We start from the raw sequence: 57,671 nt of genomic DNA, 5'->3' as shown, positions 1-57,671 counted from the left end.
AAGTTCGGTAATAGGTTGAAGCTGCGATCGGTAAAATCCTACAAATCGCATCAACACCATATCGATCTTTATTGTTATGGATAAAATCCACCATTATTTGTATGGGCGGTCGAGCTCCGCCTCGGCGAAAAAAGCGGCTGCTTTACGTAGAATTTCATTGGCACGCTTTAATTCTTTAATTTCACGTTCCATTTGCTTCATTTTTTCTTGATCAGATATCTGTTGTACTTTAATTGGGTTTTGTTGATCTAAGTATTTTTGATACCAAACACTTAGAGTTTCAGGAGTACAGCCAATTTTAGGAGCAATTGCGGAAACTGCTGCCCAGTTCGATGGATAATCTTTTTCAGATTCAATCAATAATTGAACCGCTCTTTCTCTGATTTCAGGAGTATATTTTAATTTTGTCATCGGGATAGTCTCTCAGAATATTGACTCTCCGACAAACCCGGTACGGTTCAGTATTAAATTGTTAGAGACATTTGTAAGCTTGAGTTACCTATACTCTGATATGGCTGTTGAATATTCTTGTTAATACATTACCTAAAAAAAACCTCCTTTTTACGGAGGTTTTTTTGATATGTTATTTATATTGTTTTTGGATAATTTTAAGATCGTTGATTAACTCTGCCAGATCGTTAAGAACTTCCACTCTTTCTTCCTCATCTTTAATTTTACCTTGAGACAATAATGAAATACGATCAAGACTGTCTTTTCCTTTCACAGTAATATCAATGATGACTTTCTCATTGTAGTCAGGAGCTTTGGTTGTTTCTTTATTCTCTTTTTCCTCATCAATGACAAATTGATTTTTAAGTTTTTTCACTTCTGGCATACCGAGAGATTTACCTGAAGCAGCAAATTTTTCTACCCATTTGATAACTTCATCTGGATGTTCTTTAGAAAGGTTCGCAATCTCATACATGGCCGAAAAGTCTTTACACATTCCTTGATTGTGCATCCACTCAAGATTATCAATGATGCTCTGGTGAACATCTTTTGTTAGCGAAGCAATTTTACTTGTTTTTGCCTCATTAAAGCCTAATGCGAGTCCGATTTGCTTTTGCTTGGCAATTTTGTTGGTGATCAGGCGATTGATACTGTGGCTCAGATCAAAGATTGTCATATCTTTACGCATGACATTAGCAGTCAGCTGATCTAATTCAGAGAATTCAGCTTTAATCACGGCAGGAATCGTTTTTAAACCTGCTCTGAGTGCGTTTCTTCTGCGTCTGTTGCCATCTTTTACAATATAGCGTGTAGAATCATCAGGATGGGGAATAATGACGATAGCCTGCAATATTCCACGATCCTTAATGCTTTCCACCATTTCGTCTTCATCTTTATCTGATAGAAATTTGCGTGGGTTTAACGGATCTTCTTCAATGAGGTGCAAATCCACCTCAATTGACTCCATTGTTTTTGCGCCCTTTTCTTGCTCATTGCTTCCAGTGATAACGTCTAGTAAGTTCATGTTGATTCTCCTATTACTTGTCAGCAGCAAGTTTGAGCTGTTTTGAAATTTGCTTGAAAAGGGTAAAGAATGTCTTTTTGACTGGTCTGGTCGAATTCTTTTGGATATGCCATGTAGCGATCCCAAGCTCAGCTGCTTCTTCGATTACATTTTTTTCCGTGAAATGAAGAATGGAATCATTTTCTAAATAGATAAGGTTTGAAGCCTTTCCATCACGGTTAAGATCTGCCAAAGCAGTTTTTTGTACTTCAGATTTTTTATTTACTAAATTAGGTACTACGCCTCCCAAGATCAGATCAGGGTTCATAGCTTTTTTAATTTTTTGTGCAAAAGCAATATATTCTGAAATACCATCAACGGCATAACTTTTTAATAATGTTGGCATAACAACCAGATGAGATACGGACAAAGGAATAAGCAATAAATTTCCTAAAGTTGGTGGAGTATCAAAAATAATAATTGTTCTATGTTTCAGTAGTTTAGATATGTTTTCTTTAAAAGTAGCCGTTTTTTCAGTATCGATACTGTTGTTAATATTAGCCAATGCTAGATTTGGTTGGAATACAGCAATTGCACCACTATTGATAGATAACTGCGAGTCTGACAATTCATTTAGGAATAGATCCACAGCATTGCCTTTTAAGACTGTGTTCGTATCCGATTTTTTTACATAAGCAGGTAAAGAGGCTTCTTTATTGTATTTTAATAAATGTTTAGAACTATTACCCTGATTATCTAAATCGATCAAGGCAACTTTGTAGCCTTTCTCAGCAAAGAAAAAAGCACAATGAACTGAGAACGTACTCTTACCTACACCACCTTTACTATTACCAATAGCAAGGATTCCTGAATCTTTTGCAGTGATTTTTTCCATCTTTTTATCCTTTTGAAATAGGGTGAACTCATGCACATTGCTCATCCACCACCGATAGTCAAAGAATAACTTAGATGTAAAATTAATGAAAGTATTTTTCTTAAAAAAATTTCATTTATGAAAGATTTTAATTTTATGACTTAATAAATACATCATCAATATTTAGTTCAATGTTATTTAATTGAATGGAATAAAGCGATTTCAGTGTTTCTATTGCATCTGGAAAGAAATCAATTGCACTGCTCAGTTGAGGTTCTATAGAACTCAATGCAATATTAGGAATGGCACGATTCTTCTGCCCATTGATGTAAAATACATTACACCAAGCAGGAAATATGAAGTTTGAATTAACTACTTCAAAAATATTAAGTAGTACACCTTGTAAATTCAGGGGTGAGGCTTGACCAAAAACGTTAGGTGAATTAAGAGTACCTAAACATTGAGAAAATTCAGTAGTTAATGAATTAGGTGAAATATGGTGAATAACATAAATTATTGTTTTATTTGAGTTATTTTTATTTATTTCTTTTTTAAATACTTGATTCCGTAGTAAATAAGATTCTGAATCTATAAATTCTGATGGAGCAATAGCATCATTTTCAATCATTTCATGGTAAACCATGATTGCTTTGTTAAGCATTTCAGAGCAAGCCAAAATATCTCTACGGTGTAAAGGGTTATTTGAATAGGTTAAACGATCTAGTAGTAATCCCTTATCTATTAGGTTACTCCGAAAAACTTCAATAAGAGTGACATAATCCATTTTTCTGGCCTATAGAAAGCGTGTCGTATTCGCTTTGAAATGTTGCTTGGTTATTGCAGTCTTCTGATGAATTACTGGAATTGGACGATCAGAAAAGTGTTCGATTTCAAGCTTGTTGAACCCATTGGAAGATTTCTTAATTTGACCTAAGATCATGTTCTTAAAAGTATCTTTTTTTGAACTTAAATAATCTATGTACATATCGCTTAAGGGGATACTTACAGTCAGACTGCGGATTGAAATTTTATTATCACTTTTGATGTTTTTATTTTCATAATCAAGTGGTGGAAATTTAATGACTAGATAATTTTCTATGAAAGTTACATATTCAATCTGGATCTCATTAAGCCACCAGAAATCTGCTTCCTGACAGAAAAATAGGAAATTTTCTGGATTGTTATCGTCTATACCAAAGGCGAATAAACTTGCTTGTTGGCTAGAAAATTCGATAGAGGAGTAAGGGTTCTTCTTATCGTAAAAATAATTAAAAGAACTTAAAAACCGTAAAAGGTAGAGCCATGCACGTACTTTTAGCGCATTGGATGATGCAATTTCAATCTCATCATCTTTTAGTTCTTCAAGCGCATCGATAATATGAGGAGGTAATGCACTCATTATTTTTGCTCCAATTCTGGTTCAGTTTTTTGTTGGATCAGCTTTTTATGTTCTGTGATGATGTTTTTTAATGCTTTATGCTCACTTATCCCTTTGGATTGAGCTATTTCAATAACCCACTCATAACAAACATTATCCAAGATACGTTCAATTTCAGTTTTGAGCTTTCTACTTCTGGCAGATCGATTGTCATCTAGTAGTAATTTTTCAATATTGGCATACTGACGAAGACGTTTAACATCACATTTGCGAATATCAAGTAACTTACTGATTGAATTATCGTTTGAACCTTGCTTCACGTAATTAACGTACTCATCCAGATTTGAATAAAGCCTTAAAGTTGTGATGATATGTTCATGGCCAGTCACGATGAGACGTTCAACATAAGTTGCTGTCTCTGGATCATCGATGCTGCGATTACCTTGAAAGATCATTTCATCAAAGATTTTCTGGTCATATACATCACAGATGAGCCGAGACTTCTGGCGAGTTGCCTCAATTAGATGTGACGTACCATCGATGTGGAATTGACTTTGAATTTTTGAAAATTCAAGTTTGTTTAAAATTGCTAAAGCAATAATAAATTCCGCAGGCAAGTCGAACTCAAGGTCAAAGTTTTGAGTAATTGCCCGACAATATGACTGAATGGGTAAACGTCTTTCAACAATCCATATTGAGGTATCAAAGAAAGTAATGATCTCAGATATTTGGTCATCACTAAACAGTGGATACTTTTTATCAGAGTTGAGAGGGTTTGCAAGGTTGGACTTTCCACCTTTCAAAAGATAAATACTTTGGTCTTTATTACTTGTAAAGAAACCATCTTCTAACTGTGAAAAGTTAAAGGTTTTAGAGTTTAAAGATATTAAGTTTTTAATATCCTTGTAATATTCCTCTAAAGTAGATTTTCGGCGTTCCTTTCTTTCCATAAGTAACTCATTCAAATAAACTTTTTAAAAATTAAAACTTAATGACGTGTGATTGAAATTGTTTCTATTTCTACACTTGGCTCATTTGGATCAGGTTCTTCTGTTATGAAGAAGTTGTCGGGATTATAGGGATCAGAAGAAGCAAAGTCCTGCTCTTTTTTTGTCTTGGACTCATGAATGTATTTTAAAGCATTCATAAATACATTGTATTCATGTTCATTACAAAGTTCCGTCTCTAATAAGCAAAGCAAATAGCCTTGAATTAACGTATTCCGAGTTTTCACAGACTCAAAATCTTCTATGGGTAAACCCATAAATAAGCAAGTACCAATAGGTTCTGACTTAAAATCAGCTAGATGCTTATTGATATGAGTTAAATTAGGATTTTTTTGGATCAAAGCAGTTAAAAGTTTATCTTGGTCTAGTTCATCCATTTTAGAGTCCTTTTTCTAAACTTAATTAACTTCTTGTAGGCAACCAAGATCGCTTTGAGCTAATTTAGGGACACCCATGCGATCTTGAACTTTAGCAACAACGTCTTCAGCAATTTGTACCTGCTTATCAATCGATGCGTTTGAATAAAGATTCTGTCCGCTTGCTGTTTGGTTGTTTGAGCTGTACTTGTTGGCGAGGGCAAGTGCAACGTAAATTAATAGGATTGCAGTAATTACCATTAACACTAACTGAATAGGGGTAAACGTATAGCCGAACATCGTATAGGTTCTTGGGGTCGCAGGAATTGCTGCTGATCCTACTGGATGATAGTTCTGGCCAGACATCATATTAACGGGATATTTAACTTGAGATCCTAAGTTGTATGCGTCAGAAATTTCATTGAATACTTGTGACCATTGTTCCTCTATATATTGTTTAAGCTCTGCATCATTGTACCAATCTGCATCACCCTTAATGAGTTGGCTTGGATACACTTTTAATTTAACTGAAGCAAGAGTGTATTTTTTAGATTCGAGATTACTTTCCAATACATTAGAAATAAGTACAAATGGTTTGAATGAAGCAGTACGAAATGGAATTTCTTGATCATCAGTTCCATTTTGCTTATCAAAGTTATCGAAGTCGATTCCATAGTCAAACGAGGGGACATTAGGTAATGGAATTGATACTAATTTGGGTGATAAATTCTCAATGGTGCAATTATCTTCAAATTCAATTTTTACAGATAAAATCTTTGCTACATCTTCAGTCGGGTTACTGACAGCATGAATATTTGATTGTGATAATGGTTGATGAGAAGTTGCAGGCACTTTTACTTTCGATTTTTTATTAAATAATTTCATGGCGATAATACCTCTCAGATTTTACCAAAGATCATTTCAAGGATACTTGCATCAGAGAGGCCAGTAGCCATTTTTGGCTGACCAGTCTTTTTGTTTAAGTAGAAAGCGGTTGGTACTGCAATGGTATTACTATTGGTACTTTGTTGAGTTGCTTGCACCAAGAATGCCTGATTCTCATCGATAGCTTTTTTGTCCGCTGCTGTAGCGTCTGGTAGGCCAGTTGTGTCTTTGGAAAATGCTTTATTTAATAGACTTGGATCATGTAATGTTGCAGCTGCAAGCTTATATCCATCATCAGACTGTTTTAGCAATACTGTAGGAATCCATTTGATTGAATATCCCTTTTCAACATATTTGCGTGTAGCACGGTAAGCTTCGTGGCAGTTCGGGCAGCGTGGATCATAAAGTACATATAGAGTGTCAGTATCAGATCCTTTACCCTCTTTTGCACCTTTTAGTTTCGCCAGTACTTCAATTGCAGCAGGAGCAGGTTTATTCCATTCTCCTACTATTTCGGCAAAGTCTACTGATACTTGTTCCTGACCTAACGGTGTACCTAAACCACTTGGATTTTCTGGTGTGCCATTTCCGTATTTTTGCTGTGCAGCTTGGAGAATTGGAAGACTGACGCTATCCATAGTGTTTACATCAAATGCGTTACCTGTGATAACGACTTTTTCATCAGGAGTTGTAAAGACAACTTGAGGTGTACCATTAATAACAATCGTCCAAGCAAGTAGATTACCTTGTATTTTATTGACTTCCGAAATCGTGCCTAGACGTGCCATGTTTGTATGCAGTTCTTTACTGTAGTCCTTGCTCTCAGCTGCTACAGCGTGTTGCTGTGTGCTTGTATTTGAGGCTGTGTCAGTTTTTTTAAGAACTAATAAATAGATGATTGCAAATAAGAAAGCAGCTATCAATAATCCAATGATCAAACTTTTAATTGATAATTGGGATTGATTAGTTTGATTCCCAAGTGTTCTATTAGTCATTTTGAAACCTTTTGGTTGGTTTTATAACAAGATTGAAATAATGATAACTCATTTTAAAAAAAACATATATCCGAAAAATAAATATTTCTATGATGAGACTGTAGCAATTTTTACTGAATCTAAATCCTGAGCTGATTCAATTTGTGGGGTGTGGTGATTGAGATATACATCAGGCTGTTTGTATTTGTATCGCTTAAGAGCTTCATTTAGGCCAAGCCATCCGTAGCTGAAGTCTGGAGATACTTTCTTTCTTTTGTAATAGCATTCTGACGTGTAATGAGAGAAAGCTGCCAATTGTTCAACGAAAACACTTGGTCTACCTACGCTTTGAACTAAAGCCCATAAATTTCGGTCATACATACGCAACCAACGTAATTCGCAGGGTGCGATTACACCTAACATTCGTGCTCTATAAACAGTAGCGATCAGAGCTGTTCTGGCATAGGCATGTTGGCTGAAAATTTCTTGAGCTACTGGATGTTTCCAATATTTAGAAACGGTCTTTTCAAGTTTTTTTCGGTTAAATGACTGGTAACTTCTAGGTTTGAGATTTTGAGGGTTGATAAACTTTTTATCAGTGGTTAGTTGCTTGTACGCTACATGCCAAAAATAATCTAAAACTTGATCCTTATTTTTCAAGATCGACTTAAATTCTTTATCAGACATATTTTCATCAGTGGCACATGCTACTGGTAGGAAGATAGCAAATAAATTAATTTCACCGTCTGTTAAATCTTTTGGTGAATTTAATAAATCGCCTAACTGGATGTACATTTCCTTTTCAAATTGCTTTTCATCAAGTAACGGATATACATCATCTTTGGGTGAAGAACCAAAATTCTGTTCATCGTTGAAATCTGCAATAGACTCAATTTCATATTTTCTAAAACCAGATACGAGCTTGTATTCCAGAACAAATTCTCTTGGAGAAAGCATTAATCTGTAAAAGCCTTTATCGTTTGGAACTTTCGATTGAACGAAATATGAAATGTACTTAAGGTGAGGGTAGAGTACGCTTAATTCGAGAATTAACGATTCAAGGTCGTGGTCTTTGACGTAACGAGTGTCAGGAATATCAACAAGATTTTTACTATGTTTGTACCAGACATATCCAATCAGTGCTCCTGCAATCAACATGGATGGAAACAGGTTGTTGATATAGTAAAAATTAAAAGGAATTGCTTTTATATTGACTGTGCAATTCATTAAAGGGTTTAAGTAATGGTTGGGATCTGGATAACACAATTTGCTGATTGTATTGGTTGTAAAATTCAATACTGAAGCATCACTATTGGTGATCTTCTTGATTAATAGCTGCAAATACCAGAATGGAAGTTCAATGATACCAAATAGGGTTCGAGTAATTTTAACTATAGCTACACTGCCATAGTGCCATGCTCCCCAAAAGAAGCCCACAGTGACGAATATAATTGCACCTACGATGATCAATGTATCTGTACTTGAATCTGAGGTTCTGTGATTATGTTGATTCATGGTTTACCTAAACCCTAAGCAATAGAGATATGATTCCAGTCATCTGATGGAGTGACATCATTTTCTGTTTTGGTTTCTTCTAAGTGGATCTGCTGCACAGCAACAATTTCATCTGTATCAAGTTGCTCTGTATAACTATTAATCAGCAAAGCGGTTTGTAGATTTTCGTGGTTAAAGCTTGCACTCATAACAATAGTGTTACGTTTGAATTCTTCATCTCTCATTAGGTCAATGAATAGATTTAGAAAAGATCCACAACCTAATTGGAAAACTTCATTTTCCAATTTTGCTGTGGCAATTGGATCTTTTCGGATCTCCAAAGCTGTAAAGTATTGCGAGATCATGTAGGCCAGATAGTTTGACATTTCATACAGTGCTGACAGACAGTAAATTTCTCTATCCGTCTGCTTGCGTTCAGATAAAAATTTGACCATTACTTCACTATTAAAATTAAGTGTCACTTTATCTTTGCTGCTGCCAAGAAAACCCACGATATTACTAACTGAACTTTTTGTGGGATGAGTGAAAAAGTAATAGATTAGGTGACTGTATAATTTGCCTGCATCAAAATCATTGACTTTTAAAAAGGACAAAAGAAATTCCCTTTGTCTTGTTGGCAATTTGTCTAAACTAACCGAAACTCTTAATCTGTGAAGTTGAGGCATAGCTACACCTCAAGTTAGATTCTTGCCATAAACGCAGCACATTTATACATGCCTCTTGCGTTTGCGAATTCAGGATCTTTTACGATCTGGATGTTGTTGTATTCAAGTTTATTGGTAAGTTGTTCACCTAGTGTGATAGAACCGCCACCAACAAGCAGAACTGCACCTAGATCCTTTCCGTCTCTCACATGCACTTTAACTTTATTGACGATCTGCTCAATAACCTTGTCTTTGGCTTGGGTAATTAGGTCTGATACATCATGGCTCTCTTTACCTATTGATAAAGTGCCAGATTCTAATGCTTTATTTAGTCGCCAATCTGATATGTCTGTTGACATTTTCAACTTTGCTTTAATGTTTTGATTGAGTATAGATTTAAGGGTAATGATCCCAACATCCAGTGTTCCACAACGAGAGGTTTGCATTGTTCCACCTTGAGGATTAATTACGGCAATATCAGTGGTACGTCCACCAATATCAATCACGGCACATCCTCCCTCAAATAAGTCATCATACAGATCGGTTTTTTTCCCTTTATCTGTCATGAGTGCATCAAAGTAGGCACATTGCGCTTCAGATAAAACTATATGTTTAGTGATTGAAATAGGATCTAAATTATTAGACGCTTCATAAAGGTTAAAGACAGATTTATCACGCAGATTAATCATCAGGTTTTTTGTTTTATTATTGATTAATTCAATATTTTTCGTTCCGTCCTGCCCACCATAGAAACGGTTCAAAGGCAGTCCAGTGGCAATTTTAAATTCACGATAGTCCTTGCCGAAAGCCTTATCCAAAGCTTGATATACGAGTGCAATATTGGCCTCACTGACTGGATAATCTTCAGTACGTGTGTCGATATGCTCTGAGCAAAACTCATCAACAGTATATTTATTTCCATTTACGCTGATGATCTTTCTATTTACATCATCAGGATCGCCCATGATAGTTGCGCCAATTGCTACACGGGACGGCATTCTGAATTGAATGGCTAACTCACCATTGTAGATCTTAATTCCATCATGGCCATCATCTACGCCAACAACTAATGTTTTACTCATAAAATTCTCCAATGTCTTAAAATCTTATCTTCTTTTGGGTGTCTTAACTTTCCCAAATAGGAAACACCGAATGTATTGAAATACGAATGAATAGGGGATCTTCCAAATATTCTCGATGCAATAGCAAATAGGTAGTGCAATGATCGCTCCATATAAAATAAAGCTAACTTTATTGAAGAACATTGCACCAAGAACAATGAAAAACAGTACTAAAACGTTGATTTTATAAAGTTGAGGAATGAGCCTTGTCTTACCCCAATCCATATAACTGTTATTTTTTTCTTCCATTAAACTCTCCTATGCTATGCAAGTAGTGCATCAAAACCTGCCTGCGTAATTCTATTTTCAGCAAGTAGTTTATGAGCCTGTACTTCAAAATTAGGTGATGAAAATGCCGTACCAGTTGGCTGATTCATAACTGAGCGTATTTCTTTAACCACACCCGAAAAACCATCATCACTAATTGCTATGTCAAGTAACTTGCTTCTGAAATCTTTGGTCATAAACAATGTTTCTCTTACAGCCATTTGTTTACCATCAATAGTTTCAACCAGACGTTGAGCAATTAAGGCATGAGCTGTAGCGATTGTTTCTGTGAGTTTTCGGTTTTGCTGCTCTTTTGGAACAAGAGCCAAAATACGAGGTAAGATATTTGCCACATCATTACTGTGAACAGTAGAAAGTACGGGGTGGCCTGTTTGTGACAGTTCAATTGCAGCAGAAAATGACTCTTGATCCCGTAATTCACCCACCAACAATAATGCAGGCTTACGTCTCATGGCTTCTCTTACAGCGAGTGCAAAAGAAGAAAAATGCTCTGGTACTTGGCTTTGAGAAATAACCGAATGTCTACTTTGAATCTCGTTGTAACGGAACTCAATTGGTTCTTCGATTGTGATGATGTTGCCTTGAATGTGAGTATCTTCTTCAAGTATGTAGCGGATGAATGAAGAAAGTGTTGTAGATTTTCCCGAACCTGTTTCACCTGCCATGTATACAATCCCAATACGAGGGATACACTTCAGTAGATATTCTAGTTCAACACCAATATCTGAATATTTAGGTGGTTTTGATGGGATCAAGCGCATTACGATCTGGAATGAGGTATTACCCGTGAGATCCATACATGCTGAAATATTACAGCGAAATACAACTTTATTGCGGTCAACAGCAATAACGTTGGTATTACCATTTTCACTATCTTCTGCCACAAATCCTCCTATACCCTCAGAGGAGTTAGGGTCGAACAAGGAGCATGAGTAAGCGAAATTAAGGCCAATGCCTCGTCTGATTGAAGAAAGTGCCTCAGAACCGTTAATTGTTGTGAGGAAACAATCTAATTCGATCCCCTTAATATTCGTATATGTCAGAGCATAGAGCCTGCCATATCTACGAATAAGAATAGGGCGACCAGACAAGGCAAAAATATCACTGGCTTTAAAGTGCTCGGCAATGGTTAAAATTTTTCGTACATCAGTTTCAGATGTAAGTTCAAAATTATCAACACGGATGGTGTCATGCAGAAGCATTTCATAACCATGCTTTTTGAGCACTTTTTCAGGAATCGTAGCTACATTCCCTGACTGATAATAGCTATCAGGAATATCAATTACTTCCTGTTCAGGCAGTTCAGTAGGCATACTATTATCCATACTATTGAGTCTCGATAGCTACAGGGGTATCAGATTCACTTACTGTAGAAGTTTGGACAGGTTGTTTAACTTCTGACCGTGAAACAATCGAAAGAGTATTGGCTTTCCAATACGATGGATCATTAACGAATCGAGGTAACTCGGTAATCTGGAAGTTTGACTGATTAAGCATCAGGGCATTTCCACCACCTGCGAGAGAAATGTTTGTTCTCGCAATTACAGGCATCGTTATTTTGCCGTTCATTCGGAATTGATGGAACTTCAGCATCCCGATAAAAGTTTGATTTAATCGATTAAGTTGATGTGAAAAGATGGCATCAGCTTCTTTGACACCATCCTCTATTCCACGATCCATAGCATTTTGAAATGCTTTCTTTTCCTGTTGGTTCTTCGGTTTAAGTTCGTTCGGTAATGAATCGACTCCCACCTGATAAGACTCAACATTAAAGTTTAAATAGTCTCTCCAGTTTGGTGGTAAATGAGAAAAACGGGCATTCTCTTTAATTTCGTAACGTGTACCCAAGACGGAGAAAGTCCGTGCATTGCCTACATCACTAATATTGTGTGCCTCAACAATGACAGGCGGTACAACAATTGTATTGATCATTAAAGGTTGAAAGTTATAAACCGTATCTAATTTGCGGTCGTTCGCTTTAACAACATTAGAAATTTCTTGAAGACGAGCACGTAGAGCGTTACGGGTTGCAGCTTCTCGTACAATCGTTTGAATTGCTTCAACACGAGCTGTGTTTTCAGCTTGTTTTGCTGAATCTGATTGAGAAACAATAATTGGCGTTTGTTCTAAGTAGAACTGATAATTCGGTAAGTCAGCCATTACGAATCCCCCTTTTAATGATGGATTAATGTGATGGTTTTAGACTGCGAATCAAATTCAACAGTTGCAGCGTTACCTAATTGGAGTGCTGTATCTTTTACAAGATCTGCACCTGTCATTTTGCGTTTATGGAAATTGACAATAGGTAGTTGGCGAATGTTGCCTGCTTCAATGAAACGATAACCAAATCTGTAAGCCACACTTTGAAGTAGGGTTTGTGAATCCCCTACAAAGTCCACAACCAATACATCTTTATTGATGTTTGAATTAGTGATGGCAAGGTTATCTAAGTATTGGCGTTGAGTCAGGGCGTAAGTCTGTTGTTCTGCTACAGCATCCTGAGCAGCTTTACTTAATACACCTAATGGTGATTCAACATCAAATTTTGGTGAGGGTACATAGTAGTAACTCTGACAGCCTGTTAAAGCTAATACTACTGAGAATGTTGAAAAGAGCTTCAACATGGACATTGGTACTTTTTTCATGTGTACACCATTTTTGATTCTATAATTGTTAGCCAAGTGCAACCGAGCATCTTGGTAAGCTAAGTATAAATTCTAAATTTTAAAAAATATATAGTATTAAAAAATAAAAATCTTTGACCTCAAAGTATGGCATATCAAATGCTCATGGTGTTTTCTTCGATACTTTATGACCTCAAAACCATGTCAATTTATTTCAAAAAACTCGAAATTAGGTACGTAACATTGAAATCTTAGGCGTAATAATTACGAAATCTCTGCCATTTATTATTTTTGTATAGCAGAACAATGCAATTAACATTCAATAAAAACCAAAATTTTATTCGTTACTAAATTTTGAGAACAATAAGGGACAATAAAGGACAAATTGAATTTAATTTTAATAAGAAATGAGAATGAAACAATTATACAAATATAAATATTTCTAATAATTATTGATTGATCTCTTAAGTCTCAATTTTATAATCAGTTATTCTGATATTTTAAAAAATAAATTTATTAAAGTAAAAATATAAAAATTTATAAGTTATTCAATTTGAATTTTAATTTTTAAACCAATGCAAATAATAAAAAAGAAAATAATTTTTTTTGCGTAACCGTGATAACAGATGATTCGAGAACAAAGAATACTTTTTTAAAGTAATCTTAGGTATGATTGTGCAAGCAATCGTAGATTAAAAATTGGGTAACGAGCGAGCAGTTGATAAATTGACTGTCTTTTGAGCCTATACCTCTTTTGAAACGATTGATGATTGGGCGCATGATAAGCTCAATTTTTTGAACATTAAGATCACTGGTTGGCTTAAGGTAGAACAAAATATGACCGTAAACTCAGAATATGATATTAAAGCACAAGCGTATCCAAAAAGTATTAAAGGACTCGTTGAACGAGCGCAAAATTATTCAAATAGAACTGCTTTAAGATATACGAACGTTTGGAATAAATTATTAAACAAATACGGCGAAAAAGATAATATTGTCAATAATCCAGAAGCAGCCATAAATAATGTGGTTAATAACCTCATAGCTGAATATTCTAATAATGAGTATAGAGACTCAACCTTTAGGCAGTATCGAGCTGCTGTCATTTACAGATTGAGCGTAATCCTGTTGGAGCAGGGTAGAACAGGAAATAAAATCTTATCTTTGCCCAAAGCAGCACGTTTTTTTGAAAGTTTGAAAAATGTAGAACGTATTAACACAGATCAAAAGCAACCGAAAAGATCCAGTAGCAGCAAACTGAAATATTTTCCTAAAGACCTCTATGAGCATGTTGGGAAGACGCAAAACGAGGTTATAGGATCTAAATTGGGCGTGATGCTTAAGTGCTTTCTTGAAGCTAATATGTTGCTAGGCTTGAGACCTGTAGAGTGGCTAAGTTTAAGATTGGCATGTGATGTAGAAAAGAAGTGCTTATGTTTAGTTGTCGATAATGGCAAGCATTCAAATGGTAGGGCGAATGGTGAAATACGGATACTGGATCTGCTTGAAGACGATCGGGAAAAATTAAAAAGCCAGTTAAGAATAATTCTAGGGTTTAAGAAGCTACTGGACAAAGAACTAGAAAACAAAGCACGAAAGATACTTAGCCAATTAAGCGCAGATACAGGTGAGCAATACAAACTCTATATATCTAGTAGAGAACCTGATGAGTTTTTATATGAATATTATGGTGTGAATAGCCAACGAGCCACCATTAACGAAGATCCCAATAACGGAGATCCCATTAACGGAACAAAGACCACTAACGGTATAAATGGGTCAGAGGCACACGGCGATAATTTGAGTGGTGATTCCATCAACGGAGATCCCATTAACGGAATTAAAACCAAAGACGGAATACATGGTCTAGGTGCGCACGGCGATATTTTGAATAGGTCTTCCGATAACGGAGAGACCATCAACGGAATTAATACTGGAGACGGAATTGCAGGAGACGTAGCCAATCACGGCGCACAAAATAGAACAATAGGTGACGCAGCCATAAATAGCGCACGGCGTTCTGAGCTGCAAGGAGTGACCGCCAACGGTACAGATACCATTAACGGAATTAATCCAGTAGACGGAAGCAATAGCGAAAGCGGAAGAAAATCGCACGGCGAGGACGGTCTAGGAGATACCGACAACGGAATAAATCCAGACAACGGTAAAAATCCAGTAGACGGAAGTAATGGGCAAGTTGATTCCCAACAAAGCGATAAAACTTTCAGCCGATCTGAAACTATCAGTCAATTAGAAACTTTCAGTCAATTAGAAACTTTCAGTCAAAATGAAATAATCAGTCCAGAACTTAAGCAACTAGACACGGCGCACGATGATTCAGTGAATACCGTATCTGGTGGAAATACAGTAGACGGTTTGGATTCCGAGAACGGAAATAACGCCGTCTTGTTCAAGGCATTAAATACAGCAGTGATTGAAAGTTATGTGGATAAGCACGGCGCAATCCAATATGCGTTATGCCAAGCCTATATGGATTCACTCCAAAGCAAGCTTTATCGTATATGTAATGAGTTCTATAAAAATAAAAAGCTAGGCTTGGTTGAGGAAATAGAGGCAAATAAAGCGAACGCAACTATTTACAGCACACGCCATCAAGCCGTAGCTAATCGAAAGAAAGCCAAGTGGAAGCTTGATGAAATTGCTGCATGGTTTGGACATGCAAGTATAGAGACTGCTTCAAGGCATTATGGTAGGGCAGGACGAGCATGGGGGGAGTTGCCTTATTACAGGCCATCTCGTTCAAGTATTGAAATGGTTCGAGTACGTGAGGCGGTATTGGAGCAAAGCAAAACGCCTATGTCGGATCAAGAGTTAATTAATCAAGTTGTGTCTGAAGACTACTTAGATGGTCTTTTATGATTTTTAAAAAATGAATATATGTATTTTTTAAAAATATGATAGATTATTCTTAATCAGTAAATTAACTAGGTAGGAATTCAGGTGAATTTAGAACCCGAACCATTAGTAAGTATTAATGGTGTTCAATTGACAAATGCTCAAACAGTTGCACTCCGTGTGGCAGTCTCTAATTATCTAACTGATTTGCAAGATACTGATCTTGGTGATGATCCGCACGGTAAGGCAGTGACTAAACTTTATTTGGCTAGGCTGCAAGAAGTAATTGAGCTGATGCACGGCGCAAATTAACTTTCATTAATGAAAGTTTTATGTTCAAGGATCAGCTTATGATTAATAGAAATAATCTTTCTGGTGAAATCTCATTTGGTTGCATCATGTGTGATGAATCAGATGATATTGTTGCGATTGCCTTAAAGAATCAAGTTCTTATGGCATGGGCTATAGAGCAGTGAATAACGGCCTTGAATCAAATGCTATTCATTACGATGGTAATTTGAAAGAGATTTATGAGGAGGGTTACGTGTGTGGTCGTAATGCACGGGCTAAACATGGAGAATCAAAATGAATAATATTCTAGATTTTGCAGCCAAAATCCATAAACAATTTTTTATCGGTGGTTTAGTTGTATTTGTTATTTTAGTGATTCTTATGTCATTAAATATAGATATAAACTATTTATTGATTCTGCTCGGACTCATCTTATCTTTCTTTACGGGGGGATTGGTGATTAATAATCTCTATATAAGAAGACTCTGTACACGACAAATTTCATAGGGCCCTTGTCCTATCAGGCTTTTTCTTTCTTAAAATTGCGAGCACTTTCTTAAATTCTTCTTTTTTTCCAAAACCAATCAAACGTAGAATAGCCATTTGAACATAGTCCAAACCGTAGCGAAATAAACTTACTGAAAGTCGTCCATGCTTCTTTATTTTTATCGCTTTTTTTCGATCATGTTGCCATTCACCTGTTAAATAGCACCAACAGAAACCGATAGCTAGCACTGCTATCAATTTCTTGACTCGTCCAGGGTCTGTTAAACGAGTATTTTCAAGATTGAATCCACGTCCTTTGAGACAACTAAATAAGGTTTCGATTTCCCAACGTAATGCATAATCACGAATAGCAGAAGCATTAAACATAGGAGAAACAACAAGTAAAAGTTCCCCATCTTCTAATCGTAGCGCACTAATATACAGTTTCACTCGACCAACCCAAATACGTCGTTTACGACATTCAGTTTGACCAACTTGAAGATGACGAAATAAATCACTAATTTTATGATTCCTGGCTAAGTGATTGGTCACAATAAAGTTTTTTTAACACGTATACAGAAGTTGATGTCATTTTCAATTAACCATGTAAACCATTTCTCACCGATAAATTCTCTGTCTGCGAACACATTCACAATACGGTCTTTACCAAAAATAGAGATAAAGCGTTGAATCAAAGCAATACGCTCTTTTGTATCTGAATTTCCACGTTTATTGAGCAATGTCCAAACAATAGGTATCGCTATTCCACGATAGACGATGGCTAACATCAAGATATTGATATCTCGTTTTCCCCATTTCCAATTGGTTCTATCTAAAGTCAGTTGCACTTTGTCGAATGAAAACATATTGAAAATCAACTGAGAAATTTGACGATAATCAAAATACTGACCTGCAAAGAAGCGTTGTATACGTCGATAAAATGATTGTGGTAAGCACTTGATGGGTAAGGCTTTAGATGCAGAAGAAAGATTACATGTCTGTTTTACAATTAATGCAATCATAATCAGTGTAAAACATTTTACATGTGACTTGTTCCACTTTAGATATTTGTTTAAGATGAGATGTAACTCATTGAAATGTGTCATCATATTCGTCGTCAGAAAACAAGTATTATGCCATTATTTCAATGAGTTATCTTTTTTGTCGTGTACAAAGTGCAAGTTTGTAAAAAAGATGGATTATGCAATTCCGAAAAATAAGGAATGTTGGCATGATGTGGTGAAAATTTTTCGAGTGAGAATAAGATGTCACAAGGACTTTTAGCTGGTAAACGTTTTTTAATCGCTGGTATTGCAAGCAAATTATCAATTGCATATGGTATCGCTGCTGCATTACATCGTGAAGGTGCGGAGCTTGCGTTTACTTATCCAAATGAAAAGTTGAAAAAACGTGTTGATGATTTTGCAGCACAGTTTGGTTCAAGCTTAGTTTTCCCTTGTGATGTAGCTGTTGATGCAGAAATTGATGGTGCATTTGCTGAGTTAGCAAAACATTGGGACGGTTTAGATGGTGTTGTGCATTCAATTAGTTTTGCACCAGCACATACATTAGATGGTGACTTCACAGATGTGACAGATCGTGATGGTTTCAAAATCGCACATGACATTAGCGCGTATAGCTTTGTTGCGATGGCGCGTGCTGCAAAACCTTTATTACAAGCACGTCAGGGTTGTTTATTGACTTTGACTTATCAAGGTTCTGAGCGTGTGATGCCAAACTATAACGTGATGGGGATGGCTAAAGCATCTTTAGAAGCGGGTGTTCGTTATTTAGCGCTAAGCTTGGGTAAAGAGGGGATTCGTGTGAATGCGATCTCTGCGGGTCCAATCCGTACATTGGCAGCTTCTGGTATCAAATCATTCCGCAAAATGTTGGATGCCAATGAAAAAATTGCTCCATTACAACGTAATGTAACGATTGAAGAAGTGGGTAATGCAGCGTTATTCCTTTGTTCACCGTGGGCTTCAGGTATTACGGGTGAAATCCTTTATGTTGATGGTGGTTTCAATACTGTCGGTATGAGCCAAAGCATGATGGATGATGAATAATTAGATTAATCTAAATTATTGAATAAAGCCGCTTTATAGCGGCTTTTGTTTTTTAAGGAGGGTGGGTTCTTTAAAAGTATAACGCCCGCAACAAGGGAAAAATTGAAGCGCAGCTGAAATTTTGTCCCTGTGCTTGCGCTTGTTAAATATTCTCTGCTACGGGCGAGAATATAGCTCGCGTACCATCCTCATGATCAAAAACATGACCACCAGCTCTCTTGACTCGCAACTCTTCCAAACCTTTATCTATCTCTTCGATCTTATCTGGATTCGATTTATAAAGTGTTTTCTTAATCTTCTCTAGAGTTGCGTAAATAATGTCAGACATTAAATCCAGATGTTCATTTATGCCTGATAGTAAATTTACAGATATCTGTGATAGATCATTGTTATTAATATAATTAAGATGCAGCCCTCTCATATCGAATCTTACTGGGACGAAAGAAAGAACGTCTTCCTTTTGCTTATCTATATAGTCAATGCTATGAGCCCCTAGCTTATGCCTGATATCACGGATTTCAAGCTTCTCTAGTCTATCTCGGAAAGCAGACTGCTCTGAAAGTTGGCAAAGTTTACAAATAGTAAAAACCGCTTCTTGCTGGATGTATGTTGAATTCAAAGCCCCATACAATCTGAGGTACTTCTCGCCGACTTCGTTGTACCTCGAAACACCTTCCATGCCGAATCTTAAAAAATGATCAAGCGATAAGGAAGTATCACCGATAAGATCCATTCCTGAGCATAGAAAACTCCAATCTTTGCCGTCATTCAATTTCAGTGATCGCTTTGCATAGCAAGGGAACGACTCTTCTTCCCTTGGACCCTTGGCAAGTCGCCCATTAATAAGGTTACGCTCTGTACACGACAAATTTCATAGGGCCCTTGTCCTATCAGGCTTTTTCTTTCTTAAAATTGCGAGCACTTTCTTAAATTCTTCTTTTTTTCCAAAACCAATCAAACGTAGAATAGCCATTTGAACATAGTCCAAACCGTAGCGAAATAAACTTACTGAAAGTCGTCCATGCTTCTTTATTTTTATCGCTTTTTTTCGATCATGTTGCCATTCACCTGTTAAATAGCACCAACAGAAACCGATAGCTAGCACTGCTATCAATTTCTTGACTCGTCCAGGGTCTGTTAAACGAGTATTTTCAAGATTGAATCCACGTCCTTTGAGACAACTAAATAAGGTTTCGATTTCCCAGCGTAATGCATAATCACGAATAGCAGAAGCATTAAACATAGGAGAAACAACAAGTAAAAGTTCCCCATCTTCTAATCGTAGCGCACTAATATACAGTTTCACTCGACCAACCCAAATACGTCGTTTACGACATTCAGTTTGACCAACTTGAAGATGACGAAATAAATCACTAATTTTATGATTCCTGGCTAAGTGATTGGTCACAATAAAGTTTTTTTAACACGTATACAGAAGTTGATGTCATTTTCAATTAACCATGTAAACCATTTCTCACCGATAAATTCTCTGTCTGCGAACACATTCACAATACGGTCTTTACCAAAAATAGAGATAAAGCGTTGAATCAAAGCAATACGCTCTTTTGTATCTGAATTTCCACGTTTATTGAGCAATGTCCAAACAATAGGTATCGCTATTCCACGATAGACGATGGCTAACATCAAGATATTGATATCTCGTTTTCCCCATTTCCAATTGGTTCTATCTAAAGTCAGTTGCACTTTGTCGAATGAAAACATATTGAAAATCAACTGAGAAATTTGACGATAATCAAAATACTGACCTGCAAAGAAGCGTTGTATACGTCGATAAAATGATTGTGGTAAGCACTTGATGGGTAAGGCTTTAGATGCAGAAGAAAGATTACATGTCTGTTTTACAATTAATGCAATCATAATCAGTGTAAAACATTTTACATGTGACTTGTTCCACTTTAGATATTTGTTTAAGATGAGATGTAACTCATTGAAATGTGTCATCATATTCGTCGTCAGAAAACAAGTATTATGCCATTATTTCAATGAGTTATCTTTTTTTGTCGTGTACAAAGATAAGAAGATTAAAAAAAATAAGTAGTGAATGACGCACGTATCAATCATTCCGATGATGGATTTTTACCGTCTTCGGAAATCATGTATGACGCAGCCAGACACGGCGCATTGAAATCAGTTATTACCGATAACTGTTATTTATACCGATCATGGTATTAATTCAGATAATGGATTTAGACCGATAACGGAATAAATGTTTACGCCGTTGGTATTTCGGCAATTGTCATTTGATAATAAGGCAAAGTAAATTTTATGAAAACTAATAGATATGAACTTTTCAATACAATTTACACGGCGCACGGCTCAATACCGTTAGTGGTTGTTATCGGCATTAGTTGGATATAGGTCAGTGGCTTAATTCCGTAAGTGGGATGGATACAGTTAGCGGAATATTTACCGTCTACGGAATGAAACGCTTTCTTAAATGAAATTTTAAATGAGCAATCAAATGAGTGAATTAACACCCAAAGAAGCAAAAGCAGTTGTGGAAAATGCTCCTGCGTTTATTAAAGATGCTATAGATCAAACAGAAACTATGTACTGTCCTAGAACTGGTATGTATGCAATCAGAGGGCAGCACTTCGCAACCATGCAATACGAGCAGGGGGAGGATTCATTTGTCACCACATTGAATTATTACAGTAGTTTTTATGATGAATATATCTATTTGGCTGCGTTAAAGTCTCTTTATGAGTAAGCTGAATGACTTCAACTAGAATTATACGCACGGCGTATTATATTGCGCTCTCCAGAGCAGTCTAATTCCGTAAGTGGTACTAATCCAGTTAACGGATTATTACGCCGTGAATGGAATTGCTAATTTTGTCAATTGAATAATTTAAAAAAAACTATTAACTTTAAAAAAAAGATATTGCTAACTTTTAAAAATACTAAGACAATGTACTCACTAGATACTGTCACTTGAAGTGCAGTAATAAACAAGCCTCAGTCTTGATGACGAGATGATAAAGATGAATGAGTTAGAAGAAAAAGACTCGGAAATGTCGCAACCGACATTTGACCGATATAGTACGTGGGGTAATCCCCATAATCCTAATAATGTTGACTTCGCAACATTAGTTTTCTATTCGTCAATTCTTGATGTTCTATTGAATGTTTTTCTCGTAGTCATTGTGCTTTTAGTGCTTGTCATTGTTGGACTTGTGATTTTTATCTTCATCAATCCTGATTTCGTAAGATTCATTTTTGATGATGGTTCATCAGTTCCCTGCATATACAACCCACTGACAAAAAAATTTACCCAATAGGGCTTTGATTATGACTGAACCAAATCAACCAAAACATTCAAGTCCTAAAGCTCCAAAAACCATAGACAGCCGTCTTGCTGAACGTGATGCAACGATCAAGGAAATTTCTGACCGTGTATCTAAGCAAAGGCTCTGGTTGGCTGCGTGCTTTGTTGTAATTCCTGCATTGGTAGTAGCTTTAGTTCTGCTAATTGTCATGCTTTCTAAAATGCCAAAAGCGGAAGCATTTCAGACAATTGACAATAGTGTCATCTGTAAGATCAATCCTAACGACAACCCTGCATTTACCAATACCAATATTGCAGAGTTTGCTAAAGAAGCTGTTCTTAATGCTTACTCAATCGATTATAAAAATGCGGATATTTCAACGACTGACGTATTGCGCCGTTACTTCACTGATAAAGGTCGGTCAAGCTTTATCACAACATTAAGACAGTCTGGATTGATTGACCAAATCAAACAGAACTATCTCGTCTTACAGACATCTGCGTTACAAACACCAGAAGTTACCAATGACAAAGGTATCGACAATTTCGGAAACCGCTTTTGGATCGTTCAAGTTCCTATTCGTATGGACTATTTTAACGGCAAAAACTCACCTGCTGACTCTAGAACGTATGTCGCTGAAATTCGAGTTGAAGTCACTCAACGTGATGTATTCAACCCGAAAGGTATTGGCGTGAGCAGCATTATTCTTAGAACTAAATAGGTGGTGGCAATGATGCAACAACTTAAGTTTAAAACTCTTGCAGTTTGTATTGGTCTGATGATCGGGTCTTCTGCATACGCAGCTGATCCTGTGGCCAATCAACAAAATGCTCAAGGGCAACAACAGGGGCAGAACTTGGCTGCTCCTGCTCAGACTCAGACGCAGCCACCCCAACAGCAAGGTCAACCGCAGCAGCAACAAGCTCGTAATGACTATGTTGGACAAGCTCCACCAACAACCATCGATTTAGGAAGTGCTCAATCATTTGGTTCGTCTTTCCCACCTCCTATGAATGTGAATCGTTCTAAAGAGGAAATTGTTGCTGAAGCACTTGGTATGGCGTTGAGTCCACAACAAGTAAAGAATTTGAAAGATCTGTTCTTGCAGCAAGAACGGGATGCGTCTACGCCGTATTCATACACGGCGAGACCAATCGTGCGCTCATTGCCAGTAGATCTTAGTCCTGCTACGCAGCCACCTGTAGTAAGACTATCGAAAGGTATGCTTTCAAGCATTGTATTTAGTGATTTGTCTGGAAATCCGTGGGAAATAGATCATGTATCTTTTAACCATGATCTATTTTCAGATAATCCACCAGACAAGCCTAAACAGGATGAATCAGGTAATTATAAAGGTACAAACATCCTCTCAATTGAACCTCTCACAGCAACGGCGTATGGCAATGTGACTGTGACTTTAAAAGGTTTATCTACGCCAGTTATTTTTATTCTTTCAACAGGACAGAATGAAGTTGATATGCGTATTGACGCACGATTATCTGGCCGTAGTCCGACAGCGGTAAATTCGGCACTCAGAGCGAATCTAAACTCACTTTCGGGTGGAGTAATGGCAAACATTGATAGTCAGACATTAATGTTCTTGGATGGTACACCGCCACCAGAAGCAGAACGTGTACGGACTACAGATCCGTCACTGGAGGCATGGAACTACAACGGTCAGTACATCGTGCGTACCAGAGATACAGTTTTATACCCAAGCTATAAAACGACAGCACGTTCGACATCTGGTATGGGAATCTTCATATATCCCGATCCGATTAATCAAATTACAGTTAGCCGAAATAATGGCACTGCAACAATATTTTTGAATAATTAAGGTGCTCTATGACTCAAGATAATCAAAACTCTCAGTCAGTACCTAGCAATCAAAATATTGATGTAGGACAAACTGACCAAAATAACGGCGTTGATCTAGTTCAGACTGAACTAGATCAGAATTCGCAAGTTAATTCGGATGGTATCAACGATACATATAACCCTAATGACATTCGCCCTAATGATGCCGATGAGCGCATCAATATGAAGTTTGGTGAAAAGTTCATGAAGAACTGGAACGAGAATGGAATTTTTCGTTTCATGGTTATTATCGGTACGTTTATCGCAATTGTTTTGTTCATTGGTATTTTTAAGCTGTTCTTTGCAGGATCAAAAACACCAGACCAGATTGATGCTTCTAAGACTAAATTCGATGCGCCTGAAACAAACGTAGGGCAGGCAGAAGAAGTTACGCCAGAACAGTACCAATATATTCGTCAACAAGAGGCGATTCTGGCTCAGCAAGCGCAACAACGTGGGGAGAGTTTCACTCCTCGTAACTTGGTGATTCGTCAATCCAACGGTCAAGGTCAGGCAGTATTGCCTGCTACCAATAACGCAGCGAATGGCGTTACGTCAGGGCAGGTAAACGGTACGTTATTTAATTCAACTCAAAACCTGTCATATAGCGGTAACACGGCGCAAGGGCAGCAAGTACCTGCCAATGGTCAGGCTGCACAAGGTCAGGTTCAACAGGCGCAATATTCGCAGCAACCGCAATATGTCCAATTAGCTCCTGATTATGCAAGTCCTGCTGCTCAGCAATACGTGCAGAACAATAATGAATTTGCATCTTGGTATGACCAAGAATCACAAAGACAGATTTCTGAGAATGAAAAATCAGAAACAACTCTGTATGGATTTGTTGAAAAGCAGATCAAGCGTCTTTCTGGTGAAGATCAGAAAAACGGCGGTAATAAACGCACAGGTTACGCCGTATCGACTTATGCAGTTGAAAACCCTAATTCCGTAAATGGTACTAATACAGGTAATGGACAAATTACAGGTAACGGTAATCAAGGTAACGGATCTAACCTTAATTATGGTGGGGCAAATTCCGCAAACGGTACTAATACAGGTAACGGAAAGAAAATCCTCATACCCGCAGGTACAAGAGTTACTGCACGATTATTAAATGACGTGAATACCGATGACGGTGATCAAGTGTTTTCCGAGATTATGACGGGGAAACTTAAAGGCCGTAAAGTTATTGGCAATGTCAGAAAAACACAAGACAACATTCAGTTTACTTTAAGCCGTGTCTTATCTGACGGCGTTAAACCTGAATTTTCTATTGATGCTACTGCACAAACGCTACAAGGCTCTTTCGGTATGGCGACCTATATAGATCGTCACATTCTCAAGAACTCAACGGCCATGATTGCAAGTAGTGCTGCAAAGGGCTATGGCAACGCATACCGTGACTATCTGGGTAATACCACATACACCAATGGTGCTGTGATAGTAAATCAGGAAGAACCAAGTAACAAGCGCATCATGGGTAACGTGGTTGGTCAACTTGGTGAAGATTTCGGATCTAAGATCGACAGTATCTACGGCAATAAGCCGACTACATTTAGAACGCCAGTAGGCACTGTGTTCTACATCTTCATCAATAAAGACATTACAGAATAAAAGCATTTGGAGTTTTTGATATGAGTCAGAATCAAGATTTAGACCACGATATTGATGATTATTCTTATGAATCATCTACACATGCGCCTGAAACTGGTAAATCCAATAAAGAGAAATACATCATTATTGGTGCTGTGGTGGTCGGATTATTACTTGTTGTTTTCTTATTCATGGGTAAGAAAGGTGGTAATAAGCAAGTTGCTCAGGAAGTTCCAGTAGAGACAGCAGCAGCTCCTCAAGTAGCACCGTCAGTGCCGAATGGTGCGCCGATGGCTGATCCAAATATGGCAGCAGCAGGAGGTTTCCAGAATATGCCTGCGCCGTATCAGGAAACTCAAATGATGGATGTTCCTGTAACTATGCCAAAACAGACTCAACCTGTTTCTGGTGATGTGACAATCAAGAATAGCAATGGACAAGACGTACCTGCATATAGCTACGAGGGTCAACAGTTAATTAGCCAGTTCAATGCAGCGAACAATTTACCTCCAGTGTATGTTCCGAATACACCTGCACCTGTTAATCCGAACAGCCCACAAGGACAGATGCAACAACAGGCTGCTATGACAAATCAAGAACTGATTCAGGCTCAAACTGAAAATACTCAATTACGTGCACAGTTAAACAGTATGCGTGATGTGGTTCAGCGTCAGCACATCACTATCGGTCAACTTCAATTGTTAATCAAAAATACCCGTGCGAATCAAGGTGCGAACGTTGTAACGCTACGTGAAACTAAAAAAGGTGTTGCAGTAGGCAAAGCCATTCCTGCCAATCAGGAAGTGATTGCGACTGTGGGCAATCGTGTATGGCTCACTGATGGACGAAATACAAGTTCTTATGCTGTAGGAGATCGCTTACCAACAGGCTACCGAGTTCTTGATGTAAATGAGCAATCTGGTGAAGTTTCGTTCACTAAATAGTGATCAAGGAGTCGGAGCATGGAATTTGTTGAGGTATTACAGAACTCAGGAACGTTAATCGTTGCTACGACAACAGTTGTTCGTTACGCATGTATTTTATTTGGATTCATTATCTTTGTAAGAGCAGTTTTCGACTTCGTTGGTGTAGTAGATCCAGTCAATGCAAGTCGATATTTAACGCAAATCCGCCGTCCATCTGCGATGGGTGTTTTTGTAAAAATGATCATCGCAGTGATCATGGCGCAATTGGGTTTAAATCTCCAATTAGTCGATGTGATGGGAAGCTTTATGAGTGATACGACACCTGCTGCGGTCACTTATTACGACTATTCACAAAATGTTGGAAATTCTTATACAGCTGAACTGAATCTTACAGTTTTGGTTCTAATCGGTGTGTGTCAGCTAGTTGGACTACTGGCACTAATGAAAGGTCTATTTATCTGGAGAGACAATAGTGATGGCATTGGTAAATCAAGTAATGCACAAGGCTTTGTCTATCTCATAGGAGGAATGCTCGCATACAAAATAGAAGAAGTTCATGCTTTAGCAGCAACAATTTTTGGGCTTGATTTTTTTAAAATCATCGGGCTTACCTAAAAACTTTTTAATAACTGTCTAAGTTGGTCGATCCACTTGGATAATAAATCTAAATCATTGATTTTTCACAGAAAAATCTAAAAAGGAAAAGTGAGGCGAAAAATGTCTTTAAATATCAATAGCTTACAGCAATCAACTAGCAACGCCTATTTAAAAGCAGGGGTGTTCTTAACAATGTGTGGTATGGCAGCTGCTTCTTATGCTGACACAACAGCACTTGAGGGCGGTTCTAAACGTGGTGCAGCTGCGGCAGGTGAATCAATCGGTGACATTAAAGACCGTGCAACTGGTGGCCTAAATGATGCAATGGCATTTGGTCAGTTAGCTATGATCTTCGTTGGATTCGTATTGTTTGTTTTAGCAATTCTTGATTTTACCAAAATTGGAAAACCTGGTAGTGATGCGACAGCTCCTAAAGCAATTGGTAAATTGGCTGTAGGTGTGGTCTTGGCAGGATCAGGATACTTCTTCTTCTCTGGTGCGAACTCAGCAGCAGGCAACGTCTAACTGACGTAAATGGGATAATAGACTTCTATTATCCCATTACCTTAAGAAAAGGAAATGAGAATGAAAGATGGTGGTGTTTCAAAAAGTATGCTGAAACAAAGCAGGTTGAATTTTGATAAAATAGAGAAATGCGAATAACTCTAGAAATCAAATGTCCAACCTGCCTCAGTGACAGTATAAAGAAAAATGGCATCAAAGTAGATGGGAAACAAAACTATCAGTGCAAAGACTGTAAACGTCAGTTTATTGGTGACCATGCTCTGAGCTATCTAGGATGTAATTCAGGCATTACTCGAAAAATATTACAGTTGATGGTCAGAGGTAGTGGTATACGAGATATCGCTGAAGTTGAGCGAATCAGTATCGGTAAAGTTTTACGTACTTTAACCGAATCGACCTACCAAATTCAGCCTAAACAAAGTCATTATGAGTCTCTTGAAGTTGATGAGTTTTGGACTTTTGTGGGAAATAAAAATAATAAACAATGGCTTATTTACGCCTACCATCGAGAAACAGGTGAGATTGTTGCTTATGTTTGGGGTAAAAGAGACTTAGCTACAGTTCAACGATTGAAAACAAAGCTTAAACAATTAGGTATTCACTACACCCGAATTGCAAGTGATCATTGGGACAGTTTCATAACTGCTTTTAAAAACTGCAAGCAAAGTATTGGTAAATTTTTTACTGTAGGTATTGAAGGTAATAATTGCAAAATAAGGCATCGAATTAGGCGTGGTTTTAGAAGGAGTTGTAATTTTTCAAAAAAGATTGAAAACCATTTTAAAGCTTTCGACTTAACCTTTTTTTACATCAATAATGGCTTCATTTAATGTCAGCATACTTTTTGAAACACCACCTGAAAGATTTGCAAATGGATACAATCTCAGATGCAGAAAAATACCTGCATGTAGTTGATTCAAATATTTCTGTTCCCTTTTTTGCTAAGCATGATCATCGTTGCTATTTCTGTGATTTTCACGATTTAAAGTTTCTGGAAATTCACCATCTTGACGGAAATCACAGTAATAATAATGAATCCAATTTAGTGCCTGCCTGCACCCTATGCCATAGAGTCCATCATTTGTCATGGTGTCTCTCTGATAAGGCAGCTTCACTAGGTATTTGTCATGATCTTAATCAGATTCAGGTGAATCACATTGTTAGATTTATGATCGTATTAGCTCATCATCCTGACAAAGCCATTAATGTTTACTTTAAGTCTGGTGGTCTCTTTGCTTCGCTTATTGATAATCTAGCCATGCAATTTTCACGTCCGAACATCGATCTGGAACAGGTGCGAAATAGCATATTTACCGAATTCCCTGAAGCTGAAAAGGATGTTAAAGAGGCATTGATTGATGATCGTATTAATGCTGCTTACATTCGCCAGTCGCTTGCCTCAAATGATGGATTAGAACGTCTGATTAATGCGCTTAAGCTAATAAAAGGTAAGGGTGGACAGATTAAGCAAGGATCACTTTTTCCTTTTTTATTACTATTTAATGAAAATATTTTTAATCAGGATCAAATTCAGTATTACTTATCATTAGATGAGTTTAATTCTAATAAATGGACTCAGATTTATGAGCAAAAATTGCTTTCAAATTTGAGTAAGTGAGGTCTTATGTTCGATGAATATTTACAACCTTATTTATATAAGTCGGTTAGAAATTTAAATCATTCTTCACAGTTTGATTTTTTAAACGAATTAAATCAATTAAACGTTTCAGTTAATCCAGAACTTAATAACATATATCAAGAATTCGGAAGTTTTTATGAGTCAAGTCTGGAGCTATCGAATCAATATGAGCCATTATTTCTATCGACATTTTCAAACTATATTATTGACTCCTTAGCAAATACTGATTTGCCTTTACTTGTACCGTTTGAGGCGTTGACTGAAGAACAGCAAAGTCAGATCTATGATGTTAAGCCTGCCATGTTAAATGTCATAAAAGTAACTGATCAGCCTCTTAGCTCCAGAGCAATTAAACGTCTTGCTTTACTTGGAATGAATACGAATTTACCGATCATTTGTTCTGACCAAGAAATTTGTATGTTCAATAAGCTTGAACTGACTTATGAATTAATTCACCAATTTGATTGTTGGACTTTCAAATTCAATATGGTGAATCACACACGTAACTCTCTCTCTATTTTTGATAGAGATCACATGCAGAGATTGAACCACATTGCCAATGATTTACTTGGTGTGGATCTAGGTATTTTTTCTTTCCTTTTTAACCAAAAAGTAAGAGGGGATTTTGCAAAACGCTTAGATAATATTGAGGATATTGAGATTGCTGTCCATTCTAGTGAGTTGGCAGACGATTCAGGTGATCTATTTTTTCATGTTGGTTATCAGGCTAACTCATTCAAATCTCAATTTTTCAAATTACTGGATCAGGATCTATTGGCTTCGCCATTTTATTTAAAACAGTATATTGATACCAAGCAAGATTATAAGGTGCTCGACTTTAAGCAGAAATCAAACAATATTATGTCATTCCTATTATTGTATTTTGCTTTATATCAAAAGGATGCTCTTAATGACATTAATCAATTATTTCATTCTAATTCGGACGTGAACAATCAGACTATTTTAAACAAGATTTTTTCTTGTTTTGAAAATCGTTCCTTGTCTTCTCAACCGTTTTCAATCTCTTAATATCTTAATAAAGGTTAAATTATGGGAAATGCTAAACAAAAAACAGATACTAGACGTACTGTTAAAACTAATAAAGCAAATGCTAAACCGCCTGTTGCTAAACCTTATAAGCCAAATGCCACGATTTCAGCAGTTGAATTGGTACTGGTCTGGCTCGCAAAAATGTTTAAGGCCTCAGCTGAAGACTATTGTGAAATTGAAACAGTGGATGGTCACTATAATTTAGTACTGCAAAATGGTGCTTTAGTTACCTTATTGCGATATGACGGGATCAGATCCACTATTGATTATAACGAAGTATTTCTTGGCCAGATTGATCGGTTGAATAGCTACCTGCGAAATCCTTTTAAAACCGTTGGCCATAAGCTGATGTGGGTTTTCAGACGTGATCTGGACGGTAATGCAGGTATTGATCGTATTATCGAGATCCAAAAGAAAACGGCAAGTACGTTAGGTTTGAACTTGAATTCATTTATTGATGAAAACAAGGCCATTTATGAACCTTATCTATATGATGAACAAAGCTATATTGCCGTCATCACTCATCCTCGATTACTTGATGCAGCTGAAATTAAAAATGATCATAAACGCATTGCTGACTTAGCTAAACGTTATGAAATCGGCACAATGAAAGATGCACAAAATCTGTTGCACGGGTTGCCTGCACTAAAGGCGATTCATGATACTTTTGTTCAGGGTATTATCAACGAGCTTGAACATTCTGACTTTAAAGGGGTGGTAGAAAAACTGGATGTTAGTGGTGCTATCACATCGATTGGTCGCATGATGAACCCTCGCTATTTTGATCCAAACTATAAACCATTCATTCCTAATTCTGGAATGCCTATCCCTTTGCGTTGGAAATCTCGTCCGAGTCCTAATGACTATTCAGAAGTGCTTTATCCAAAGATTTCAGATCAGCTGATGATCCAAACAATTACGCCATTGGATAGTAAGGATAAGGCAGGTGACATCACTGCGCCAAAAGGATCTGTTGAAGTTGGAGATCTGGTTTATGCCCCTATTCCATTAAGTGTGCCACCATCACCAAGCTTTTCGGGTATGTCATCGATAATGCCAACATTTGCTGATTTCTTTGATCGTATGAATCAGCAGACGACTGAATTAAGTGATGGATCAGTACGGGCTATTCCTTATGCCGTTTCATTCATGCTTTCTGGTGATGGTATGGCCAGTATTGGCCTGAAACGGGCATTGGCTTCAGTAGTTGCATGGCAAGGTGCAGACAATGCTCAATTAAAGTCAGCAGGTGATGCCCTACAGCGTTATGCGGACTTTGGCGGTACTGTGGTCGGTTTACAGGTCTCTGCGATGACTTGGGATGAAAAGACTGAAAAAGGGTTAGAACGATTACAAATTCGAAAATCTAAGTTATGGCGTGCATTACAAAACTGGGGTCATGCTGCTCCACTGGAGCGCACTGGAGATGTCGTTCAAGCCTATCTTACTCATTTCCCTTTAGGCTTTAATCATCATGCACCTCTAGCAGCTGCTCCGTTACCAGACGCATTGCACCTACTTCCATTGGATCGTCCTGCATCACCATTCAAAAAGGGCACAATGGTTCAAAGAACACCTTGCGGAAAAATGGTGAAGTTAGAGCACTTCTCCGATGAACTTGCCTATAACTACACGATTATCATTGGTTCAATGGGTTCGGGTAAGTCGATGCAGATGAACAATGAATTATTTGAATCTGTTCTTGCAGCTGGCCTAGATCGTATCCCGTATATTTTTATTACAGACGTTGGGATGACTTCATCAGGCCTAGTCTTTGGTATTCAAAATGCTTTGGATACTTCTCGGAAAAATCTGTGTGTGTATCGCAGGATCTCACGTACCAAACGGGATGCTATTAATCCGCTAGAAACGGCTGTTGGTTTACAACATCCATTGTCAAATGAATTCGCAGAAATGAAATCCTTTCTGGTGACACTTGTTACCCCATCGGAACTCGATAGACCAGAAGCGGAAGTATCAAACGTAATTTCATTGATCCTGAAAGAAACATTTGATTTCTTTGCAACAGATAATGACCAAGCTCAACCTAAGCTATATCAAATTGGCCAGAGTACAGAACTTGATTTTCTGTTGAGAGAACTTCGGATCAACATTGATGTGAGTAAGCAATTAAGATTGCATGATCTGGCATTACTGTGTCATCAACGTGCAGAATCGATTTTAGAGCGTGATACGGCTAGTCAACAGCGCAAAAATAAGCTTTATCGTGCCAGAAACTTGGCTCACCGCTATGCTATGCCTATTCTCGCTGACTGTATTGCAGTGACTAAGTTTGATACGGTAAAACGTATTTATGGCAACTATAAATTAAGCAACGGTGATTACATCTTGGATGCGATTGCCCGTGCCATGTCTCAAGTGGCAATTGATTATCCAAACTTCAATAACTATACCGAATTCGATATTTCTGATGCCCGTATTGCTTCAGTGGATCTTCAGGATGTGATTGTGAAAAACAATCCAAAGAATAACTCGTTATTCTTCCAGATCATTCGCATGTTCTATAAAAAACGTATTGCATATTCAGAAGAAGACTTACAACGTGGTGAGATCCCTGATACCTATCTCGAATATTATTCAAGACTGGTTGCCGAGTTAAAAGTTGACCGTAAATATATGGTATTTGATGAGATGCACAACATTAAGTCAGACCAGACCATGCTTGCGGAATTGGAGCGAGACAGCCGTGAAGCCCGTAAATGGGGTATTGCCTATTACTTAAGCTCACAATACATCAGTGACTTTGGTTTACTGGTGAAAGCTGCCCGTAGATTTGTTGTTTGTTCATCGGGTTCACCTGAAGAACGAAAAGAAATTGTTCAGGCCTTATCCCTTACACCTGCTCAAGTCAGTCGTTTGACAACCGCTGTAGGCCTACGTCCAACAGGTATGACTTATTTATCAAAAGTCATCAATAAGCAGGGCAATGAATTTGTTCAGTTCCTCACTTCAATGGTTGGTTCAAAACGCCTGTGGTTATTAACCACAGATCCAGATGACCAAGCGGTACGCAGCATACTTCGTAAACGCTATGACTTGGATACAGTCATCAATATGTTGGCCATGATTCACCCTAGAGGTGTTAAATCAATTATTCAGGTCAAAAAGGAGGAACGTGCTTTAGAACTCGCCAGTAGCTCAATGAGCATTGATCAGCAGCAAGCAGCAGTTGAATCGGTTTATAACGAATTGGCTGATGATATTGTAAATACCTATAACTATATCAATAGTCGTAGTGTGGCTTAAGTTGGTACTCACAGAGAACTTCCATTTAAATTAGGAAGTTCTCTTTTTTTATAAGAAAAAGGAAAAGTTGAAAGATGGTTGCGCCTAGACACGATGGAACTACAAATCAATTTGAACCGAAAGATTTGCGTGTAGATACCCGTGATATATTTCAGAAAATGCACCAAGCATTGCTGAAATCTGATGGGTCTCAGTTATTTGCCATAATTATTTCTTCGCTTGCCGTATTAACAATTTTCTTTCCCTTTTTCCTAATTCTTTTAACGCCAATCGCCTTACTAATGATCCGTTTGTACTTAGTACCTAAAAAACGGTTTCACAATATGCCATATCGAGTGCCTAAACATGCCAAGATCCCTGACGGATCTTTTGATGCTCTGGCCAGAAAGGTTTCCTTGTGGAAAAATCCTGAGAAAGCATGGGGAGATGGTACATATTACTATGGTGTTGACCGCATCACAGGACAACAGGTTTGGAAAACAGACAGTGATGAAAGAACCCATGACCTCCTCATTGGTACAACGGGTGCAGGTAAGACTGAAACGATTAAAATGATCCTGACCAATCCATTGCTGCAAAATAGTGGATTTATCATTTCTGATGCAAAGGGTACAACGGATCTAGTCGCCGAATTAATGTATTTGACTGCTCGTTTTATGCGTCAAGACGATATGTTGGTGACTAACTTTATTACCGCAGGGCGAGACTTGCTTGAGAAGCAAGAAGATAAGCTCAGTAACACATTTAACCTGATGTCATACACCAGTGCAGCCATGCTAAGTGAACAGTTGGTGTACCTACTGGATGACTCTGGTGGTTCAGGTGGTGATATGTGGAAAGGCCGTACAATTATGTACCTGACTGCATTAACCAATATTCTGACATTTCTTAGAGATCGTGGCCTATTATTACTTCAGCCAAAAACTTACGTTGAATATCAGGAACTCAACTTAATTATCCGTGTGGCCTACGGAGAGGATTTTGAAAAATATTATAAAATCTTTGGTGAAAAATACATCACAGCTGTAAGTCCATTACGTGCCTATCTTGGCTCTTTGGCAGGTTTTGATGAAAGCAGAATGTACAAACAGGATGCAAAAACCAATGAACAGCACGGCTATGTAATTATGAGTTTTACCCGTGCAATCAGTGATCTGTCATTTAACTTTGGTCATATCTATGGTGATAAAGCCTCAGAAATTGATATGTTCGATGTGGTATTGAACAGACGTTGTTTGCTGATTGTTTTACCTGCTCTACAAAATGCTCCAGATACGATCAAAATGCTTGGAAAACTCTGTGTCGGATCATTGAAGCAAATGATGGCAGGGGCATTGGGTAACAAGATTGATGGTGTGGTACGAAATGTTATTGAATCGAAAGTCACAGCCTCCAAGACTTGCTATAAAGTTGTTCTGGATGAAGTAGGCTACCAAATTGTGGCAGGTCTTTCGGTAATTCCTGCTCAAGCTCGTGGCCTATCTTTCAGTATGACCTTTTCCGCACAAGACGTTTCGGACATTTTACGTGCAGATGAAAAAGAGGGTGAGGCAATTATTGCCAATACCAATACAAAAACTATCGGTCGTATTAACTCTGGTGAACAAGGCCAAACTTATACCCGTGTTAAAGGGATTGTAAGTGATACCAATCAGGCCACGATTCAGGGCTACAATGTTGAGACAAGTGAACTATTTGGTACGAATTACCGACAGTCCACAAATGTAGGTATTGAGAAACGTCCAACAGTTTCTTATAAGTCATTGGCCACTCAGCAAGAGGGGCAATTCACAATGATTATTGCGAAAAAAATTGATGGCGGTAAAAGTGGCGTATTGTCTGCGATCCAAATGCAGACCATGTATGTAACACCACCAAAACTAAATAAGATCCGCTTAAATGATTTCGTATCGATAGAAAAGGAACTTTCATATTTTGACCACATCGAATATGAAGACCAGATAGCGAAATTAGCCAGTTTCATTGAAACTGGTACATTGGCTCAAAGTTGTCCGAACTATGGCAAAATTGAGGCAATAGGAGCTGAGAATCGGGGTATTCAATCTGACTTAGAAAATATCGGGGCAATGTTCAACCAAAACCAAAGTAATGTTGGTTCGTCATTCTATGCTGCACTCAGAACTATTCAGCTGATGCTTGAGGCAAGTAGCGTGAATGATTTTGCGTCTCCATTCTATGAGGTGGACGTAGCTGATAGTTCATTCAATGATGAGCTAGATAATGAAATTGATAACTTATTTGCTGAAGTTAAAGTGGAGAATGAACAGCTTGCTTTTGTTTTGGATGAAACCAACAAGATCCAGACTAGACAGCAAGAAGATTTACCACCTGAAGAAATTTTGAAAAATATAGATCATTATTTGAAATTAAACCAAAACGAAGTTCAAACGGTCACTGAGATTCAGGATTTTGTTAAGGAAAATAATTACATTGATGCTGAGCAGCTGTATTCAAATGAGTTCGCTCAACGTGTACAGTCGCACTTAAAATCTTCAGATATATTTATTTCCCATTTCTCCATCCCAAGTATAGAGGATCTACAGCAGCTTGATCAGGCAGCATTAGATACGCAAAAGGCACTTACAAGATATGTAGATGAATCGATGCTTGAGCTATGTGAGGAAGATGCGATTCAACGCTATCAATATGTGGAAGACTTTATCAATTGTCGTGATGTTTCAGTGCAGCAGATGCAAAAGGAAATTAAAGATCAGGACGTTGAAATTTTACACAGTTTAGAAAGGTATTATGAAATTATCTTTTCTCAGATCAGTAAAAACCTTAAAGATGAATGATGATTAAAGCAAAAAAGACTGGTATATCCAGTCTTTTTTTGGCTTTAATAAAAGTGAATTTGATATATTAACAATTGTTTAGATAAAAATATTGATTTTGGGGAAACCATGTTAACTAGAACAGAACAAAGTCATCGTCTGGGTAATGCACTTGCAAACTTGAGCACATCAATTACGTTTAAAGGTCAGCAAGGATTGTTCGATGATCATCATGTAATGGAGGTTATTTTACCACCATTACTTAATCACCTTTATAGTTTGGGTTTAATAAATCTAAATGTACTCAAGCATAACCATCCTGCAATAGATCTTGGTGATTCTATTATGGGTAAGGCGATACAGGTTACAGCTGATGGAAGTAGATCCAAGATGGTTGATACACTCGATATGCTAGAAAAGCATAATCTGGATAAGACTTACAAAGATATAACTTTCTTAATAATATCTAATCATCCGAAAATCGATTTACAGAGACAAGGTTATTCAATATCAGTAAAAAATCTTGGGGATATTGCAAAAGATATTAGCCTTTTGCCACCAGAAAAATTCGATATTATTTATAATTATTGTGAAAATCAGTTTAGAAACTATTTTACCAACAATACTCAAAGTCTCTTTCAACCAGTAGTGTTGCCATCACAAGATCCAAACTTAGATATTAGTAATTTTATGGTTAGAAATGGATATAAAGTACCTTATGTTATACCAATGAATACTGTTCGTAATGGGCTAATAGAGTTAAAAAATATCCTGACGACTTTAAAAGATGATCAACGTTGGTATATATATAAAATTATGAACTACTCGATACAATATGTACCAGATAGATGGTTTGAATACTGCATTGCTCCTTATAGTTATATGGTAGCAGGTTTACCTTATGGGCAACATTTTGCTTTCAGAACAGTTGTAGAAAGCATAGAAGCAATGAATCTTGGTTATTTCGAAAATGAGGGAACACATAGGTTCGACTTTCAGTTCTGTGCATTATCTTATTCAGCTAACTTAGATGATTTTAATTTTTTTGGTACTATTTGTAGATTTCTTTCTCAAAATTATGATCCAAAAGCATTAGAAAAAATTGTAATTCATTGCGATTTTTCAGATATTAATTAAGAATAATTTGCCTTGAAAAAAGAAAGATTCATGGTTTGAAGCATGAATCTTTTGGCTATTAGGAAAATCATGGGTAATCACCAACCACCACCATCAATCTTACCAACTAATGCTAATGATTTGCAGGCTTCCATTTGTCTCTGACTTTCACCTCCATTGTTAATGATGTGTGCTGAGAAAACAGGAGGTTTTAACTTGGTAAACTATAGACACTCATCAGGAGTTTACCATGAGCAAGAAACAGAAGACTTACACCGCAGAATTTAAAGTTGAAGCTGAACCGTACCGGGTTTGTCGGAGACTTTTTTATTTAAGTTAGGCCACCTGACCTAACGGGTTAATCTTATCATAGTACATTGCTTCAAACTCAAAAGGCGATACATAACCCAGTGCACTGTGTACACGCTTTTTATTGAACCAATCTACCCAGTTTAGTGTCGCAAGTTGTACATCTGCTAAACCTTGCCAATCTGCTTTTAGATATTCAATCACCTCTGTTTTGTATAAGCCATTCACCGTTTCAGCCAAAGCATTATCGTATGAATCACCAGTCGTACCGACTGATGCTCGTAAATTTGCAGCTTCTAAACGATTGGTATAGCGAATGGAAAGATATTGCACACCTCTGTCGGAATGATGAATCACATTCTTTGGCATGCCTCGATCGTGCAATGCTTGCTCAAGTGCATCGAGTACCATATCTGTATTCATCCGTGTAGATACTTTCCATCCAACAATTGCTCGTGAGAACACATCAATAACAAATGCGGTATATACCCAGCCTGAATGAGTTTGAATATAGGTAAAGTCACCCACCCATAGTTGGTTTGGATGATCAGCATTAAAATTACGTTTCACTAAATCATCTGCCCGTTTTTGGTCATCTCGGCTACGGGTGGTTTGTTTGTTCTTACCACGCCAAACACCTTGTATACCTAGCTTTTGCATTAATCGAGCAACTGTACAGCGCGCAATAACATAACCCTCACGTTTTAATTTTTGCCAGACTTTACGTACACCATATCGACCTGAACTTTCCTTCCAAATTCGTTTAATTTGTTCAGCATGATGCTCATCATGTAGATCTCGTTTCGCTCGATGTTCTGGATTGTCAGCGAGATCTAAAGTCCGGTAATAGGTTGAAGCTGCAATCGGTAAAATTCTACAAATCGCTTCAACACCATATCGATCTTTATTGTTATGGATAAAATCCACCATTATTTGTGTGGGCGGTCGAGCTCCGCCTGGGCGAAAAAAGCGGCTGCTTTACGTAGAATTTCATTGGCACGCTTTAATTCTTTAATTTCACGTTCCATTTGCCTCATTTTTTCTTGATCAGATATCTGTTGTACTTTAATAGGATTTTGCTGATCTAAATGCTTTTGATGCCAGGCACGAAGTGTTTCAGGAGTACAACCAATCTTAGGCGCAATTGCTGTGATTGCAGCCCAAGTAGAAGGATAATCTTTTTCAGATTCAATCAATAATTGAACCGCTCTTTCTCTGATTTCAGGGGTATATTTTAATTTTGTCATCGGGGTAGTCTCTCAGAATATTGACTCTCCGACAAACCCGGTACGGTTCAAGCAATAAAATTGATTGAAGCCAATCAAGGCAATGTATCGGAAACAGCCAGACAACTTGGCATTTCAATGCAAACTCTTTCAAATTGGAATAATAAAGCAAAGACTGGCACCTTAGCAGGCACTAAACAATATTCACCTGATCTAAATGCCTTACTCGAAGAAAATAAAAAGCTCAAACAACAGCTCAAAACAGCTGAAATGGAACGTGAATTTCTAAAAAAGGCAGCAGCGTACTTTGCGAAAGAAAGTCAGTAAGGTACGCCTATATGAAACAGCAAAGACATTTATTCCCGATTAGCTTTATGGCTAGATTACTTCACGTTTCAGTGTCACGATTTTATGATTGGCTAAAACGAGGCATGAATAAAAGATTGGTTCAGCGAAATCAACAGACAATTTTGGTCAAAATAGCTCATGAGGAAACTAAACAAAGCTATGGCTATATTCGATTAACTAAGCATTTACAAGCGCAAGGTATCAAAATCAGTACGTATGCTGTACGTCAAATAAAAAAGCTCAACCAGCTGTATTGTAAGCGTCATAAGCGTTTCAAAAGAACTACGAAGAGTGATCATAATCGAGCGATCTACGCAAATTTACTAGGGTAACAGTTTTCAATGACTAAGCCCAATCTTGCATGGTCAAGCGATATTACATACATTTGGACTGCTGAAGGTTGGTTATACTTGGCAGCAGTAAAAGACCTGTACACGAAACAAGTGGTTGGCTATAGCTTAAATGAGCGTATGACCGCACAACTTGTTTGCAATGCACTGACTATGGCGATTCGTAATCAAAAACCAACGAAAGGCTTAATTGTTCATTCGGACAGAGGCAGCCAATATTGCAGCCATGAATATCGAAAGATACTGGAAAAATGTGATTTTCAAGGTTCAATGAGCAAACGTGGGGACTGTTACGATAATGCACCGATTGAAAGTTTCTGGGGCATACTCAAGAATGAATTAGTGCATCATTGCAACTATAAAACCAGAGATGAAGCTAAAGCAGATATTACAAAATACATTGTGTTATTTTATAATCAGCGAAGAATTCAAAAGAGTTTGGATTTTAAAACGCCAAATCAAATAGCAGAGAACTTTTATCGGTTAGCTGCCTAGCATATCCCAAGTGAAAGTCTCCTGCTAATTCAGCACATATCAAAAGGAAAGAAGATGAAAATTAAGTTTTTAACAGTTTCATTGATGCTTATTCTGCCATTTTCTGTTTTTGCAGCAAATACTGTAGTAGAAAAAGCGGTCATTGAATCAAATAATACATATAAGGCGAAGTATAACTTAGAGGATATGACTGAGTTTAATCAGGCTCAAAAGGGCTTTATTGCCAAGCCAACAGGTCAAATTAAAAGTGAGAAAGGCAATGTTATCTGGGATTTTGATGCATTTAGTTTTTTACAAGATCAAGCACCAAATACCGTTAATCCCACTCTATGGCGACAAGCAAAATTAAACAACAATGTTGGGCTATTTAAAGTAACAGATCGAGTTTGGCAAATTCGTGGTTTTGATTTGGCAAATATGACCATCATTCAGGGTGATACTGGCTGGATTATTGTGGATACATTAACCTCTAAAGAAACGGCTGAAGCAGCACTTAAATTTGCTAGACAGCATTTAGGTGAGCAAAAAATTTCAGCCATTATCTTTACCCATAGCCATATCGATCATTTTGGTGGTGCATTAGGCGTTCTTTCTAGCGAAGAAATTAACGCTAGAAAAACTCCAATTATTGCGCCAAAAGGCTTTATGGAAGAAGCGACCAGTGAAAATGTGATGGCAGGTTCAGCCATGATACGTCGTGCGACTTATATGTATGGAACTTTTCTACCTAAAAATGCGGAAGGATTGGTGGATACAGGTTTAGGTAAGGCTGTTGCTGTGGGAAAAATGGGCATCCTTGAGCCTACACAACTGATCACTCAACCAGAACAGAAAATGACGGTTGATGGCTTGGATTTTGTGTTTTATAACGTGCCGGGTTCAGAAGCACCAGCAGAATTAACGTTCTCTATCCCATCATTGAAACTTTATAACGGCGCAGAAATTCTATCTCATACCATGCATAATCTTTATACCCTTCGGGGTGCTAAAGTCCGTGATGCCTTAAAATGGGTGGGCTATCTAGACCAAGCAATGCAGCATGCCAAAGCATCCGATGTATTGATTGCACAGCATCATTGGCCTGTCTGGGGCAATGACAATATTCAAGATTTTATTAAAACCCAGCGAGATGTTTATAAGTTCACGCATGATCAGACGGTGAGATATATGAACTCTGGTTTTAATGGCGCTGAAATTGCCGAAAAAATTAAGCTTCCAGCGGCACTTGATCAAAAACTATATGCTCATGGCTATTATGGAACCCTAAAACATAATGTAAAAGCAGTATACCAATATTATATGGGATGGTTCGATGCCCATCCTTCCAATTTAGATCCATTACCCCCTAAAGCTGTTGCAAAAAAATATATTGAGTTAGCAGGTGGGGAGAACAATGCATTGAAAAATGCGCGGGATGCCTACGCTCAAGCTGACTATAGATGGGCTGCCGAGATTTTAAAACATATTGTGTTGAATAACCCTCAAAACCAACAAGCAAAAGACTTATTGGCGAATACTTATCGTCAATTGGGCTATGCTGCTGAGGCTTCAACTTGGCGTAATTTCTTTTTGGTGGGCGCTCAAGAGCTACAAAATAATGTACCCCTACAAAATACTTCTGATCCGAGTGATTTATTGATTCATACACCAACTGAAAGATTTCTTGAAGCTATGGCGACAAATTTAGATGTGGAAAATTTAAAAAATGAAAACCAGTGTATCAATCTGGTTTTGTCGGATACCAAAGAGCATTTTTCATTATGGGTTGAAAACTCAGTCATGCAGTTTAAGCGTTATGATGAAAGTAAAGATTTGGCATTGGATTGCCCTACATTAACCTTAACCAAGCCCTTATATCTAAAAATGATTACAGGTCAAATAGAAGGGGTAAAAGTCCTGCTTTCTAAAGACAGTAAAGTCAAAGGTAATCCACTGAAAATTGGAAAATTCTTTGCAATGTTTAAACGTCCAGATTCAATTTTCCCGATTGTGACTCGACCAAATGGCTAAGCTCAAATAAGTAAAGTCGAAACTTAAATTAATAGATCCAAAGAAATGGGTGAAATTATCAACTTGGTTCTCCCAATCTTATAACAGGAATACAAGAAATTATTTCTTGTATTCCTCTTTAAAATTAAAAGTAAGCTATATGTATTTTAACTCTATTGATACTTTATTAAATGGTTTTTGAATTTTTATACTTTATTTTCGATGGAGATATTTTTATTAGGGTGTGTTGACACTTTTAGCTTAAAAAAATAGCGAAGTAGTAAAATCAAATCGCCGAACCCAATTTTACTATTCGCTATGCCTCGTACCATGCTGACAGATCAACACTGGCAAAAGTTGAAAGTTATTCTGCGTAATTTATCCATTCACCACAACTCAAATTTACGCAATTTTATTGAAGCTATTCTCTATAGAATTAGAACAGGCTGTCCGTGGCGAGATATTCCTTGTTGTTTTGGTCATTCAAACTCTATTTTCAAACGTTTTAATCGTTGGTCAAGCAGCGGTAAGTTACTTAGATTATTCAAATTACTAGCCTCATGCCCCGATATGGAGTGGATTTTTATTGATGGCTCTCATGTACGTGCTCATCAACATTCTGCTGGCATAGCGAATCAATCTATTTCTAAAAGTGTAGGAGGAAACTCCTCAAAAATACATTTGATTGTTGATGCACATGGCAATCCTATTGATTTCATGATTACCGATGGAACCACACATGATGTTAAAGTTGCACCTGATTTAATATCAACATTAGATTTAAAAGAGACAAAAGTGGTATGTGCAGATAAAGGCTATGATTCAGAACCACTGCGTGAACAGATCAGGAAAACAGGGACTAAAGCGAATATACCAAAGAAAACAAATAGCCAATCGAACAATGACCATATGGACTGGTATTTATATAAAATCAGGCATTTAGTTGAAAATATGTTTTGTAGATTAAAGCAATTTAGAGGAATAGCTACTCGATATGACAAGCTCAAAAGAAATTATCAAAGTTCTGTTGCTTTAGCCTGTATATTTTTATGGCTACCTTTATAGGGTTAATTATGAACAGTAAATGTCAACAGACCCTAGTTACACTTATCCAAATAGTACGACGGTGGCATTGAATACTGAAACGACATATGACTGGAATGCAGAAGAAGCCACAGTTCCTGTCAACTTGACTGTGACCAAAGTGATTCGCCTAAATGGTCAGGCCATTAGTGTGGGCGGTGGTGCTCGATATTGGGTTGATGATACTGACGGCAGCCCGAAAGGTTGGGGGGCACGTTTGGTCGCATCCTTTGTTTTCCCGAAATAATCAATTGAGTCTGTATTGATTAGAGTGACATTCAATGGATTTAAACTATATGCTTGAATTCGTTGGGTACTTTTTATTTAACGAAGTAGCAAAACCAGAAGTCATACAATATGGCTTCGACTTTTGTCTCTTAACTCGGTTGGAGGAACGCCAAACCAGCTTTTAAAGTTGCGACTGAAAATAGATAATTCTGCATAGCCCAACTGTAGAGCAATATCTGTCAAATTCACATTGCCTGCATCAAGCATACGAAGCGCTTCTTTTTTTCGGACATTTTCGAGTATATCTCGATAGGTTGTTCCTTGCATTTTTAAAGCGCGCTGAAGCTTTTTCGGATGCATTCCCATACAGAGTGCGATATTTTCAATGCTGCAGTCTCCTGTCGCCATCAGCATGCGGACTGAACTCTCTATCAGTGCGGTATTGTCTTCAGTTTTGGTGCTGCTTTGTGTTTCAAGCTGCTGTACGATTAGTTGATTAATGGCATCTTCATTAAAATTATAGGGTTTATAGCTTAAAAAGCTTGCGGGAAAATAAAGCGCATCCTCATCGGTTTCAAATTCCACTGGACAGGAAAAATGTGCTTGGAAAGTTTGAGCTCCTTTTTGTGGTGCTTTTTGCTTGAAGCAAATTTTTTCTGCATGCCACTGTGGGCCAATCAAATCTTTTAAAATATTCGCGACAAGGCAAATGGCCAGTTGTGATTTTTGTGGTACATCGGTGTTGTATTCACTTAAACGCACAAAGTTCAGCTTACAGAACAGAGCATTATGTTGCGAGACGTGAAAGACAACGCCTTCAGCATGTAAATAGACATACTTTTGCGCCACGCTTAAGGCTTCAAGTATGCTCGTTTGTCGGGACATATAGACGCCAATCAAACCGATTGTGCTAATATTTTGGAGTGCGCCGAGTTTTAAACCGAAGCAGTCATCCTGACAGGCTAAGGCCGCTTTTTCCAATAAATTTAAATAATGATCATAATGAATAAATGAATCTGGATCGCGGAGTAAAGCAGGTAAAATCCCGATCTCTTTCAAGATTCCTATAGGGTTTATGCCATAACTACGGACTAAGTCTTCAAAACCGCCGAGGCTGGCTGCACGAATATAACTTCCCATTACAACATTCCGTGTTGTCCTAAAAGATCAATTTAGTGTCCTAAAAAGTCAAGCATAATTCAAGTCATTTGTTAAAGTAGGATAAGAGATTATCTCAACCAACATAGAAAAGAAGTATTGAATCACCATTTTTAGCCGTGAAAGGAAAAGCATATGCAACTTACGGTTCAGTCTCATATCGAGCAAACAGTGATAGAACAGACATTGCACGATTGTTTTCAATTACAGCGCAAAAGCTTTCATCAGCAAGGCATTGAAACGATTGAACAACGCAAGCAACATTTACTGAATTTAAAAGCATTGATTAACAATCACCGTGAAGCAATTATTGACGCCTTGAATCGTGATTATGGAAATCGTTCACGCCATGAAACCTTATTGGCAGAAATTATTACTGTCACGGATGACATTAACGGCAGCATCAAACATTTGAAGCAATGGACGAAAGTACAAAAACGACATGTCGATCATAGCCTGTATTTTGGTGCGAAGAACCGTGTGATTCCTCAGCCACTGGGCGTGATTGGAATTATTGTGCCGTGGAATTTCCCCATCAATTTGATGTTTTCACAGTTGTCGGCCGTGTTTGCTGCGGGAAATACCGCTATGGTTAAAATGTCTGAAAATTCAAGACATTTGGCCGAATTGCTGATGGAGTTAAGCCCCAAATACTTTAAAGCGGAAAAATTACAGATTTTCGATGAGACGGGTGAAGTAGGCATCGCATTTTCAAAATTGCCGTTTGACCACCTGATGTTTACTGGCTCTGGTGCGACAGGGCGTAAAGTCATGGCTGCTGCTGCACCAAACTTGACGCCAGTGACTTTGGAGCTGGGTGGTAAATCTCCTGCGGTGATTGACCCTGAATACCCCATCGATAAAGCTGTAGAACGCATTATGTTTGTGAAACAGTTTAATGCGGGACAAATTTGTACCAATGTCGATTATTTATTTGTGCATGAGTCGAAGTTACAAGCATTTATTCAAGCCGCGGCAGCGTGGGTTCAGGAACATGTGCCTGATATTCATAGCAAAGATTATACTTCTGTGATTGATGAGCGCGCATTTCAGCGCTTAGTGCATAGCTTGGCAGATGCTGAAGCCAAAGGGGCAAGTTTGATTAATTTAAATCAGCAAGAGCCAGATGCTGCGACACGAAAATTTCCACTGACTTTGGTGTTGAACAGCAATGATGAGATGGAAATTGATACGCGTGAAACCTTTGGTCCGATCTTGATGGTCAAAACCTACCAGAAGCCTGAAGAGGTAGTGGACTATATTGTGCAGCGTGATCGTCCATTGGCCTTTTATCCATTTAGCAATAATAAAAGCTCAGTCGAATTTTATATCAGCCGAGTTATGTCGGGCGGGGTTTCGGTCAATGATGCCTTATTTCATGTCGGGCAGCATGACTTGCCATTTGGTGGGGTCGGTGCCAGCGGGATGGGGCATTATCATGGCTATGAAGGCTTTTTGACTTTTTCCAAAATGCGTCCTGTGTTTTATCAGGCGGGTTTTTCGAGCTTGAAGTTTCTCGCGCCGCCTTACGGAAAATTTGCCAATTGGCTGTTGAATTTATTGATTCGGATGAAGTCATAAGCGCTTAAATTTAAAAACCTCAACATCACTTTTCACTTCAAGATGGATATTTTGAAGTGAAGGAATTAGTGTATTTAAAAACAGAAAAATAAAACTTTTAAAGGAGTTAATAGGATGAATAATAAAGATTTTGATTTTGATCAAATCGTGATTGGCTCAGGCTTTGGTGGATCGGTCAGTGCTTTACGCCTTAGTGAAAAGGGCTATAAAGTCCTGATTTTGGAGAAAGGATTACGCCGTGAAGACAAGGATTTTCCAACTACAAATTTAGACACCAAAAACTATTTGTGGCGGCCTGAACTGGGATTCAGAGGTACGATGCAATTTACTTTCACCAGTAAAACCACCATTTTGCATGGGGTGGGCGTCGGTGGGGGCTCACAAATTTATGCCAATGTACATTTAATTCCACCTGATGCTGTTTTTGAGTCTGAGGCATGGACCAAGATTCGTAAAGACTGGAAAGAAACCTTAAAGCCGTTTTATGGTCTCGCTCAACGTATGTTGGGTACAGCGAATAATACTTATACCAATATTGCAGACGAAACGTTAAAAGAAGTTGCGAGTGAAATTGGATATGCAAATTCATTTAAAACGGTGAATACGGGGGTCTTCTTTTCGCAAGTAGCTGGTCAAGAAGGACAATTAGCGAAAGATCCGTATTTCAATGGAGAGGGGCCAGATCGTAACTCCTGTATTTATTGTGGCGCTTGTATGTTGGGCTGTCGTAATAATGCCAAAAATACCCTGATGAAAAATTACCTGTATTTTTCTGAGCGTAATGGCGTTGAAATTCGTCCAAGTTCTGAAGTGGTGAAAATTACACCACTGAATGAAGATGGTAGCGCAGGTTACGAAGTAATAGTCAAAGAAACTTTAGGAAAGAATGTTCGTCAGTATAGTTTGCGCAGTCGTGGGGTGGTGTTATCTGCGGGTGTAATGGGTACGGTACCGATGTTGTTAAAAATGCGTGATCAGCATAAAACTTTACCCAATATTTCTTCATTGCTGGGACAGGAAGTTCGGACGAACTCGGAAACCCTGACCACAGTGAACAATACTGGTAAAAAACTGGATGATGGTGTGGCTATCAGCTCCTTTATTTCAGTCGATGCAGATACCAATATCGAGGTCACACGTTTCCCTGAAGGTGCGGATGCTTCATGGATTTATATTCCATACGTGCCTATGGTGACTGGTCAGGGCTTTATGCGCTTTATGAAGTTTGTGTTCAATACACTGTTACATCCCTTAAAAACCTTTAAAGTACTGCGTTATAAGGGTAAAGCCAAAGACTCTATCATTTTATTGGTGATGCAAAAGTCTGAAGCATTCATTCATTTTGAATGGCGTAGAAAGTGGTATCGACTGTTCAAAAATAGTATCACTGCTGTGCAAAAAGAAGGGGACACGCCACTCACCGTTTCATTCCCTGCGGCTGAAGAAGCCACTAAAATGATTGCACAAAAGTTAGGTGGAGAACCTGGTTCTGCACTTACTGAAATTCTACTGGGAACGCCAACGACAGCACATATTATGAGTGGTGTCGCGATGGGCAATGACAAGTCGAATGGCGTTGTGGACTTCACTGGTCAAGTCTTTGGTTATCAAAATTTACGCGTATTAGATGGTTCGATTGTACCTGGGAATTTAGGTGTGAATCCCTCACTAACCATTACCGCACTGTCTGAATTTGCGATGAGTCAAATCCCAGTGTTCTCCGCAGAGCGGGCAGCAAAGATTCAGCGTATTGAATTTAGTCAGCCTTTGGAGGGACAGGTGTCTGACTTGAAGGGTACTGGTGATTTAGCCAGTGCATTAAGCAATGCTTAAAAAAGTGGATATGGTTTGGGCTGGTGATGGTGATGGTGTCTAATACGGCAAATTAGACAGCCCAAGCAATACAATCTTGAGATCATTATCCCTCTAACGCTGTATGACAGCGTTAGAGGGCGTTGCTGATTTTATGGGCTATAATTCAGAAATTCCTAAGCTAAGAAGAGAGCGAAAAGCTGTCTTACCTTTTTTACCGATCAATGAGTAATTGGGGGGCATTATTGAGTCTATTCATAAACCCAAAAGCCATGGTTTATTTTTTCTTGTTATAAAATATGACTAGGGTCTGTTGACATTTACTGTTCATAATTAACCCTATAAAGGTAGCCATAAAAATATACAGGCTAAAGCAACAGAACTTTGATAATTTCTTTTGAGCTTGTCATATCGAGTAGCTATTCCTCTAAATTGCTTTAATCTACAAAACATATTTTCAACTAAATGCCTGATTTTATATAAATACCAGTCCATATGGTCATTGTTAGATTGGCTATTCGTTTTCTTTGGTATATTCGCTTTAGTCCCTGTTTTCCTGATCTGTTCACGCAGTGGTTCTGAATCATAGCCTTTATCTGCGCATACCACTTTTGTCTCTTTTAAATCTAATGTTGATATTAAATCAGGTGCAACTTTAACATCATGTGTGGTCCCATCGGTAATTATGAAATCAATAGGATTGCCATGTGCATCAACAATCAAATGTATTTTTGAGGAGTTTCCTCCTACACTTTTAGAAATAGATTGATTCGCTATGCCGGCAGAATGTTGATGAGCACGTACATGAGAGCCATCAATAAAAATCCACTCCATATCGGGGCATGAGGCTAGCAATTTGAATAATCTAAGTAACTTACCGCTGCTTGACCAACGATTAAAACGTTTGAAAATAGAGTTTGAATGACCAAAACAAGAAGGAATATCTCGCCACGGACAGCCTGTTCTAATTCTATAGAGAATAGCTTCAATAAAATTGCGTAAATTTGAGTTGTGGTGAATGGATAAATTACGCAGAATAACTTTCAACTTTTGCCAGTGTTGATCTGTCAGCATGGTACGAGGCATAGCGAATAGTAAAATTGGGTTTGGCGATTTGATTTTACTACTTCGCTATTTTTTTAAGCTAAAAGTGTCAACACACCCTAGTAGCTTGTTTAAAAAAGATTTGTTTATTTTTCTATTAATTGCTTCTAAATAATAACTTCAATATTTTTGTGGTTAAAAGGCAAGGGGGTATTATGATGTGTTTTTTATTGAAAATAAGCTTTTATATTAGGGCGAATTCAAACATGAGGTGCGACAGTTTGAAAAGTCTTATGATAATCAACAAGCTGAGCAAATTTCTCTAATGGTGTAAGCCAATCTAACGCTTTTCTAGGACGAGTATTCAGTGACATGGCAACTTGATTTAAATAATGCTGATCTGCCTGATTTAAATCAATCCCTGCGAAGACATTTTATAGCACTCCTGATTATGGCTCTAACTGACTACGCAATGGATGATTGTTGTAGTAATCACCGATGTATATAATCTTATTATTTTTAACCTCAAAAAATGAAGCACCTTTAAAAGTGATTACTTTTGCGTCTTTTTTACCAGACTGGTCTTTTTTATTGAGGGTTCCCTGAAGCTGCCATTCGACAGCAACCTTATCACCAACAATGAGTGGCGGGGATGTAAGCGTCATCTTCCGATCAGGAATGACTGTTAATAAAAACTTGGGTACCTCAATTACAGATGCTGTACCTTTACGGTTTTCTTCATTACTTGTATTGAAATACTCAACATTCGTGTCAAGAACTTTAGTCAGGTCATCTGGCTGCGTACCATTCCAGATATTAAGATAGCTCTCCACGGTTTCCAAAGCTGTATTGATCGGTGCTTTTGCATGCGAAATTGAAGCTAATCCTAACGTCATAAGAATGAGTAAGAATGTCATGAAAAAAGGCTTTGATTTTTTCCCTTGACCATCAACATCTTGCTTCAATTGATTGATATAAATAGTGTTCATCATATTCACCTTAGACTTGAATAAGTTCATCCACAATCCGTTCGGCGTCTTCCCTGGTATTGACGATTTCATAAGGAATGCCAAATGCCTTTACAGCCATTTCCGTCATCTTTCTGATGGCAACTCTTTTTTCCTGATCAGGTTCAATGCAGATAATTGCCTTACATAACTGATTAAGTTCATCTTTATGGTTTTTAAGCCAAAGACCACGTTGTTTAAAGTCTTCAGGTGTTTCTTGCATTGATAATTGATCATAAACAATCACAAACGGACTGCTCATTTCCAAGAATTCCTGCATTTCCAACTGCCATTGAGGTGAATAACCTGGAACTGCCTGATCTTGCTTAAACTCAACAAATGGGAAGTTTTCTATATCATGGATAATAAATTTCATTTATATGACCTCATATTCTGTTTCATCTTGTCAGGAATTCATCTCTTTCCATCAAAAGATGAATTCCATCGATGTGCTATTTCAAAGATTTACGTTCAATCTGTACGGTATGTTCATTCCAGCCTCCACCTAATGCCTTGTAGAGGTTGACCTGATTATTCAGGCGTTCCAGGCGGGTCTGTATAAGTGCCTGCTGAGATGCATACAGAGTTCGTTGTGAGTCGAGGACTGCGAGATAATTATCTTCACCAGCATCAAAACGTAAGGTTGCCAACTTATGGGCATCCTGGCTGGCCGCAATCATTTGCTGCTGCGATTTGATCTGTTCATCTAGTGTGGACTTGCCAGCCAGCCCATCAGCAACTTCACGAAAAGCTGTTTGAATAGATTTGTCATAGTTGATGACTTCAATCTGCTTCATGATGTGTGAGCGATCCAGATTTGCCTGATTTAAACCTGCATTAAATATGGGCAAGTTAATCTTGGGCATAAAACTCCATGCACCTGTACCTGCATTAAATAGATTATCCAGACTGGAACTTGCCGTACCCGCCGAACCCGTTAGGGTAATGGATGGAAAAAATGCTGCACGGGCTGCTCCAATGTTTGCATTCGCAGCCTGAAGCTTATGTTCTGCGGCACGAATGTCTGGACGACGTTGAAGTAGATCCGATGGCAAACCAACTGGTATATCCTGCATAACAACCTGATCAGGAATTTTGGGGGACTGGTCCAATTGGGCCGCCAATTCCTGTGTTAATGGTGAACCCAGAAGTAACACCAGAGCATTACGATCCTGTGCAGTAATACGCAAGAATTTTGCATAATTGGTTTGTGCGGTGCGCAGTCCTATTTCAGCTTGACGTAAATCAAATCGGGTTGCATTACCAACATCAACAAGTTTCCTGGTCAAGTCATAGGATTTCTGCTGTGTCGCCAAAGTCGCCTTGGTTAAACCTAACGTTTCCTGATCGGCCTTATAGACCAGATAAGCATTAGCAACTGCGGATACCAGACTTAACTGTGATGCTGTCTGGACCTCTTTAGAAGCCAAATAGTTCTGTAAAGCCTGATCACTCAGACTGCGTACTCGGCCCCATAAATCGACTTCCCATGCGACCGAAGTAACACCAACCTGATACATGCGGGGGTTATAAGCAAGATCAGACGGTAAACGCTGACTGGCTGACTCTGCGGTAACACCCACATGCGGTAAACGGTCAGCACGACGAATACGATACTGTGCTTCTATCGCCTCAACATTTAAAGCTGTCACCTTAAAATCATGATTGTTTTTCAATGCATGATCGATGAGTTGGAGTAAGACAGGATCGGTATAAAAGTCACGCCAGCCAATATCGGCTGCGACTGTTTGCTTTCCATTGTTCACTTGCAGCCCTGGATAAGCCTCTCCTGTTGGATAGTGTTCCGACACAGGAGAGACAGGTCGCTCATATATGGGTGCCATTGAACATCCTGCAAGAATAGTGGCAGTGGTTAGTACACTCATTTTCTTGAGGAAGGTGTATCGGTTTAAATGAAGTGTTAAATTTTTCATTTTGAACCCTCCTGTACCAGTGCTTTGGCCTGTTCTCTACGCAGAATAAAATTACGAATGACGACATAGAAAATGGGTGTAAACAGCAAACCAAAGATTGTCACGCCCAGCATTCCAGAGAAAACAGCGATACCCATGGCATGACGCATTTCTGCACCAGCACCTGTGGCTAATACCAGTGGTATCACACCAGCAATAAATGCAATTGAGGTCATTAGAATCGGGCGTAATCTTAATCGGGCTGCTTCAAGTACTGCATCAAAAGGATTCAAACCCTCATCCTCTTTGGCTCGGGCAAACTCCACAATTAAGATGGCATTTTTTGCAGCAAGTCCCACCAGAACAACAAAGCCAATCTGGGTAAAGATGTTGTTATCACTACCAGTTACCCAAACACCTACAATCGCAGATAACAAGGCCATTGGTGCAATAAGTAATACTGCAAAAGGCATTGACCAACTGTTGTATTGAGCTGCAAGGAAAAGGAACGCCAAAATAATTGCTAGAGCAAAAACCATGACCGCAGTATTGCCTGTATTCTTTTCCTGATAGACCAGATCGGTCCATTCATAGGTCATACCTTGTGGCAATGTTTCCTGCACAATTTTTTCAATTGCGGCAGTTGCCTGACCAGATGAATAACCTGATGCAGCGTTACCACTAATATCGGCTGATGGGAAACTGTTATAGTGCATAACACGATCAGGGCCAGAACTACGCTTAATCGTGACAAAGGTCGAAAGCGGAATCATGTCTCCCGCTGCATTTCTCACCTTTAACAGATTAATGTTCTCTGGTTGCATACGGAATGGGGAATCTGCCTGAGCAATTACACGATAAGTACGACCAAACCGATTAAAGTCATTGATATAGATTGACCCCAGATTGATTTGTAGTGTTTCAAAAATATCGGTCAGTGGTACACCTTGTGACTTCGCTTTTACACGGTCAATATCAACTTCAATCTGTGGAGCATTTGCCTGGAAACTCGCAAGCATACCGACAAGTTCAGGCGTCTGAGAGGCTTTCGCCATAATCTCGCCCTGTACACGTGCCAGTGTTTCAAAGCCTAAACCAGCCCGATCTTCAATTTGTAGCTTGAATCCGCCCATAGAACCTAAGCCAGGTACTGGTGGTGGTGGAAAGATGCCCGCAAATCCGTCAGGAATCTGACTGAATTTACCCATTAATTTTCCAGCAATTGCTCCTGCTGATAATGAGGGGTCCTGACGAGCCTCAAATGGATCAAGCATGGCAAACATCAAGGCAGAGTTTGGTACATTGACTGGACCACTTGGTGTAAAGCCTGGGAATGCCATGACGCTTTCCACACCAGGTTCATTCAGTGCAATTTCCGTCATCTGTTTAACTACAGCTTCTGTGCGGTCTAAAGATGCGCCTGTAGGTAACTGGGCGATACCAACTAGATAATACTTGTCCTGTGCAGGAACAAAGCCTTGCGGCACTTTGTTAAAACCTAACCAAGTTAGGCCAAGAAAACCTACATACAAAATCAGCATGATGGCACTTAAACGTACCCCCTTGCGGACTGCACCTACATATTTGTCCGATGCCTTATCAAAGAACCGATTGAATCCTCTAAAGAACCAACCAAATAAGCGTTCGGTTAAATCACGTTTTTTATTTCCAGCTTGATGTGGTTTAAGCAAGATACCTGCTAAAGCTGGTGAAAGTGTTAAAGAGTTGATTGCAGATAAGATGGTTGAAATCGCAATGGTCAAGGCAAATTGGCGATAGAACTCACCCTGCAATCCTGTAAGAAATGCCGATGGAATAAATACAGCAGATAAAACCGCAGTAATCGCGATAATTGGCCCTGTCACCTCAGACATTGCCTTACGGGCAGCTTCTTTTGGTGATTCGCCTAATGCAATATGCCGTTCTACGTTCTCCACCACCACAATTGCATCATCGACCACAATACCAATCGACAGTACCAGTCCAAATAAGGTCAATGTATTTAGGGAGAAGCCGAAATAATACATAATTGCAAACGTACCAATCAGTGAAACGGGAACGGCAATTAAAGGAATAATGGATGCACGCCATGTTTGCAGGAACAGGATGACAACAAGCACAACCAGTGCAATGGCTTCTAACAGAGTGGTAATGACTGATTTCAAAGAAGCTTTTACGAAAATATTTGGATCATAAGGAATTTTATAATCCACACCGTCAGGGAAGCTTTTCTTCAATTCTGCCATCGTTTCACGGACTTCACTTGAAACATCGAGTGCATTGGCACCTGGTGTCATAAAGATTTGTAAGGCAGATGTTGGCTTACCATCCAGTAAAGCTCGCATGGTATAAGCATCAGAACCCAGTTCAATTCGTGCAACATCTTTCAGGCGTGTGATTTGTCCAGTGTCACCAGCTTTAACCACGATTTCACTGAATTGCTCTTCAGTGGTTAAACGTCCCAGCGTATTAACAGTAACTTGATAGGCCGATGTTGTATTTGGTTGTTGACCAACAGAACCCGCAGCAACCTGCATGTTTTGTTCACGAATGGCTGCAACCACATCATTGGCGGTTAAACCACGGGCAGCCACTTTTTCAGGATCAATCCAGACACGCATCGAATATTCACCAGCACCACCAATCTCGATATTTCCAACACCTGGTAAACGTGCAAGCTCATCACGCACATTTAACAGTGCATAGTTGGACAAATATAGTGGATCATGATTCTTGTTGGATGACACCAAATTGATGACCATGAGAATATCGGGTGAGGTTTTTTCAGTGACCACACCAATGCGTTGAACTTCTTCAGGTAAGCGTGGCAATGCACGAGAAACCCTGTTTTGTACCTGTATCTGTGCTTTATCAGGGTCTGTACCCTGTTTAAAGGTGACGGTCAGTACCATCTTGCCATCGGCTGCGGTTTGAGAACTCATATACAACATGTTCTCAACACCGTTCACGGCTTGTTCCAGAGGGGAGGAAACCGTCTCGGCAATGATTTTGGGGTTGGCACCAGGATAACTTGCCATGACCTGTACAGTCGGTGGTGTAATGGCTGGATATTCACTCAATGGCAGTTTAAACAGTGATAAAGCACCGAGAATGACGATCAGCACAGAGATCACGACCGCAAATATTGGCCGATTAACAAAGAAATGAGGGAAATTCTTCATGGCTTATTTCCCCTGTGCGGCACTTTCAGTCGGAGTAGGCGTTTGCATTGGAACGATATTTGGCTTGACCTGCATTCCTGGGCGAACCAGCCCTTTAATAATGACTTTATCGCCAGTTTGCAGACCACTGCTAATAATCCGCAATCCATCAACGACCGAGCCAAGTGTTACAGGCCTAAATTCAACCGTATTATTCGAACCAAGAACCAGAACAAAATTATTGCCCTGATCTGTACCCACCGCCTGATCATCTATCAGAATGGTGGACTGTTTATTTCCAGTGGTCAGCTTAACTCTGGCAAACATACCTGGTGCTAATTCACCTGAATCATTGGTAATAGATGCCCTAACCCGTAGCGTCCCTGTACGCTGGTCAATTTGAGTACTTACAAAGTTTAATTTCCCTGTATAAGGATAAGTTTCTGTATTTGCCAATCCCATTTCGATTGGCAAGTTGAATTGTCCAGATTTATTTTGTCCCTTTAGATTGAGAAAGGTTTTTTCATCAAGGTCAAAATAAACATACAGCGGATTGACTGAAACGATGGTGGTTAAGGCTGTGGCATTGCCTGTATTTCCACCTGCAATCAAGTTACCACTGGTGACAAGAACACGGTCAATACGTCCTGAAATCGGTGCTGTAATATTGGTATAAGATAAATCCAGCTTCGCTGCACTGACGGCTGCCTGAGCCTCCTGTACTTGAGCCTGACGGTTATTTTTGGTTGCCAGTGCATCGTCATAAACCTTATTGGAGACGGCACCACTTTCGACCAGTTTATTTGCCCGGTTAAAATCCAGAACAGCCTGGCTATACTGAACCTCTGCTGCTTTCAGTCGTGCCTGGGCTGTCTTCAGAGCAACCTGAAAAGGTGCAGGATCAATTTTAAATAATACCTGTCCCTTACGAACATAACTGCCCTCAGGAACACTAACACTATTAATGACACCACCGACTCGGGACTTGATTTCAACGCTTTGTGGTGCCGATAAGTAGCCTGTATATTCGGCAGTTGGATTAAGTTCTTGTGTAATTACTTCCGCAACTGGAACCTGAGGAATAGGCATTTGAGCTGAACTAGCTTGTTGCTTGGGTTGATCCGATATATTTTTTGCTGTGTACAGCAGACCACCTGAGATAGCAATCACTACTGCTACAGCAACCGCTGTCATTCGTTTTTTCATGATATTCACCTTTTATGCAAAGCTACATCACTCTGGATAGGTTTCTGTAGCAGTTGCACACATGCTAATGTTTCCAATAATTGGAAGGTCAATAGGGTGATCTGAATAGATTATACAAATGAACATATATTTATATGAATTATTAAAAAGTGAATTTCTATAAGTTTAATAGTCCGTTTTTTCAGCTTTATAAAACATACCTCCGTCTATGGAAATTAAATTCATGCAATATCCCTCCAGTATTAGACTGTCAAATTATTCATTTTATCCTAAGTAGAAATTTCTCTTAGAATAAGTAAAAACAGTATTACTTTAGAAAATTTGATTCCCTATTAGCTCAAAAATGGCACATGCCATTGATTATATTAAAATTAATAAATTAAATTTGACAATTTTTACATATGAACATATATTCATATGTAAAAATATATACATGTTAGGTTTTTATACATGAGTAATCAACGCGATCACAATCATAAATGTCATGATCATTCGCATGAAGGTCATGATCATTCGCATGAAGGTCATGATCATTCACATGTTCCTGATGTGAGTAACGGAAACGAAAGAAAAATTCTGATTTCGTTTTTTATCATTTTCGGGTTCATGCTTGTAGAAGCCACTGGAGGAATCATCTCTGGTTCACTCGCACTTCTGGCTGATGCAGGGCATATGCTTACAGATGCCGTTGCCTTAGGTTTAGCTTATGCTGCCTTTCGTTTCGGTCGCCGCATTGCAGATAATTCAAAAACATTTGGATACATGCGATTCGAAGTTATTGCTGGCTTAATGAATTCTCTTACATTATTCGCAATCGTTGGATGGATTATTTATGAGGCTATTGAACGCTTTCAATCACCTCAACCTGTCATGGCAGGACCGATGTTTATCGTTGCTATTATAGGTATGCTCGTTAACTTATTTGTTTTATGGTACTTAACAAGAGGCGATACAGAACATGTCAATGTTAAAGGAGCTATTCTCCATGTAATGGGCGATTTACTCGGCTCTGTTGGAGCAATTATTGCTGCCATAGTGATTTGGTACACAGGCTGGACTCCTATCGATCCAATTTTATCTGTTCTAGTTTCTTTACTTGTACTACGCAGCGCATGGTCTTTATTTAAACGTACTCTTCATATTTTACTTGAGGGTGCTCCTGAGAATGCTAATGCCCAAGAGATCACTGAATATCTTTTGAAAAATGTAAGTGGTATTGAAAAAATTACCCATATACATATTTGGATGATTACATCAGGTAGATCTATGGCAACGTTGCATGTCA

General features: G+C 38.4%; 48 protein-coding genes, 5 pseudogenes and 2 other annotated features (2 of these 55 cut by a window edge). Of the genes and pseudogenes, 26 read left to right on the top strand and 27 right to left on the bottom strand.

The annotated features are described in order from the left end of the window. The 15 genes and pseudogenes from QLH32_RS18805 to QLH32_RS18735 form a co-directional block, all read right to left on the bottom strand. Positions 1 to 411: pseudogene (locus tag QLH32_RS18805) on the bottom strand (IS3 family transposase); it reaches 823 nt to the left of the window's first position. Beyond that, positions 20 to 136: a sequence feature (AL1L pseudoknot), on the bottom strand. Its footprint overlaps the pseudogene before it by 117 nt. Before the next feature lie 172 nt (positions 412 to 583). Further along, a complete protein-coding gene (locus QLH32_RS18800) occupies positions 584 to 1,474 on the bottom strand; it encodes a ParB/RepB/Spo0J family partition protein (RefSeq protein WP_250734303.1) in 891 nt (296 codons plus the stop codon). A gap of 13 nt (positions 1,475 to 1,487) precedes the next feature. Next, the gene (locus QLH32_RS18795; RefSeq protein ID WP_283269464.1) at positions 1,488 to 2,348 is read right to left on the bottom strand and encodes a ParA family protein; all 861 of its coding nucleotides are present in this window, start codon (positions 2,346 to 2,348) and stop codon (positions 1,488 to 1,490) included. Between the two features lie 133 nt (positions 2,349 to 2,481). After that, complete coding sequence (locus QLH32_RS18790) at positions 2,482 to 3,111, bottom strand: hypothetical protein (RefSeq protein ID WP_283269462.1); 630 nt, start codon at positions 3,109 to 3,111, stop codon at positions 2,482 to 2,484. 9 nt (positions 3,112 to 3,120) lie between these two features. Next, positions 3,121 to 3,726, bottom strand: a complete 606-nt coding sequence (locus tag QLH32_RS18785; protein WP_283269461.1) for a hypothetical protein — start codon at positions 3,724 to 3,726, stop codon at positions 3,121 to 3,123. Continuing rightward, complete coding sequence (locus QLH32_RS18780; RefSeq protein WP_151711561.1) at positions 3,726 to 4,655, bottom strand: hypothetical protein; 930 nt, start codon at positions 4,653 to 4,655, stop codon at positions 3,726 to 3,728. The genes QLH32_RS18785 and QLH32_RS18780 overlap by 1 nt, the downstream gene beginning before the upstream one ends. Before the next feature lie 38 nt (positions 4,656 to 4,693). Next, positions 4,694 to 5,089, bottom strand: coding sequence for a hypothetical protein (locus QLH32_RS18775; RefSeq protein ID WP_151711562.1), 396 nt, complete (start codon positions 5,087 to 5,089; stop codon positions 4,694 to 4,696). Positions 5,090 to 5,110: 21 nt separating this feature from the next. Further along, the gene (locus tag QLH32_RS18770; protein WP_151711563.1) at positions 5,111 to 5,953 is read right to left on the bottom strand and encodes a hypothetical protein; all 843 of its coding nucleotides are present in this window, start codon (positions 5,951 to 5,953) and stop codon (positions 5,111 to 5,113) included. Between the two features lie 14 nt (positions 5,954 to 5,967). Then, entirely contained in the window at positions 5,968 to 6,948 is a 981-nt protein-coding gene (locus QLH32_RS18765) for a hypothetical protein (protein ID WP_151711564.1), read from the bottom strand. A gap of 87 nt (positions 6,949 to 7,035) precedes the next feature. Beyond that, the gene (locus QLH32_RS18760) at positions 7,036 to 8,442 is read right to left on the bottom strand and encodes a secretion/conjugation apparatus DotM-related subunit (protein ID WP_215899245.1); all 1,407 of its coding nucleotides are present in this window, start codon (positions 8,440 to 8,442) and stop codon (positions 7,036 to 7,038) included. A gap of 14 nt (positions 8,443 to 8,456) precedes the next feature. Next, the gene (locus QLH32_RS18755; RefSeq protein WP_151711565.1) at positions 8,457 to 9,107 is read right to left on the bottom strand and encodes a hypothetical protein; all 651 of its coding nucleotides are present in this window, start codon (positions 9,105 to 9,107) and stop codon (positions 8,457 to 8,459) included. Positions 9,108 to 9,121: 14 nt separating this feature from the next. Beyond that, complete coding sequence (locus QLH32_RS18750) at positions 9,122 to 10,168, bottom strand: ParM/StbA family protein (RefSeq protein ID WP_225761875.1); 1,047 nt, start codon at positions 10,166 to 10,168, stop codon at positions 9,122 to 9,124. 302 nt (positions 10,169 to 10,470) lie between these two features. Continuing rightward, positions 10,471 to 11,808, bottom strand: a complete 1,338-nt coding sequence (locus QLH32_RS18745) for an ATPase, T2SS/T4P/T4SS family (protein WP_225761876.1) — start codon at positions 11,806 to 11,808, stop codon at positions 10,471 to 10,473. A gap of 13 nt (positions 11,809 to 11,821) precedes the next feature. Next, complete coding sequence (locus QLH32_RS18740) at positions 11,822 to 12,655, bottom strand: type IV secretory system conjugative DNA transfer family protein (RefSeq protein ID WP_061403616.1); 834 nt, start codon at positions 12,653 to 12,655, stop codon at positions 11,822 to 11,824. Between the two features lie 14 nt (positions 12,656 to 12,669). Beyond that, positions 12,670 to 13,140 (bottom strand): DotD/TraH family lipoprotein, encoded by a 471-nt coding sequence (locus tag QLH32_RS18735; protein WP_209798106.1) that lies wholly within the window; start codon positions 13,138 to 13,140, stop codon positions 12,670 to 12,672. A gap of 816 nt (positions 13,141 to 13,956) precedes the next feature. Between QLH32_RS18735 and QLH32_RS18730 the strand changes: the two genes are divergently transcribed. The 4 genes from QLH32_RS18730 to QLH32_RS18715 all read left to right on the top strand — a co-directional run bounded on the left by QLH32_RS18730 (position 13,957) and on the right by QLH32_RS18715 (position 16,773). Continuing rightward, positions 13,957 to 15,999, top strand: coding sequence for an integrase (locus tag QLH32_RS18730; RefSeq protein ID WP_283269456.1), 2,043 nt, complete (start codon positions 13,957 to 13,959; stop codon positions 15,997 to 15,999). A gap of 126 nt (positions 16,000 to 16,125) precedes the next feature. After that, positions 16,126 to 16,287, top strand: coding sequence for a hypothetical protein (locus QLH32_RS18725; RefSeq protein WP_225761878.1), 162 nt, complete (start codon positions 16,126 to 16,128; stop codon positions 16,285 to 16,287). Positions 16,288 to 16,325: 38 nt separating this feature from the next. Beyond that, positions 16,326 to 16,451 (top strand): hypothetical protein, encoded by a 126-nt coding sequence (locus QLH32_RS18720; RefSeq protein ID WP_263975002.1) that lies wholly within the window; start codon positions 16,326 to 16,328, stop codon positions 16,449 to 16,451. A 109-nt stretch (positions 16,452 to 16,560) separates the two neighbouring features. Then, positions 16,561 to 16,773 (top strand): hypothetical protein, encoded by a 213-nt coding sequence (locus QLH32_RS18715; protein ID WP_225761879.1) that lies wholly within the window; start codon positions 16,561 to 16,563, stop codon positions 16,771 to 16,773. On the opposite strand, the gene QLH32_RS18710 is transcribed toward QLH32_RS18715, so the two are convergent. Next, positions 16,768 to 17,858, bottom strand: a protein-coding gene (locus tag QLH32_RS18710) for an IS4-like element ISAba33 family transposase (RefSeq protein WP_100222603.1) whose coding sequence is annotated in 2 segments (ribosomal slippage) — positions 16,768 to 17,318 and positions 17,318 to 17,858 — 1,092 coding nt in all. Because the reading frame shifts where the segments join, the coding sequence is not laid out codon by codon here. The two genes, QLH32_RS18715 and QLH32_RS18710, sit on opposite strands and share 6 nt — an antisense overlap. A gap of 159 nt (positions 17,859 to 18,017) precedes the next feature. On the opposite strand from QLH32_RS18710, the gene QLH32_RS18705 reads away from it, so the two are divergent. Continuing rightward, positions 18,018 to 18,821, top strand: a complete 804-nt coding sequence (locus QLH32_RS18705; protein WP_151711624.1) for an enoyl-ACP reductase FabI — start codon at positions 18,018 to 18,020, stop codon at positions 18,819 to 18,821. Positions 18,822 to 18,963: 142 nt separating this feature from the next. Here QLH32_RS18705 and QLH32_RS18700 read toward each other — a convergent pair whose 3' ends face one another. Then, positions 18,964 to 19,593, bottom strand: a complete 630-nt coding sequence (locus tag QLH32_RS18700; RefSeq protein WP_151711623.1) for a hypothetical protein — start codon at positions 19,591 to 19,593, stop codon at positions 18,964 to 18,966. Between the two features lie 99 nt (positions 19,594 to 19,692). Then, positions 19,693 to 20,783, bottom strand: a protein-coding gene (locus QLH32_RS18695) for an IS4-like element ISAba33 family transposase (RefSeq protein ID WP_100222603.1) whose coding sequence is annotated in 2 segments (ribosomal slippage) — positions 19,693 to 20,243 and positions 20,243 to 20,783 — 1,092 coding nt in all. Because the reading frame shifts where the segments join, the coding sequence is not laid out codon by codon here. Positions 20,784 to 21,303: 520 nt separating this feature from the next. Between QLH32_RS18695 and QLH32_RS18690 the strand changes: the two genes are divergently transcribed. The 14 genes from QLH32_RS18690 to QLH32_RS18625 all read left to right on the top strand — a co-directional run bounded on the left by QLH32_RS18690 (position 21,304) and on the right by QLH32_RS18625 (position 37,497). Next, entirely contained in the window at positions 21,304 to 21,552 is a 249-nt protein-coding gene (locus tag QLH32_RS18690) for a hypothetical protein (protein WP_151711618.1), read from the top strand. A 274-nt stretch (positions 21,553 to 21,826) separates the two neighbouring features. Next, positions 21,827 to 22,123 carry a hypothetical protein gene (locus QLH32_RS18685; protein ID WP_151711619.1) on the top strand — a complete coding sequence of 99 codons (297 nt, stop codon included), beginning with the start codon at positions 21,827 to 21,829 and terminating at the stop codon, positions 22,121 to 22,123. A 10-nt stretch (positions 22,124 to 22,133) separates the two neighbouring features. Continuing rightward, entirely contained in the window at positions 22,134 to 22,832 is a 699-nt protein-coding gene (locus tag QLH32_RS18680; protein ID WP_151711620.1) for a DotI/IcmL family type IV secretion protein, read from the top strand. 9 nt (positions 22,833 to 22,841) lie between these two features. After that, positions 22,842 to 23,948: a DotH/IcmK family type IV secretion protein gene (locus QLH32_RS18675; RefSeq protein WP_225761837.1), complete on the top strand. Its 1,107-nt coding sequence runs from the start codon at positions 22,842 to 22,844 to the stop codon at positions 23,946 to 23,948. 8 nt (positions 23,949 to 23,956) lie between these two features. Beyond that, on the top strand, positions 23,957 to 25,582 hold the full coding sequence (locus QLH32_RS18670) for a DotG/IcmE/VirB10 family type IV secretion system protein (protein ID WP_209798113.1): 1,626 nt from the start codon (positions 23,957 to 23,959) through the stop codon (positions 25,580 to 25,582). A gap of 20 nt (positions 25,583 to 25,602) precedes the next feature. After that, positions 25,603 to 26,505, top strand: coding sequence for a hypothetical protein (locus QLH32_RS18665; RefSeq protein WP_061403625.1), 903 nt, complete (start codon positions 25,603 to 25,605; stop codon positions 26,503 to 26,505). An 18-nt stretch (positions 26,506 to 26,523) separates the two neighbouring features. Next, on the top strand, positions 26,524 to 27,102 hold the full coding sequence (locus QLH32_RS18660; protein WP_129264292.1) for a type VI secretion protein: 579 nt from the start codon (positions 26,524 to 26,526) through the stop codon (positions 27,100 to 27,102). A gap of 102 nt (positions 27,103 to 27,204) precedes the next feature. After that, positions 27,205 to 27,609, top strand: coding sequence for a hypothetical protein (locus tag QLH32_RS18655; RefSeq protein ID WP_061403627.1), 405 nt, complete (start codon positions 27,205 to 27,207; stop codon positions 27,607 to 27,609). 128 nt (positions 27,610 to 27,737) lie between these two features. Further along, a complete protein-coding gene (locus QLH32_RS18650) occupies positions 27,738 to 28,439 on the top strand; it encodes an IS1-like element ISPa14 family transposase (protein ID WP_001223318.1) in 702 nt (233 codons plus the stop codon). Continuing rightward, positions 28,439 to 29,227 (top strand): HNH endonuclease signature motif containing protein, encoded by a 789-nt coding sequence (locus QLH32_RS18645; protein WP_283269452.1) that lies wholly within the window; start codon positions 28,439 to 28,441, stop codon positions 29,225 to 29,227. The genes QLH32_RS18650 and QLH32_RS18645 overlap by 1 nt, the downstream gene beginning before the upstream one ends. Positions 29,228 to 29,233: 6 nt before the next feature. Continuing rightward, complete coding sequence (locus QLH32_RS18640) at positions 29,234 to 30,277, top strand: hypothetical protein (RefSeq protein WP_061403629.1); 1,044 nt, start codon at positions 29,234 to 29,236, stop codon at positions 30,275 to 30,277. A gap of 21 nt (positions 30,278 to 30,298) precedes the next feature. After that, positions 30,299 to 33,565 carry an ATP-binding protein gene (locus QLH32_RS18635; RefSeq protein WP_153518784.1) on the top strand — a complete coding sequence of 1,089 codons (3,267 nt, stop codon included), beginning with the start codon at positions 30,299 to 30,301 and terminating at the stop codon, positions 33,563 to 33,565. A gap of 74 nt (positions 33,566 to 33,639) precedes the next feature. Continuing rightward, on the top strand, positions 33,640 to 36,381 hold the full coding sequence (locus QLH32_RS18630; RefSeq protein ID WP_209798111.1) for a type IV secretory system conjugative DNA transfer family protein: 2,742 nt from the start codon (positions 33,640 to 33,642) through the stop codon (positions 36,379 to 36,381). Between the two features lie 108 nt (positions 36,382 to 36,489). Further along, the gene (locus QLH32_RS18625; protein WP_209798110.1) at positions 36,490 to 37,497 is read left to right on the top strand and encodes an SMEK domain-containing protein; all 1,008 of its coding nucleotides are present in this window, start codon (positions 36,490 to 36,492) and stop codon (positions 37,495 to 37,497) included. 315 nt (positions 37,498 to 37,812) lie between these two features. Here QLH32_RS18625 and QLH32_RS18620 read toward each other — a convergent pair. Then, positions 37,813 to 39,032 (bottom strand): IS3 family transposase gene (locus tag QLH32_RS18620; RefSeq protein WP_283269435.1). Its coding sequence is split into 2 segments (ribosomal slippage): positions 37,813 to 38,756 and positions 38,756 to 39,032, totalling 1,221 coding nucleotides; the frame shifts between segments, so codons are not numbered across the junction. Further along, positions 38,641 to 38,757, bottom strand: a sequence feature (AL1L pseudoknot). Its footprint overlaps the gene before it by 117 nt. A gap of 54 nt (positions 39,033 to 39,086) precedes the next feature. Between QLH32_RS18620 and QLH32_RS18615 the strand changes: the two are divergent. The 4 genes and pseudogenes from QLH32_RS18615 to QLH32_RS18600 all read left to right on the top strand — a co-directional run bounded on the left by QLH32_RS18615 (position 39,087) and on the right by QLH32_RS18600 (position 43,523). Next, positions 39,087 to 40,204, top strand: a pseudogene (locus QLH32_RS18615) (IS3-like element ISAba21 family transposase). Between the two features lie 54 nt (positions 40,205 to 40,258). Then, a complete protein-coding gene (locus QLH32_RS18610) occupies positions 40,259 to 42,214 on the top strand; it encodes an alkyl/aryl-sulfatase (RefSeq protein WP_000693745.1) in 1,956 nt (651 codons plus the stop codon). Between the two features lie 297 nt (positions 42,215 to 42,511). Further along, a pseudogene (locus QLH32_RS18605) lies at positions 42,512 to 43,277 on the top strand (IS5-like element ISAba31 family transposase). Next, positions 43,278 to 43,523: a hypothetical protein gene (locus QLH32_RS18600; protein ID WP_052690212.1), complete on the top strand. Its 246-nt coding sequence runs from the start codon at positions 43,278 to 43,280 to the stop codon at positions 43,521 to 43,523. 101 nt (positions 43,524 to 43,624) lie between these two features. On the opposite strand, the gene QLH32_RS18595 is transcribed toward QLH32_RS18600, so the two are convergent. Beyond that, complete coding sequence (locus tag QLH32_RS18595) at positions 43,625 to 44,644, bottom strand: AraC family transcriptional regulator (RefSeq protein WP_045796736.1); 1,020 nt, start codon at positions 44,642 to 44,644, stop codon at positions 43,625 to 43,627. A gap of 153 nt (positions 44,645 to 44,797) precedes the next feature. Here QLH32_RS18595 and QLH32_RS18590 point away from each other — a divergent pair, with 153 nt between their 5' ends. Both QLH32_RS18590 and QLH32_RS18585 read left to right on the top strand, forming a co-directional pair. After that, positions 44,798 to 46,243: a coniferyl aldehyde dehydrogenase gene (locus QLH32_RS18590; protein WP_061403633.1), complete on the top strand. Its 1,446-nt coding sequence runs from the start codon at positions 44,798 to 44,800 to the stop codon at positions 46,241 to 46,243. Positions 46,244 to 46,357: 114 nt separating this feature from the next. Beyond that, complete coding sequence (locus QLH32_RS18585) at positions 46,358 to 48,076, top strand: GMC oxidoreductase (RefSeq protein WP_061403634.1); 1,719 nt, start codon at positions 46,358 to 46,360, stop codon at positions 48,074 to 48,076. A 299-nt stretch (positions 48,077 to 48,375) separates the two neighbouring features. Here the strand turns inward: QLH32_RS18585 and QLH32_RS18580 are convergent. The 7 genes and pseudogenes from QLH32_RS18580 to QLH32_RS18550 all read right to left on the bottom strand — a co-directional run bounded on the left by QLH32_RS18580 (position 48,376) and on the right by QLH32_RS18550 (position 56,386). Then, positions 48,376 to 49,141 (bottom strand): annotated as a pseudogene (locus QLH32_RS18580) (IS5-like element ISAba31 family transposase). A 218-nt stretch (positions 49,142 to 49,359) separates the two neighbouring features. Next, positions 49,360 to 49,521 (bottom strand): annotated as a pseudogene (locus QLH32_RS18575) (IS30 family transposase); the annotation flags it as partial. A 27-nt stretch (positions 49,522 to 49,548) separates the two neighbouring features. Continuing rightward, positions 49,549 to 50,088, bottom strand: a complete 540-nt coding sequence (locus tag QLH32_RS18570; RefSeq protein WP_017396455.1) for a nuclear transport factor 2 family protein — start codon at positions 50,086 to 50,088, stop codon at positions 49,549 to 49,551. 10 nt (positions 50,089 to 50,098) lie between these two features. After that, positions 50,099 to 50,482, bottom strand: coding sequence for a hypothetical protein (locus QLH32_RS18565; RefSeq protein WP_008942232.1), 384 nt, complete (start codon positions 50,480 to 50,482; stop codon positions 50,099 to 50,101). 76 nt (positions 50,483 to 50,558) lie between these two features. Continuing rightward, positions 50,559 to 52,040, bottom strand: a complete 1,482-nt coding sequence (locus tag QLH32_RS18560; RefSeq protein ID WP_008942231.1) for an efflux transporter outer membrane subunit — start codon at positions 52,038 to 52,040, stop codon at positions 50,559 to 50,561. Continuing rightward, positions 52,037 to 55,201 (bottom strand): efflux RND transporter permease subunit, encoded by a 3,165-nt coding sequence (locus QLH32_RS18555; protein ID WP_008942230.1) that lies wholly within the window; start codon positions 55,199 to 55,201, stop codon positions 52,037 to 52,039. The genes QLH32_RS18560 and QLH32_RS18555 overlap by 4 nt, the downstream gene beginning before the upstream one ends. A gap of 3 nt (positions 55,202 to 55,204) precedes the next feature. After that, on the bottom strand, positions 55,205 to 56,386 hold the full coding sequence (locus QLH32_RS18550; protein WP_023187985.1) for an efflux RND transporter periplasmic adaptor subunit: 1,182 nt from the start codon (positions 56,384 to 56,386) through the stop codon (positions 55,205 to 55,207). A 450-nt stretch (positions 56,387 to 56,836) separates the two neighbouring features. Here QLH32_RS18550 and QLH32_RS18545 point away from each other — a divergent pair, with 450 nt between their 5' ends. After that, positions 56,837 to 57,671: the 5' portion of a cation diffusion facilitator family transporter gene (locus tag QLH32_RS18545; protein ID WP_023187986.1), read on the top strand. Its footprint extends 170 nt past the window's final position; only the first 835 of its 1,005 coding nucleotides appear in the window; its start codon is at positions 56,837 to 56,839; its stop codon lies beyond the right edge, outside the window.

Source organism: Acinetobacter corruptisaponis, from assembly GCF_030053775.1.
Classification (GTDB): Bacteria; Pseudomonadota; Gammaproteobacteria; order Pseudomonadales; family Moraxellaceae; genus Acinetobacter; species Acinetobacter corruptisaponis.
Note: the sequence above shows the minus strand (reverse complement) of the source record. Positions and strands in the feature narration are given on the sequence as shown.

Excerpts from the sequence above, each read along its gene's own strand:
- QLH32_RS18600 (WP_052690212.1), top strand. The coding sequence starts at position 43,278 with ATGTCAACAGACCCTAGTTACACTTATCCAAATAGTACGACGGTGGCA.
- QLH32_RS18785 (WP_283269461.1), bottom strand. The coding sequence starts at position 3,726 with ATGAGTGCATTACCTCCTCATATTATCGATGCGCTTGAAGAACTAAAA.
- QLH32_RS18735 (WP_209798106.1), bottom strand. The coding sequence starts at position 13,140 with ATGAAAAAAGTACCAATGTCCATGTTGAAGCTCTTTTCAACATTCTCA.
- QLH32_RS18775 (WP_151711562.1), bottom strand. The coding sequence starts at position 5,089 with ATGGATGAACTAGACCAAGATAAACTTTTAACTGCTTTGATCCAAAAA.
- QLH32_RS18720 (WP_263975002.1), top strand. The coding sequence starts at position 16,326 with ATGATTAATAGAAATAATCTTTCTGGTGAAATCTCATTTGGTTGCATC.
- QLH32_RS18660 (WP_129264292.1), top strand. The coding sequence starts at position 26,524 with ATGGAATTTGTTGAGGTATTACAGAACTCAGGAACGTTAATCGTTGCT.
- QLH32_RS18740 (WP_061403616.1), bottom strand. The coding sequence starts at position 12,655 with ATGGCTGACTTACCGAATTATCAGTTCTACTTAGAACAAACGCCAATT.
- QLH32_RS18705 (WP_151711624.1), top strand. The coding sequence starts at position 18,018 with ATGTCACAAGGACTTTTAGCTGGTAAACGTTTTTTAATCGCTGGTATT.
- QLH32_RS18655 (WP_061403627.1), top strand. The coding sequence starts at position 27,205 with ATGTCTTTAAATATCAATAGCTTACAGCAATCAACTAGCAACGCCTAT.
- QLH32_RS18590 (WP_061403633.1), top strand. The coding sequence starts at position 44,798 with ATGCAACTTACGGTTCAGTCTCATATCGAGCAAACAGTGATAGAACAG.
- QLH32_RS18610 (WP_000693745.1), top strand. The coding sequence starts at position 40,259 with ATGAAAATTAAGTTTTTAACAGTTTCATTGATGCTTATTCTGCCATTT.
- QLH32_RS18745 (WP_225761876.1), bottom strand. The coding sequence starts at position 11,808 with ATGCCTACTGAACTGCCTGAACAGGAAGTAATTGATATTCCTGATAGC.
- QLH32_RS18780 (WP_151711561.1), bottom strand. The coding sequence starts at position 4,655 with ATGGAAAGAAAGGAACGCCGAAAATCTACTTTAGAGGAATATTACAAG.
- QLH32_RS18595 (WP_045796736.1), bottom strand. The coding sequence starts at position 44,644 with ATGGGAAGTTATATTCGTGCAGCCAGCCTCGGCGGTTTTGAAGACTTA.
- QLH32_RS18625 (WP_209798110.1), top strand. The coding sequence starts at position 36,490 with ATGTTAACTAGAACAGAACAAAGTCATCGTCTGGGTAATGCACTTGCA.
- QLH32_RS18730 (WP_283269456.1), top strand. The coding sequence starts at position 13,957 with ATGACCGTAAACTCAGAATATGATATTAAAGCACAAGCGTATCCAAAA.
- QLH32_RS18630 (WP_209798111.1), top strand. The coding sequence starts at position 33,640 with ATGGTTGCGCCTAGACACGATGGAACTACAAATCAATTTGAACCGAAA.
- QLH32_RS18555 (WP_008942230.1), bottom strand. The coding sequence starts at position 55,201 with ATGAAGAATTTCCCTCATTTCTTTGTTAATCGGCCAATATTTGCGGTC.
- QLH32_RS18685 (WP_151711619.1), top strand. The coding sequence starts at position 21,827 with ATGAATGAGTTAGAAGAAAAAGACTCGGAAATGTCGCAACCGACATTT.
- QLH32_RS18665 (WP_061403625.1), top strand. The coding sequence starts at position 25,603 with ATGAGTCAGAATCAAGATTTAGACCACGATATTGATGATTATTCTTAT.
- QLH32_RS18760 (WP_215899245.1), bottom strand. The coding sequence starts at position 8,442 with ATGAATCAACATAATCACAGAACCTCAGATTCAAGTACAGATACATTG.
- QLH32_RS18635 (WP_153518784.1), top strand. The coding sequence starts at position 30,299 with ATGGGAAATGCTAAACAAAAAACAGATACTAGACGTACTGTTAAAACT.
- QLH32_RS18570 (WP_017396455.1), bottom strand. The coding sequence starts at position 50,088 with ATGAACACTATTTATATCAATCAATTGAAGCAAGATGTTGATGGTCAA.
- QLH32_RS18750 (WP_225761875.1), bottom strand. The coding sequence starts at position 10,168 with ATGAGTAAAACATTAGTTGTTGGCGTAGATGATGGCCATGATGGAATT.
- QLH32_RS18715 (WP_225761879.1), top strand. The coding sequence starts at position 16,561 with ATGAATAATATTCTAGATTTTGCAGCCAAAATCCATAAACAATTTTTT.
- QLH32_RS18765 (WP_151711564.1), bottom strand. The coding sequence starts at position 6,948 with ATGACTAATAGAACACTTGGGAATCAAACTAATCAATCCCAATTATCA.
- QLH32_RS18800 (WP_250734303.1), bottom strand. The coding sequence starts at position 1,474 with ATGAACTTACTAGACGTTATCACTGGAAGCAATGAGCAAGAAAAGGGC.
- QLH32_RS18770 (WP_151711563.1), bottom strand. The coding sequence starts at position 5,953 with ATGAAATTATTTAATAAAAAATCGAAAGTAAAAGTGCCTGCAACTTCT.
- QLH32_RS18675 (WP_225761837.1), top strand. The coding sequence starts at position 22,842 with ATGATGCAACAACTTAAGTTTAAAACTCTTGCAGTTTGTATTGGTCTG.
- QLH32_RS18680 (WP_151711620.1), top strand. The coding sequence starts at position 22,134 with ATGACTGAACCAAATCAACCAAAACATTCAAGTCCTAAAGCTCCAAAA.
- QLH32_RS18560 (WP_008942231.1), bottom strand. The coding sequence starts at position 52,040 with ATGAAAAATTTAACACTTCATTTAAACCGATACACCTTCCTCAAGAAA.
- QLH32_RS18670 (WP_209798113.1), top strand. The coding sequence starts at position 23,957 with ATGACTCAAGATAATCAAAACTCTCAGTCAGTACCTAGCAATCAAAAT.
- QLH32_RS18645 (WP_283269452.1), top strand. The coding sequence starts at position 28,439 with ATGTCAGCATACTTTTTGAAACACCACCTGAAAGATTTGCAAATGGAT.
- QLH32_RS18585 (WP_061403634.1), top strand. The coding sequence starts at position 46,358 with ATGAATAATAAAGATTTTGATTTTGATCAAATCGTGATTGGCTCAGGC.
- QLH32_RS18795 (WP_283269464.1), bottom strand. The coding sequence starts at position 2,348 with ATGGAAAAAATCACTGCAAAAGATTCAGGAATCCTTGCTATTGGTAAT.
- QLH32_RS18550 (WP_023187985.1), bottom strand. The coding sequence starts at position 56,386 with ATGAAAAAACGAATGACAGCGGTTGCTGTAGCAGTAGTGATTGCTATC.
- QLH32_RS18790 (WP_283269462.1), bottom strand. The coding sequence starts at position 3,111 with ATGGATTATGTCACTCTTATTGAAGTTTTTCGGAGTAACCTAATAGAT.
- QLH32_RS18565 (WP_008942232.1), bottom strand. The coding sequence starts at position 50,482 with ATGAAATTTATTATCCATGATATAGAAAACTTCCCATTTGTTGAGTTT.
- QLH32_RS18755 (WP_151711565.1), bottom strand. The coding sequence starts at position 9,107 with ATGCCTCAACTTCACAGATTAAGAGTTTCGGTTAGTTTAGACAAATTG.
- QLH32_RS18640 (WP_061403629.1), top strand. The coding sequence starts at position 29,234 with ATGTTCGATGAATATTTACAACCTTATTTATATAAGTCGGTTAGAAAT.
- QLH32_RS18650 (WP_001223318.1), top strand. The coding sequence starts at position 27,738 with ATGCGAATAACTCTAGAAATCAAATGTCCAACCTGCCTCAGTGACAGT.
- QLH32_RS18690 (WP_151711618.1), top strand. The coding sequence starts at position 21,304 with ATGAGTGAATTAACACCCAAAGAAGCAAAAGCAGTTGTGGAAAATGCT.